Origin of the sequence: Pseudomonas saliphila (genome assembly GCF_008638345.1) — a bacterium.
GTDB lineage: Bacteria > Pseudomonadota > Gammaproteobacteria > Pseudomonadales > Pseudomonadaceae > Halopseudomonas > Halopseudomonas saliphila.
This window is the reverse complement of the sequence record NZ_VTVA01000001.1, coordinates 1-56953: the sequence shown is the minus strand read 5'-3', so window position 1 is coordinate 56953 and position 56953 is coordinate 1. Positions and strand designations below refer to the sequence as shown.

Annotated in this window: 49 protein-coding genes, 1 tRNA gene and 2 pseudogenes; 29 read left to right on the top strand and 23 right to left on the bottom strand. The window is 58.2% G+C overall.

All coding sequences use genetic code 11. The features are described from left to right. Window positions 1–354 precede the first annotated feature (354 nt). From FHK95_RS00245 to FHK95_RS20395, 5 genes and pseudogenes are all read left to right on the top strand, one after another. Window positions 355–2697 (top strand): DUF1631 domain-containing protein, encoded by a 2343-nt coding sequence (locus FHK95_RS00245; protein ID WP_150302585.1) that lies wholly within the window; start codon window positions 355–357, stop codon window positions 2695–2697. A 51-nt stretch (window positions 2698–2748) separates the two neighbouring features. Beyond that, the gene (gene ampD, locus FHK95_RS00240) at window positions 2749–3348 is read left to right on the top strand and encodes a 1,6-anhydro-N-acetylmuramyl-L-alanine amidase AmpD (RefSeq protein WP_150302584.1); all 600 of its coding nucleotides are present in this window, start codon (window positions 2749–2751) and stop codon (window positions 3346–3348) included. Continuing rightward, window positions 3345–4163, top strand: coding sequence for a regulatory signaling modulator protein AmpE (gene ampE / locus FHK95_RS00235; protein WP_150302583.1), 819 nt, complete (start codon window positions 3345–3347; stop codon window positions 4161–4163). The genes ampD and ampE overlap by 4 nt, the downstream gene beginning before the upstream one ends. A 146-nt stretch (window positions 4164–4309) precedes the next feature. Further along, window positions 4310–5437: pseudogene (locus FHK95_RS20400) on the top strand (HAMP domain-containing protein); the annotation flags it as partial. 141 nt (window positions 5438–5578) lie between these two features. Next, entirely contained in the window at window positions 5579–6292 is a 714-nt protein-coding gene (locus FHK95_RS20395; RefSeq protein ID WP_408003580.1) for a methyl-accepting chemotaxis protein, read from the top strand. A 51-nt stretch (window positions 6293–6343) separates the two neighbouring features. Here the strand turns inward: FHK95_RS20395 and FHK95_RS00225 are convergent, their stop codons facing one another. The 3 genes from FHK95_RS00225 to FHK95_RS00215 form a co-directional block, all read right to left on the bottom strand. After that, window positions 6344–6907: a cob(I)yrinic acid a,c-diamide adenosyltransferase gene (locus FHK95_RS00225; protein ID WP_150302582.1), complete on the bottom strand. Its 564-nt coding sequence runs from the start codon at window positions 6905–6907 to the stop codon at window positions 6344–6346. Window positions 6908–7047: 140 nt separating this feature from the next. Beyond that, window positions 7048–7962 (bottom strand): 2-dehydropantoate 2-reductase, encoded by a 915-nt coding sequence (locus FHK95_RS00220; protein WP_150302581.1) that lies wholly within the window; start codon window positions 7960–7962, stop codon window positions 7048–7050. Next, window positions 7963–8928, bottom strand: a complete 966-nt coding sequence (locus FHK95_RS00215; protein WP_150302580.1) for a GGDEF domain-containing response regulator — start codon at window positions 8926–8928, stop codon at window positions 7963–7965. It abuts the gene before it with no gap. Window positions 8929–9038: 110 nt separating this feature from the next. Between FHK95_RS00215 and FHK95_RS00210 the strand changes: the two genes are divergently transcribed. The 3 genes from FHK95_RS00210 (at window position 9039) to FHK95_RS00200 (ending at window position 11218) form a co-directional block, all read left to right on the top strand. Next, window positions 9039–9524: a YajQ family cyclic di-GMP-binding protein gene (locus FHK95_RS00210; RefSeq protein WP_150302579.1), complete on the top strand. Its 486-nt coding sequence runs from the start codon at window positions 9039–9041 to the stop codon at window positions 9522–9524. Window positions 9525–9552: 28 nt separating this feature from the next. Then, window positions 9553–10428 (top strand): mechanosensitive ion channel family protein, encoded by an 876-nt coding sequence (locus tag FHK95_RS00205; protein WP_150302578.1) that lies wholly within the window; start codon window positions 9553–9555, stop codon window positions 10426–10428. A gap of 274 nt (window positions 10429–10702) precedes the next feature. Further along, window positions 10703–11218 (top strand): hypothetical protein, encoded by a 516-nt coding sequence (locus tag FHK95_RS00200; protein WP_178114663.1) that lies wholly within the window; start codon window positions 10703–10705, stop codon window positions 11216–11218. 102 nt (window positions 11219–11320) lie between these two features. Here the strand turns inward: FHK95_RS00200 and FHK95_RS00195 are convergent, their stop codons facing one another. Together FHK95_RS00195 and FHK95_RS00190 are read right to left on the bottom strand one after the other, a co-directional pair. Further along, a complete protein-coding gene (locus tag FHK95_RS00195; RefSeq protein WP_150302577.1) occupies window positions 11321–12688 on the bottom strand; it encodes an AmpG family muropeptide MFS transporter in 1368 nt (455 codons plus the stop codon). Further along, window positions 12681–13070, bottom strand: a complete 390-nt coding sequence (locus FHK95_RS00190; protein WP_150302576.1) for an MGMT family protein — start codon at window positions 13068–13070, stop codon at window positions 12681–12683. The genes FHK95_RS00195 and FHK95_RS00190 overlap by 8 nt, the downstream gene beginning before the upstream one ends. A 41-nt stretch (window positions 13071–13111) precedes the next feature. Between FHK95_RS00190 and FHK95_RS00185 the strand changes: the two genes are divergently transcribed. Further along, window positions 13112–14125, top strand: a complete 1014-nt coding sequence (locus tag FHK95_RS00185) for a DUF481 domain-containing protein (RefSeq protein ID WP_178114662.1) — start codon at window positions 13112–13114, stop codon at window positions 14123–14125. A gap of 36 nt (window positions 14126–14161) precedes the next feature. On the opposite strand, the gene FHK95_RS00180 is transcribed toward FHK95_RS00185, so the two are convergent. Beyond that, window positions 14162–14920: an SDR family oxidoreductase gene (locus FHK95_RS00180; RefSeq protein WP_150302574.1), complete on the bottom strand. Its 759-nt coding sequence runs from the start codon at window positions 14918–14920 to the stop codon at window positions 14162–14164. Window positions 14921–15423: 503 nt separating this feature from the next. Between FHK95_RS00180 and FHK95_RS00175 the strand changes: the two genes are divergently transcribed. Next, window positions 15424–16827, top strand: coding sequence for a DcaP family trimeric outer membrane transporter (locus FHK95_RS00175; RefSeq protein WP_206668510.1), 1404 nt, complete (start codon window positions 15424–15426; stop codon window positions 16825–16827). Window positions 16828–17407: 580 nt separating this feature from the next. Here the strand turns inward: FHK95_RS00175 and FHK95_RS00170 are convergent. From FHK95_RS00170 to dctP, 3 genes are all read right to left on the bottom strand, one after another. Beyond that, entirely contained in the window at window positions 17408–18718 is a 1311-nt protein-coding gene (locus FHK95_RS00170; protein ID WP_150302573.1) for a TRAP transporter large permease, read from the bottom strand. Further along, entirely contained in the window at window positions 18715–19257 is a 543-nt protein-coding gene (locus FHK95_RS00165) for a TRAP transporter small permease subunit (RefSeq protein ID WP_150302572.1), read from the bottom strand. The genes FHK95_RS00170 and FHK95_RS00165 overlap by 4 nt, the downstream gene beginning before the upstream one ends. 78 nt (window positions 19258–19335) lie before the next feature. Then, a complete protein-coding gene (dctP, locus tag FHK95_RS00160; protein ID WP_150302571.1) occupies window positions 19336–20376 on the bottom strand; it encodes a TRAP transporter substrate-binding protein DctP in 1041 nt (346 codons plus the stop codon). Between the two features lie 540 nt (window positions 20377–20916). On the opposite strand from dctP, the gene FHK95_RS00155 reads away from it, so the two are divergent. Further along, a complete protein-coding gene (locus FHK95_RS00155) occupies window positions 20917–22581 on the top strand; it encodes a long-chain fatty acid--CoA ligase (protein WP_150302570.1) in 1665 nt (554 codons plus the stop codon). Between the two features lie 59 nt (window positions 22582–22640). On the opposite strand, the gene FHK95_RS00150 is transcribed toward FHK95_RS00155, so the two are convergent. The 3 genes and pseudogenes from FHK95_RS00150 to FHK95_RS20385 form a co-directional block, all read right to left on the bottom strand. After that, entirely contained in the window at window positions 22641–23417 is a 777-nt protein-coding gene (locus FHK95_RS00150; protein WP_150302914.1) for an IclR family transcriptional regulator, read from the bottom strand. Window positions 23418–23701: 284 nt separating this feature from the next. Next, window positions 23702–24544, bottom strand: a complete 843-nt coding sequence (locus FHK95_RS20390; RefSeq protein ID WP_408003579.1) for a methyl-accepting chemotaxis protein — start codon at window positions 24542–24544, stop codon at window positions 23702–23704. A gap of 18 nt (window positions 24545–24562) precedes the next feature. Then, window positions 24563–25390: pseudogene (locus FHK95_RS20385) on the bottom strand (cache domain-containing protein); the annotation flags it as partial. 239 nt (window positions 25391–25629) lie between these two features. On the opposite strand from FHK95_RS20385, the gene FHK95_RS00140 reads away from it, so the two are divergent. From FHK95_RS00140 to groL, 3 genes are all read left to right on the top strand, one after another. Continuing rightward, window positions 25630–26079, top strand: coding sequence for an FxsA family protein (locus FHK95_RS00140; RefSeq protein WP_150302568.1), 450 nt, complete (start codon window positions 25630–25632; stop codon window positions 26077–26079). A gap of 204 nt (window positions 26080–26283) precedes the next feature. Further along, window positions 26284–26574, top strand: a complete 291-nt coding sequence (locus FHK95_RS00135) for a co-chaperone GroES (RefSeq protein WP_150302567.1) — start codon at window positions 26284–26286, stop codon at window positions 26572–26574. A gap of 56 nt (window positions 26575–26630) precedes the next feature. After that, window positions 26631–28277: a chaperonin GroEL gene (groL, locus tag FHK95_RS00130; protein ID WP_150302566.1), complete on the top strand. Its 1647-nt coding sequence runs from the start codon at window positions 26631–26633 to the stop codon at window positions 28275–28277. 517 nt (window positions 28278–28794) lie between these two features. Here groL and fdxA read toward each other — a convergent pair. Next, window positions 28795–29118: a ferredoxin FdxA gene (gene fdxA, locus FHK95_RS00125; RefSeq protein WP_150300815.1), complete on the bottom strand. Its 324-nt coding sequence runs from the start codon at window positions 29116–29118 to the stop codon at window positions 28795–28797. A gap of 147 nt (window positions 29119–29265) precedes the next feature. Next, on the bottom strand, window positions 29266–31839 hold the full coding sequence (gene mutS / locus FHK95_RS00120; RefSeq protein WP_235906674.1) for a DNA mismatch repair protein MutS: 2574 nt from the start codon (window positions 31837–31839) through the stop codon (window positions 29266–29268). Window positions 31840–32235: 396 nt separating this feature from the next. On the opposite strand from mutS, the gene FHK95_RS00115 reads away from it, so the two are divergent. From FHK95_RS00115 to FHK95_RS00105, 3 genes are all read left to right on the top strand, one after another. Then, the gene (locus tag FHK95_RS00115) at window positions 32236–33798 is read left to right on the top strand and encodes a class I adenylate-forming enzyme family protein (RefSeq protein ID WP_150302565.1); all 1563 of its coding nucleotides are present in this window, start codon (window positions 32236–32238) and stop codon (window positions 33796–33798) included. A gap of 100 nt (window positions 33799–33898) precedes the next feature. Beyond that, on the top strand, window positions 33899–35098 hold the full coding sequence (locus FHK95_RS00110; protein ID WP_150302564.1) for a TAXI family TRAP transporter solute-binding subunit: 1200 nt from the start codon (window positions 33899–33901) through the stop codon (window positions 35096–35098). A gap of 61 nt (window positions 35099–35159) precedes the next feature. After that, window positions 35160–37085: a TRAP transporter permease gene (locus tag FHK95_RS00105; protein WP_150302563.1), complete on the top strand. Its 1926-nt coding sequence runs from the start codon at window positions 35160–35162 to the stop codon at window positions 37083–37085. Between the two features lie 74 nt (window positions 37086–37159). On the opposite strand, the gene FHK95_RS00100 is transcribed toward FHK95_RS00105, so the two are convergent. Next, complete coding sequence (locus FHK95_RS00100; RefSeq protein ID WP_150302562.1) at window positions 37160–37855, bottom strand: TetR/AcrR family transcriptional regulator; 696 nt, start codon at window positions 37853–37855, stop codon at window positions 37160–37162. Window positions 37856–38115: 260 nt separating this feature from the next. On the opposite strand from FHK95_RS00100, the gene FHK95_RS00095 reads away from it, so the two are divergent. From FHK95_RS00095 to FHK95_RS00085, 3 genes are all read left to right on the top strand, one after another. Beyond that, window positions 38116–38643, top strand: a complete 528-nt coding sequence (locus FHK95_RS00095) for a CinA family protein (RefSeq protein WP_150302560.1) — start codon at window positions 38116–38118, stop codon at window positions 38641–38643. Between the two features lie 97 nt (window positions 38644–38740). Next, window positions 38741–39778 carry a recombinase RecA gene (recA, locus tag FHK95_RS00090; RefSeq protein WP_150302557.1) on the top strand — a complete coding sequence of 346 codons (1038 nt, stop codon included), beginning with the start codon at window positions 38741–38743 and terminating at the stop codon, window positions 39776–39778. Between the two features lie 19 nt (window positions 39779–39797). Further along, entirely contained in the window at window positions 39798–40241 is a 444-nt protein-coding gene (locus tag FHK95_RS00085; RefSeq protein ID WP_150302555.1) for a regulatory protein RecX, read from the top strand. On the opposite strand, the gene FHK95_RS00080 is transcribed toward FHK95_RS00085, so the two are convergent. The 4 genes from FHK95_RS00080 to FHK95_RS00065 all read right to left on the bottom strand — a co-directional run bounded on the left by FHK95_RS00080 (window position 40201) and on the right by FHK95_RS00065 (window position 44100). Next, window positions 40201–41289, bottom strand: a complete 1089-nt coding sequence (locus FHK95_RS00080) for an LOG family protein (RefSeq protein ID WP_150302552.1) — start codon at window positions 41287–41289, stop codon at window positions 40201–40203. The two genes, FHK95_RS00085 and FHK95_RS00080, sit on opposite strands and share 41 nt — an antisense overlap. A 17-nt stretch (window positions 41290–41306) precedes the next feature. Then, on the bottom strand, window positions 41307–42710 hold the full coding sequence (locus FHK95_RS00075) for an MBL fold metallo-hydrolase RNA specificity domain-containing protein (protein ID WP_150302549.1): 1404 nt from the start codon (window positions 42708–42710) through the stop codon (window positions 41307–41309). Between the two features lie 83 nt (window positions 42711–42793). Continuing rightward, the gene (locus FHK95_RS00070) at window positions 42794–43192 is read right to left on the bottom strand and encodes a PA3611 family quorum-sensing-regulated virulence factor (protein ID WP_150302547.1); all 399 of its coding nucleotides are present in this window, start codon (window positions 43190–43192) and stop codon (window positions 42794–42796) included. A 119-nt stretch (window positions 43193–43311) separates the two neighbouring features. Then, window positions 43312–44100, bottom strand: coding sequence for an IclR family transcriptional regulator domain-containing protein (locus FHK95_RS00065; RefSeq protein WP_150302545.1), 789 nt, complete (start codon window positions 44098–44100; stop codon window positions 43312–43314). Window positions 44101–44325: 225 nt separating this feature from the next. Here FHK95_RS00065 and FHK95_RS00060 point away from each other — a divergent pair, with 225 nt between their 5' ends. After that, window positions 44326–45642 carry a short-chain fatty acid transporter gene (locus FHK95_RS00060; protein WP_150302543.1) on the top strand — a complete coding sequence of 439 codons (1317 nt, stop codon included), beginning with the start codon at window positions 44326–44328 and terminating at the stop codon, window positions 45640–45642. Window positions 45643–45720: 78 nt separating this feature from the next. Here the strand turns inward: FHK95_RS00060 and FHK95_RS00055 are convergent, their stop codons facing one another. Beyond that, a complete protein-coding gene (locus FHK95_RS00055) occupies window positions 45721–46650 on the bottom strand; it encodes a DMT family transporter (RefSeq protein ID WP_150302912.1) in 930 nt (309 codons plus the stop codon). A gap of 186 nt (window positions 46651–46836) precedes the next feature. Here FHK95_RS00055 and FHK95_RS00050 point away from each other — a divergent pair, with 186 nt between their 5' ends. From FHK95_RS00050 to FHK95_RS00030, 5 genes are all read left to right on the top strand, one after another. After that, complete coding sequence (locus tag FHK95_RS00050; RefSeq protein ID WP_150302540.1) at window positions 46837–47493, top strand: response regulator; 657 nt, start codon at window positions 46837–46839, stop codon at window positions 47491–47493. A 12-nt stretch (window positions 47494–47505) separates the two neighbouring features. After that, on the top strand, window positions 47506–47877 hold the full coding sequence (locus FHK95_RS00045) for a diacylglycerol kinase (protein WP_150302538.1): 372 nt from the start codon (window positions 47506–47508) through the stop codon (window positions 47875–47877). Between the two features lie 105 nt (window positions 47878–47982). Beyond that, window positions 47983–51480, top strand: coding sequence for a hybrid sensor histidine kinase/response regulator (locus FHK95_RS00040; protein ID WP_150302536.1), 3498 nt, complete (start codon window positions 47983–47985; stop codon window positions 51478–51480). Window positions 51481–51530: 50 nt separating this feature from the next. Further along, window positions 51531–52265 carry an AzlC family ABC transporter permease gene (locus FHK95_RS00035; RefSeq protein WP_150302533.1) on the top strand — a complete coding sequence of 245 codons (735 nt, stop codon included), beginning with the start codon at window positions 51531–51533 and terminating at the stop codon, window positions 52263–52265. Then, window positions 52252–52578, top strand: a complete 327-nt coding sequence (locus tag FHK95_RS00030) for an AzlD domain-containing protein (protein ID WP_150302530.1) — start codon at window positions 52252–52254, stop codon at window positions 52576–52578. Before FHK95_RS00035 ends, FHK95_RS00030 begins: the two co-directional genes overlap by 14 nt. 10 nt (window positions 52579–52588) lie before the next feature. On the opposite strand, the gene FHK95_RS00025 is transcribed toward FHK95_RS00030, so the two are convergent. From FHK95_RS00025 to FHK95_RS00015, 3 genes are read right to left on the bottom strand one after another with little or no spacing between them, the layout of a single operon-like run. Next, window positions 52589–53818, bottom strand: coding sequence for an MFS transporter (locus FHK95_RS00025; RefSeq protein WP_150302528.1), 1230 nt, complete (start codon window positions 53816–53818; stop codon window positions 52589–52591). 59 nt (window positions 53819–53877) lie between these two features. Next, window positions 53878–54960, bottom strand: a complete 1083-nt coding sequence (locus tag FHK95_RS00020) for a metal-dependent hydrolase (protein ID WP_150302526.1) — start codon at window positions 54958–54960, stop codon at window positions 53878–53880. A 59-nt stretch (window positions 54961–55019) separates the two neighbouring features. Next, on the bottom strand, window positions 55020–55715 hold the full coding sequence (locus FHK95_RS00015; protein ID WP_150302524.1) for a crotonase/enoyl-CoA hydratase family protein: 696 nt from the start codon (window positions 55713–55715) through the stop codon (window positions 55020–55022). 196 nt (window positions 55716–55911) lie between these two features. On the opposite strand from FHK95_RS00015, the gene FHK95_RS00010 reads away from it, so the two are divergent. From FHK95_RS00010 to FHK95_RS20090, 3 genes are all read left to right on the top strand, one after another. Further along, a tRNA-Ser gene (locus FHK95_RS00010) sits at window positions 55912–56002 on the top strand. 166 nt (window positions 56003–56168) lie between these two features. Beyond that, window positions 56169–56540, top strand: a complete 372-nt coding sequence (bamE, locus tag FHK95_RS00005) for an outer membrane protein assembly factor BamE domain-containing protein (RefSeq protein ID WP_178114661.1) — start codon at window positions 56169–56171, stop codon at window positions 56538–56540. 201 nt (window positions 56541–56741) lie between these two features. Beyond that, a partial coding sequence (locus FHK95_RS20090) for a hypothetical protein (RefSeq protein WP_206668509.1) occupies window positions 56742–56953 on the top strand: 212 nt, incomplete at its 3' end.

Sequence of the window (56953 nt, the reverse complement as noted above, 5' to 3'; positions counted from 1 at the left end):
AATATGCGCTGCAAACGGCGCGCCAGGATTCTGATCTTTTTGGTCGCTGCGTCTCGGCTGCTCGGAGTAGGCCTTGAAGACAAGGCTGCGGACCGAGAGTGAGACGGGCACGTGAAACCGAGAAAAAAGAAGTTGAAGTCCCCCCAGATCAGACTAGAATTAATTGACGCCAATTTAATGCCGATGCGAGATTGTCGAATAGCGTTGCGTGCCTTCGAATATGACTTCCCAATTTCAGGCACGGGCGTGTAGCAAGTCGACCGGGAGTAGGGCACTCCAGGCTGGCGTCATCCAATAGAGCAACGCGGCTCGCGACCAACGTCTTGACCAGTCGGTGCCGCCAGGAGTTTTAAGATGTCCAAGGATCGCAATGTTATTCCGATTGGTACGGATTCCCGGCGAGTCTCGCAGCCAGTTGCGCGTCCCTCTCTGCTCCCGGCGTTGCTGCAAAGCACGCGTGACCAGGCTGTGGTGTTCTATAAGTCGGCCCTCGCCGAGCTCTATGATAAGGCCGATGACAGTCTGTTCGAGCTCGCCGATAAAGCGGGCAGCAATGCCGAACAGGGCATGTTTTTTGAAGTCATGCGCACGCTGCGCCTCAAGCGCGGCGTGCTGATCGGCAGCTGCGCTGATGGATTGCTCGAGAAGTTCGACCAGTTAGGTCGAGGGGCGCCGCCCCCTGACGAAACACCGCAACCCTTTGCTGTCGATAGCCTCAGCCTGGTTCAGCCAGACGACCTCGAGCAGTCCGTCGCGCTCGACGGCATGGTCGGGCGCGCTGCTGCGCGAAACCAGCTCGCGTTGCAGCATCTGGCCATGCGAATCAATAGCCTCTCGAAGTTGCAGGTTAACGAGCAGAACAATCCACTGAGCCCGTCGGTCCTGGCAGAGTTGTTTGCAGACAGCTTCGCCGCGCTTGATCTGGATATAAAGGTGCGGTTGATCATCCTCAAGCTCTTCGAGCGTCATCTGTGTAACCGGCTGGATGACCTGTACGCAGAGGTGAATGCACTGCTGATCCAGGCCGGCATCCTCCCCGATCTGAAGCTTGGCAGCGTTCAACAGTCGCGGCCGGCGTCGCCTGTCATCCGGCGCGACGCCGCGCCAGGTGATAGAGGCACCAGTCGAAATCCAACGCCAGCTGATGGCTTTGGCTCTGGCGCATCGGCGAGTCATCAGGAGGTGCTATCGGTTTTCAGCCAGCTTATCGGCAGCTGGCGTCATGCGAGCGGCGATACGGCGTTGTCCAATCCGGGTGTGATCGGTGCCGAGCCGATGCAAAGTGACGAGTTGCTCGATCTGCTTGCACACCTGCCCGCCGAGCAAACCCAGGCCGGTGGTCGCGATATACGCCAGAATGTCTACCAGCAACTGGACAGCCGCCGGCATGCCACAGGCAAGGCGCAAAGCCTGGATCGCGTCGATGACGACGTCATCAGTCTGGTGTCCATGCTGTTCGAATTTATTCTGGACGACGAACATCTGCCCACCGCAGTCAAAGCGCTGGTGGCGCGGCTTCAGCTTCCGGTACTGCGCGTGGCGATTGCAGACAAGGAATTTTTCAGTCTGTCCCGACACCCCGCGCGGCGTTTACTCAATGAGCTTGCGCGCGCCACGGTCGGCTGGAATGACCAGGACGATTTGCGACGTGATCAGCTGTATATCCTGCTGGAGAACATGGTCGCACGCCTACTGATCGAGACCTGTCCCTCGGCCGAGCTGTTCGATGATCTGCATGCGGAGCTCGCCGGTTTCGTCAAGGTCGAGCAGCGCCGTTCCGGTCGCCTGGAGCAGCGCACGCGCGATGCCGAGGAAGGCAAGGCGAAGGTGGAGGCAGCGCGCGCTCAGGTCGCCGACCAGCTCAACGCCTTGTTGCTGGGTCGAACCTTACCGGTAACGGTTGTGGCCACGTTGCGGGACACCTGGAGCCAGGTCATGCAAATGACCTGGCTGCGTCAAGGCCCGGATTCGGATGCCTGGCGCGGAGCAATGGATACCGCTCAGCGGCTGGTTGCGAGCGTAGAAGCGCCGGCCGAGGGCAGGGGGCTCGGGGAGCTGACCGCGGACAATCAGAACGTACTGCGTGACGTTGCCGAAGGCTTACAACTGATCGGTCAGGATGAGCAGCAGAGCGCACCGCTGCTGGGGTTGTTGTCAGAACTGCAATGTGCCGCTGCTGAGGTGTTGCGGACCGCTGTTGAACCAGCAAGGCAGCCGCAGGAGGGCCCCGTCCCCGCTCAAAGCCCACTGCGTTCTGCGGCACGTATCTTCCGCAGCGCACAGCCACAGCCTGCGCCTAGCGCCGCGGCAGCTGCCATTACTGAAGCCGTGCATATCGCCGATCCGGTGCTCGAGTCAGCCTGTGTGGAAGAGCGCATCGAGCTGGTTACCGACCTGCCGAGTGCGAACGCTATCAGCTGGGTGGCGGGGTTGCATGCCGGAAGCTGGTTTGAACTGAATCCCAGTGAGGGGCAGCCGGCCCAACGCTGCAAGCTGGCTGCCATCATCAGCTTCAGCGGCAACCATATTTTCGTCAACCGCAGCGGTGTGAAGGTGGCGGAATATCGGACCCAGGCCTTGCAGAAACACTTCGACCTTGGGCTGATCCAGCTAGTGAATGACAACCAGCTGTTCGACCGTGCACTGGAATCGGTTATCGGCAACCTGCGTCAGCTGCAATCCGGCAGGTCCCGATAGTCACAGCGGCAGCATGCCTGCTAGCATGGCGTTTTTTGCCGGTGGGATAGCATGCTCAGAGTTGCGCAGGATGGATGGCTGGCCCAGGCACGTGCATTACCCTCTCCGCATTGCAATGCGCGGCCGGTGGGTGAAACCATTTCCTTGCTGGTGATCCACAATATCAGCCTGCCGCCGGGACAGTTTGGCGGCGGCTTTGTGCAGCAGCTCTTTGCCGGCGAGCTGGATCCGCACTGCCATCCGTATTTTGCATCGATTTCTTCCATACGCGTGTCGGCGCACTTTCTGATCGAACGAGACGGATCACTGTTCCAGTTCGTATCCTGTCTGGACCGTGCCTGGCATGCCGGGGCTTCGCGTTTCGGCGGCCGCCCCGAGTGCAATGATTACTCGATAGGTGTTGAGCTCGAAGGGACCGATACAGAACCCTATACGCCCGCGCAATATGCCGCGTTGATCGAGCTGACCAGAGCCTTGCAGGCTGCCTATCCGGCAATCACGCCCTATCGGATTACCGGTCATGAGTTTATCGCCCCAGGCCGCAAGACCGACCCCGGGTCGGCATTCGACTGGCGTGGGTATCTGCGCGCTCTGACTGGCCATCTCGACACGCCCCATTTCGCCCCAACCACTCAACGGAGCCCCGCATGAATTTCCTGGTCTTGCTGCTCGTTGCCATCATTTTACGTTTCACCCCGTGGCGCGGCGGTTTTCCGATCGATGTCCTCGGCTACTGGTCCGACTGGGTGGCACGCGTCACACAAGGGCGTTCGAGCTGGCTGTTTCTGATGCTGCTGATGTTGCCGTTACCGCTGCTGGGCATGGTGCTCTGGCTGGTCACCGGCATTGCCTATGGCGTATTCACCTTGATTCTCCACACGTTGCTGGTGCTGCTGTGTGTCGGTCGCTCAGATCCGTTGGGGAGTATGACCACTGCCGTCGGTGAGGCATGGCAGCGTGGCGACCATGAGGCCGCCAGCGTGTTGGCCGAACGCGATTTCGGCGTGCTGGGGGATGATTCAACCGAGCTGTTGCAAGGGCTGCGCGGGCGCATGGCGGCAGAAGCCTGTCATGGCTATTTCGTTCCGGCCTTCTGGTACGTGCTGCTCGGACCGCTGGTAGCGGTAGGCTATCGCCTCGCCTGGCTGGCGAGTCAGCGTAGTGATAGCGGCGGAAAGGCCTTTGCAGGGGCGCTGGCGCACGCAGTGGAATGGTTGCCAGTGCGCCTGATGGGGCTGAGTTTCGCGCTGGTCGGGCACTTCGATGCGACTCTGCATGTGCTGCGGCGCGTCCTGCTGCAATGGGAGCCGCGGACGGTGCAGCTGGCGCAGTGGTTCACCACCGCCGCGTTGACCGAGGACCCTGCAGCGCCTGCACTGCAGCCGCTGGATGTGATGCGCACTTTCCTGCTGCGCGCTGTGCTGGTGTGGGCGGTAGTGATCGCCTTTATTTCTCTGATGGGCTAAAGAGTCTTGGCTCAGGGCCGATAGTTCTGGTGCACTCGCCGCGTTGGTTGTGGCGGCAATCCGTCCGCGCGCCTTGAATTCGCCTGACACCATCTGTCCCAGGGAGAAATACTGTGAATACCCTCTTGGCTCCTGCCATAGCGCTTATGAACAGACTCCGCTACGGCATGAAATTCTGCCTGATCAGTCTTCTGTGTTTTGTTCCCCTTGGCACCATGGTGGGATTCCTGGTATTTCAGCAGTTCGAACGCGTGCAATCGACAGAGCGCGCCTTGGACTCCATCGGGCTGATGCGTCAGATGGTGATTGTCCTGCAGGACGCCGAAACGCTGCATGATCTGGACGAAGTGAATTATCAGTTCGGCCCGGGCGATAAGGCTCAATCTCTGGATCAGCGCACCCAGACCCTGCGCACGAAAATCATCGGCGAGCTGCAAGGTCTGCAGCTGGATGCGGCTGACCCACTCGCCGCGGAACTGATTGAGGCGCGGGATTTGCAGGTTGATGCCTATGGCCGCATCGCTGAGGCATCATCGCGCAACCGCGCGGATATGTCGGCACAGGCGTACGGTGGGGTGCGCTCGCTCTTGTCGATGATGGCGGGTTACGCGGGCTTGTCGCAGGATTTCGATCCTGCAGTGCGTCAAGTGACGTCGGTGTTGGTGGACGTTGTGCCCGAGGTCACGGGCACCCTGGCTCAAGGTCGCCGGCTGGGCTCAATTGCCCTGGGTCAGGGCTACCTGAGTTCTGATGGCAGTCGTGCGATGGACAGTCTGCTGGACAAGATTCCCCGGTTAACGACTGACTATGAGCAAGCCCTGGGGTTGATCGATCAGCAGGTGCTTTCCGAGCTCAGCGTTCCCGCTGAAGCCAGCGTGACGAGCATTGCCGACAGCTCGCTAGTGTTTGAAGACCGGATCATCTTCTCCAGCGATCTGTCCGGCGACTGGAGCGCCTATTTCGGGCAAATCAGTGCCGAAATCGACAAGAGTTATGAGCTTGGCGGCGCCATGGTCGAAGTGTTGCACGACAAGCTCGAGCAGCGTCTGGCGAGTAACTGGCAGGCCATGCTGCTGCTGATTGGAATCATGCTCGGATTGTTTCTGCTGATCACCTATCTGTATGCCGGCTTCTATGTTTCCACGCGACAGACCATCGGGCGGCTCTCGGAGCTCATGACCAGGGTTGCCGGTGGCGACATGACCGTGAGTACCTCGGTCGACAGCCGCGATGAACTCGGTGCGCTCACGCGGGATTTCAATGAAACGATTGCGCGCATTCGGGAGCTGATCCAGCGGGTCAGCGCGACCTCTGGCCAGGTATATGAGCAGTCGCAACAGGTCGAAAGCATCTCCGCGCAGAGCAGTGGGGCGGCGACCGATCAGCGAAGTCAGATTGAGCAGGTGGCCACGGCAATGAACGAAATGGCCGCTACCTCGCAGGAAGTGGCGCGCAGTGCAGCTTCGGCGGTGGTTAATGCTGAGCAGGTGAACACCGAAACGCTTAATGGCCGGCGTCTGGTCGAGAGTTCTGTGGACGGGATCGAAAGCCTCGCCGGGGAGATAGAAAAATCCGTCGCGGTGATCAATCAGCTGGCGGAAGACAGTGTCTCTATCAGCCGCGTTCTGGATGTGATCAAGGGGGTTGCTCAGCAGACCAATCTGCTGGCGCTGAATGCGGCGATTGAGGCAGCGCGGGCCGGCGAGCAGGGCCGTGGCTTTGCTGTCGTCGCTGACGAGGTGCGCACGCTGGCGCAGCGTACGCATCAATCGACTGAAGAGATCGAGCAGATGATCGGCCGTCTGCAGGGTGGCGTGTCGGCGGCGGTCACGGCGATGGACGCCAGCCATAGCAAGACTGCAACGGCGGTGGACGCTTCGCTGCAGGTGCAGGCTGCTCTCGACAACATAGCGCGCGCTGTCACCCAGATCGTCGACCAGAGCCAGCAGATTGCCGCTGCGGCGGAAGAGCAGACCGCGGTAAGCCACGATATTGATCAGAACATTGTGCAGATCAACCAGACGGGCGAACGCACGGCGCAGGGCGCCTCGCAAACCGAGGAGTCCAGCAAGCGCATGGGCGCCCTGGTGAAGGAGCTGCAGGCCATGCTGGGCGCATTCCGCGTCTGAGCCCTTCTAGCCGACGCGTTGGCGTTGCTCCGCGACGTCAGCAGCGCCTGGTTATTGTGGTTTCGGTTTCGGTTCCCAGAGCACTTCCGATGTGTTTTGTAGCCGGGCAATGGTGCGGGCGACGACAAACATCAGGTCGGAAAGCCGGTTGAGATATATCAGCGCCTGTTCGTTTACTGTTTCTTCGGCCGCCAGGGTGATGTTGCGTCGCTCGGCTCGGCGGCAGACGCCGCGCGTCTGATGCGCCTGGGCGATGGCGCGGGAGCCGCCGGGCAGAATGAAGTTGGTCAGCGGTTCCAGTGTTTCGTTGAATCCGTCGATCAGTTCCTCAAGCCGGGTGACGTCCGCTGCATCGATGATATTGCAGCCAGGCACAGCAAGCTCGCCTCCCAGGTCAAACAGGCGATGCTGGATAGGCGCCAGGGTGTCGCACAGTTCATTCAATCCATCGCTCTCTAGGTCGGCGAGTAACAGCCCCAACTGGCTGTTCAGTTCGTCAACGCAGCCGATTGCTTCGATGCGGGGGTGGTCCTTGTTCACACGACGGCCGTCAGCCAGACCGGTTTTGCCGGCGTCACCGGTGCGTGTGTAGAGTTTGCTCAGGCGAAAGCCCATGTTGAAAGCCTCTGAATATTGGTTCGCCCGCAATGAACGCTGGCGTCGGAACCGCCAGCCTAGCGCGATTTGCTTCGATGACAAGCCCCGGAGCTACTGTGATTAAATCGCAAGCCCTGACGTAAGGCAGTAGAGCCTGATCAGTCCGCTGGCAAGCCGAGTGAGATGAGCCGATCGCCCAGGTCGGTGTAGAGCTGACCCAGGATCGGCAGTTTCAGATTGGCAGCCTGTGCCTGCCTGACGGCGTAGCCGAGAATGAAGTCGATCTCCGTGCGCCTTCCGGCATGTACGTCCTGGCGCATTGACGAGCTATTAGCAGCGGTATTGCTGATGACCTGCTGTATGACAGTGTTCAGCTCTTCCAGAGCAAGCGAGCTGCCATAGTGAGTCAGTAGCTGATGCAGTTCCGGAATGAGCTGATCCAGCCGGGCTCCAACGTGACGCGGTACCTCTCCGTTGGGGCAGTCATACAGCACTGTGAACGGGTTGATGGCACAGTTGATCGCCAGTTTCTGCCAGAGTACCTGCTCGATGTCTGCTGTCCATTGGCAGGCGATCTCCGCCGCATTCAGATCATTCAGCCAGCTGGGCGCGTCGCCGCCTGCGGGGTCGCCGATACGGTTAATTCCTTTGCCGGCCCACACAACCTGACCAGGACCGCTGATCCAGGCGCCGTCGGTCACACTTGCATAGAGCACGCGTTGCGCTGGGTAACTCAGGCTGGCGGCCTGCTGGCTGCCGAGTCCGTTCTGCAGCATGAGGATCTGTGCGCCAGCCTTGAGGCGCGGGGCAATACTCGCCAGTGCTGTCTGTGCGGAATAGGCTTTGGTGGCAATGATGAGGATATCGATAGCGTCACCCGCCGAGGCCAGCTCGGCGGACACTTCAATGTGCGAGTGTTGGATCCCATCCGTCAGGCCAACCAGTTGATGCCTGTCGTGCCAAGCATCCAGAGCAGCCTGGTCGCGCAGAATCAGACGGCAGGGCTTGCCTGCCCGAGCGAGACGGGCGGCCCATAACAGGCCGAGACTCCCAGCACCCAGTACATGAAACATCTAGATCGGCGTGGTACGTCTGACTTCCGTGATCAGGTTGGTGGCGTAGGCATCTTCCAGATGCTGCTCGACTGATTCGAATAGTGCTTCTGGCTCTGGCATCGCTTGATGTGCGACCACCGACCCAAGGGCCATGCCGGCTCGTACGCTCAGATAACCCTCAGCCGTCTTGAACGCTTTGAGATTGAGGCCATCGTGCAGGCGCCTGAAACTGTTCGGTTTGCATTCGTTGGGGTCTTCGACCAGCGTCACGATGGCGAAGGTGTTATCGCCCACCCGTGCGATAACATCTGCCGGCCTGACCAGTTGTTGCAGCCGCCTGGCGATGCCCTTGAGGAGCTCGTGTTTGACGGTTTCGCCATGCTGCTTGTGCATTTCCTCAAGATTCTGCACGCCAAGTATTACCAGGCAACAGGCGCCGCCCCGCGAATCAACATTGCGGATAGCATCGGCGAGGCGACGCAACAGATAGCGGCGGTTGCCCAGCGCTGTCTGCGTGTCGATAAGGTTATGTGCTTCCAGCTGGGCATTGTTGTCGGCCATGAGCTGGTTTTCTTCGAGCAGCCGATTAATCAACTGCGAGATGCGGTCTGCGGCATAGATGCGCGGGAGAAGTTGCTCATTCATGGCGGATTTGCTGATAAAATCATCTACGCCGCGATCAAAGGCCTGCCCCAGAACGTTGTCGCCTTCACGCGCTGTCAGCAATATTACATAGGTGTAATGGCTGCTCTGCTCGTCGACCTGGCGGATGCGCGTGGTGAGTTCGAGCCCGTCCATTTGTGGCATCAACCAATCCGCAATCATCACGCTTGCAGGGATTTGCTCGTGCATGGCCAAAGCGTCCATAGCCGAGCTGGCGTAGCGGATGTTGATATACCCGGCTCGGGTAAGGGCGTGGCCTATGACGGCACTACTGAACTTGGTATCGTCCACCACTAGAATGCTGAGTTGCGGATTGGGCATGGCTGTGCTCCCTGCAGCTGACTACATGTTCTCTGACGTTATAATGCCATGAGAGCATATCCGTTGTTCGGCCCGTTATGTCATAAAAATCACATTTATTCGAGGTAAAGATGCCGTCTTTTGATGTCGTGTCCGAATTGGACAAGCATGAAGTCACCAATGCTATAGACAACGCCATGAAAGAGCTTGACCGCCGTTATGACCTGCGCGGAAAAGGGGATTTCGTGTTCCGCGAGAAGGATCTGACGGTCAATCTCACCGCCGATGCAGAGTTCCAGCTGGAGCAGATGCTGGAGATCCTCAAGATGAATCTCACTAAACGCAATATCGATATCAAGTGTGTGGAGATTAAGCCCCACTTCGCTTCTGGTAAACAGGTGAAACAGGACGTCATCCTGCGCGAAGGCATCGACAAGGAGATGGCCAAGAAAATCGTTGCGCTGGTGAAAGAATCGAAGATCAAGGTTCAAGCCGCTATTCAGGGCGAGCAGGTGCGTATCACCGGCAAGAAGCGAGACGACTTGCAGCAGGCCATGGCCGTGCTGAAAGGGACGACGCTGGAACTTCCGTTGCAGTTCAATAATTTCCGTGATTGATCACGATTGACTTAGGGATCCTTATTTAATGGACGATATGATTATTCAGCTGGAAGAACTCCAGGACGCCTGGCTGCCTCTGGTAATGCAATACGGCAGTCAAGTACTGCTGGCGCTGGTAACGCTGTTCATCGGCTGGTGGATTATCGGACGCCTCACCTCCGGCGTTCAGGCGCTGATGGAGAAACGCAGTGTTGACCGTACGCTGCATGGTTTCGTGGGTGCGCTGGTAGGTATCGGCCTGAAGGTTCTGTTGCTGATCAGCGTGGCGGGCATGATCGGCATTGAAACAACATCCTTTATTGCATTGATTGGTGCTGCGGGCCTGGCGGTTGGTCTGGCCCTGCAAGGCAGCCTGGCAAACTTTGCTGGCGGCATGCTGATTATCATGCTGAGGCCGTTTCGTGCGGGTGAGTTCATCGAGGCCCAGGGGGTAATGGGCACGGTCGATAGCATTCAGATTTTCCACACGGTACTCAAGACGGCAGACAACAAGACGGTAATCGTGCCCAATGGCAGTCTGTCTAACGGCAACATCATTAACTATTCACGTCAGCCAACACGCCGGGTGGACCTGAATATTGGTATCGGCTATGACGATGACGTGAAGAAAGCCAGGCAGATCCTGCTTGGTCTGGCTGCGGCGGATGAGCGTGTGCTCAAAGATCCCGAGGCAGCAGTCTGGCTGGTTGCGCTGGGTGACAGCTCGGTCAACCTGTCGCTGCGCATGTGGGCGAATAATGCCGATTACTGGGGCGTGTTCTGGGATATTCAGGAGCTGGCCAAGGAGCATTTCGATCGCGAAGGCATTACGATTCCATTCCCTCAGCGCACGTTACACGTTATGGCCCCGGCCCCGGCCGCGGCCGCCAAGCCGGAAACCGCCACAGCCACGGCAGACTGATTTCCAGCTGTAGTGCGTATCTGAACCATAGGCCCGGCTTGGCCGGGCTTTTTTTGGCCTGTTCCACATCCATCATTTTGCCGTTATGTCTGCAGCATGAGTCAGTTCAAGCGTTCGTGTTCTTCATACTTCACCTGAGGAGTCAGGGCTAAGCCGATGACCAGTCGTGCCAATATGCAAAAAAATATGAACAGGGCTCTGGTCTGCTTGTCAGACAGTACACGCAGTGGATTCCGCTGCGAGATTACAACCTTACTGAACAAAGGGCAGAGACATGAAAAAACTCTTTAAAACCTCATTGCTTCTTGCGGCGATGGTGCCAGCAGTTGCGCTCGCCCAGCCGTCGGCCGGGGATCAGGAAATCACCCTGGGTGGTGCAGGCGGCAGCGACAAGGACTTCGACGATTCAGCTATCTCAGTGCAGGGTAGCTGGGGCCAGTATCTCAGCGAATCCTCCCTGTGGGGTGTTCGTCAAACCGTCAACGCACGCGATTCTGAAGGCGAAAGTGTCCAGTGGGATGGTTCTACCCGGGTTTTCTATGACTATCACTTCGGTAGCGGCAATGGTCGGCCTTTCGTGGGTGCCAGCGTAGGTGGTATTTACGGTGATGGCGTAGACGAAACCTTCATTCTCGGTCCGGAAGTAGGCTATAAGCATTGGCTGAACGATTCTACCTTCGTTACCGGTATGGTCGAGTATCACTTCCTGGTTGACAGTGCTTCCGATGTAGATGATCGCTATGACGACGGCGCATTCTTCTACAGCGTCGGTCTCGGCTACAACTTCTGATCGACTCCTGCTGATCGACCCTAAAGCGGCGCCTGTCCAGGCGCCGCTTTTTTTTCTTCATGATCTCTCGCTTTGCCCCGTTCTGAATCCCTTCTGCGCGCTTCAATCGATCCCTGGTCGCCGTAATTTGTCGGGATGAGCCTTCTTTATCAGTAATGCCGCCAGAATAATGGCCGGTAGCCCGGTAAAGGACGTCAATACGAAGAAGCTGACCCAACCGACGTTGGCAGCGAGCAACCCGGTAAATCCGGCGGCGAACTGGCCGGGCAGCGTCATTAGCGAGCTGAACAGTGCGTACTGGGTAGCCGTATAGGCGGTGTTGGTCAGACTGGACAGGTAGGCAATGAACACCGATATCGCCAACCCACCGGTAATGTTGTCCGCAATGATTGCCAGCACCAGTCCATAGGTTTCCGGGCCTATGAACGCCAGCCAGGCGAAGGTGAGATTGGTCGCAGGCGCCATAAAGGCCGTCAGCAGCATGATGGGCGCGATGCCATAGCGCGCCACCAGCAGGCCGCCTAATGCGGCCCCCAAAAGCGTCATTCCCAGTCCAAAGGCCGCCGCAATGTTGGCGATCTCAGCTTTGCTGAAGCCCAGATCCAGATAAAACGGGTTCGCCATGACGCCCATGAATATGTCACTGATACGAAAGGTGGCGATGAAAGCCAATATTAGTAACGCGACCTTGCCGTAGCGCTGAAAGAACTCAGCGAAGGGGCAGACCATCGCGCCTATGAACCAGGCCGTCAGGTTGCGTCGCCAGCCCTGGTGGACGGTGCTGGCAAGGTACGCCTGGACACGCTGTTCCAGTGCATAGGTGCCCTGGGTGACCTGTACCTCAGGCTCGGCAATCACCAGCGTAGTGATCATTCCGACCCCCATCAGCAGGGCCATGCTGCCGTAGGCGAGCGTCCAGCTGTCCATGTTCGCCAGATGCAAGGCCCCGGCACCTGCGGCCAGCAGTGCGACGCGGTAACCGGTCACGTAGGTCGCCGCCATTGCCCCCTGGCGGTGCTTGGCCTCAGCCTCGACACGGTACGCATCGATGGCCACGTCCTGCGTGGCCGAGCCGAACGCTACCAGCACCGCGCAGAACGCGACGAATTGCAGATGCTCCCGCGGGTCGGTGACGGCCATGCCGAATAGCCCGGCTGCAATGATGCACTGTGCGAGTAGCATCCACGCCCGACGGCGACCAAACCAGCGCGTCAGCAAGGGCAGGGCGGCGCGGTCGATAAAGGGCGCCCACAGGACCTTGATGGAATGCGCCATGCCGACCCAGCTGAGAAAGCCAATGGCGGCCAGCTCTACGCCAATGTCCTTCAACCAGGCGCTGAAGGTGCCGCCCACCAGCAGCAATGGCAAGCCTGCGGAGAATCCGAGAAACAACATGCCGAGCACGCGGGGCTTGAGGTAGACGCGCAAGCCTTCGTGGGACTCGACCTGCTCGGCCGAAGAGTTACTCATGAGATTCCTGTGATTGTTCTGATGAATCGGGCCAGCCAAAGCGCGCCATGTTAACCCGATGGTTGATAACTGCTACACCTTCGCTTTGCAGGCGCTGTTTTTGCTCTTCTCCGGCTGCAGAGCATGGCGATAGTGACAGCTGGCCCCGACTGTTGACCACCCTGTGCCAGGGCAGATTACTGCCCTCGGGCAGTTGCGCCAGCCAGCGCGCCGTTAAGCGCGCCCCGCGTCCAAGGCCGGCGAGCTGCGCCAGGCGGCCGTAACTGGTGACGCGGCCGGGCGGAATAGTGGCCAGTATCTGCCAGAAATGTTCCCGCGGGGTGAGGAATTCGTCAGCTGCATTGGGCTTTGTCGTCTTCACTGGCAATCGCTTCTCATTCATGGATAATGGCGCCTTTTACGCTCTATTTGAAGGTTATTCTGATGTTATCGTGCCGCTATGCTGCTGCGTTTCTGTTGTGTTTTCCCGTGTTTGCGAATGCTGACACCGTCTGGCTGGATAACGGGGATCGCCTCACTGGAAAGATTGAACTGCTGGACCGGAAGCGGCTTGTTATTAAAACCGAATTTGCCGGTGAAGTGACGGTCAAGGTTGGTCGGATTCGTACGATGGAGACCACTACGCCGATGCTGGTCAAGACCGAAGATCATGCCGAGCGGGCGCTCGCGATCAGAACCTCCGAGACAGCTGGCAATGTATTGGTATTCAACGGCTTGCCGGATCCGATCGAGATGCCACTGGCTAACATTATCCAGCTCATGGAGCCGCAGCCATTTATCGAGGATTGGCTGTTGGAGGGTAACGCCGATCTGTCCTTCGATATGAAAGACGCCTCGCAGGATGAGGAAGACCTCGCCTTCCGGTTCAATACCCGCGCGCGGCACGGTGACTGGCGTCATGATCTGGACGCCAACTTTGAACGTGACTACCGCGATGATTTGCGCAGCCGCCACGTGCTCCAGACTGAATACGACCTGAGCTGGTTCTTCGGCGAGCAGTGGTTCTGGCAAACCAGTCTTGATTACGAGCGCGACCATATTGGTGATATCGCTCGACGTGCACAAATCGGTGCGGGTCCCGGTTATGAGTGGTGGAACACGACGCTCTCACGCTTCGAGACTTCGGCGCGACTCGATCATCTGCGGCTGAAAGAGCGCAGCGGAGTAGAAAATGAATTTGAAGCGCTGGGTCTCGAGTATGACTACCGCCGATTCATGTTCGGTAAGCGCGTGGAGGTGTTTCACAACACTGAAACCCAGATCCCCGATGACCGCGACGTTAAATACATCCTCGATACCGAGTTGGGTATTCGCTACATGGTCAATAGCTGGGCGTCGCTGAGTCTGCTGACCGAGTGGGATTATATCGAGAGTGATAATGCCGAGCAGGCATTGAATGAAAAGCGCTACCGCGTGGGATTCGGGGTGAGCTGGTAGGCCGGCTGGTGCCGGCCTGAAAGTTCGACCTGGCAGTTAGAGCCGCAGGCCGCCGTCCAGCTCGAGAATACGACCGGTGAAATAGTCGTTTTCAAACAGATAGGCGGCGGAGTGGGCAATCTCGTTGGGTTGTCCCATGCGCTTGAGAGGGATGCCAGCAGTCATCTTCTCGAGTGCTTCGGGTTTCATGCTGGCAGTCATCTCGGTTTCGATGAAGCCCGGTGCGATGGCTGCTACCCGGATGCCATGGCGAGCCAGTTCTTTAGCCCAGCCGACGGTCATTGCAGCTACTCCGGCTTTTGCCGCTGTGTAGTTTGTCTGGCCGATGTTGCCGGCGCGTGCGATAGATGAAATGTTGATAATCAGTCCTTGGCTGCCGAGCTCGACCATCTTGACTGCCACTTCACGCGTGCTCAGGAATACGCCGGTCAGATTGACGTCGATAACCGACTGCCACTGAGTCAGACTCATTTTCTGAATCTCGCCGTCCTTCTTCTTGAGCAGCAGTCCGTCGCGCAGGATGCCTGCGTTGTTGATCAACCCATTGATAGTGCCGAAGTCGTTCGCGACCTGGCTGACCATCTCAACTACCTGTTCTTCGTTGGCCACGTTGCATACATATCCACGGGCGTCACCACCTGCGGATTTACAAGCAGCGACTGCTTCGTCCAGGCGGTCCTGACCAAGATCGACCAGGGCAAGGCGTGCGCCCCGAGCAGCCAGATATTCAGCCATGGACCGACCCAGCCCTTGACCGCCGCCAGTAACGATAATAACGCTGTCTTTCAATTGCATTCCGGGTATTCCCCTATCTGTTTTGATAAAGCGAGCAGGTTTGAATCGTCGTCGCTCGCGTTCAAGCGCTGAGCACGCAACCGGCATGCTTATGTCGGCTCCCTGGGCATTCCCGCTTGCCCTATCTTTAATACGTGTTCGGCTGGCCATCCTGTTTAGCCCGCGCAGGATGCATTATTTTCCGCAACGAGTGAACGCCAAATATTCAGAATCCCCATCGCAGGATCAATGGGTTGGGCGTTGGACTTATGTCTATCTAACCGAAATGACTACGGACTCTATGATGGGCCGCGCGTTGAAATACATGGACTATCATATAGAACAGCAATGTCGCTCAGTAAAATCTTGTATTAATGCTTGTTGATTAGATCCGTATTAACTATATTCACGGCGGAAATACGTACTGCCTGATGGAATGATTGCAATAAGTAGTTCCGCACTGCGAAACATGTCGCGTAGTTTCGGCGGCAGGGTTCACCATCAATAATCACAACGAGGTTGCGATGAAAACAACAAAGGCGTTGTTCGCCACTAAGCCACTGGCAAAAGCTATTGCCTGTCTGAGCGTTCCGGTCATGTTGCTGGGCGCTGCACCGGCGTTTGCGCAGAATTCCGAAATCGAGGAGCTGCGTCGTCAGCTCAAGGCGCTGGAAGCGCGAATCGAGCAAAGCACCGCACGTGCCGAAGCCGATGCTGCCCAGGCGCGGGAAGAGGCTGCTCAGGCCCGTGCCGAGGCACGTGAAGCCCGTGCGCAACTGGCATCGACCCGTGACGAGCCGCGTCCAGAGACAGCCAAGGCAGATACCGACTACATCGTGCGCGATGGCAAGGGTATCAAGATCGGCAACACGACAGTTACCGTTGGTGGCTTCATTAAGGCCGACGCAGTGCTTGGCTCCGGTGGTGACGGCAGTGCCAACAACCGTACGCTTGGACAGGCCACGAACTTCGCTAACTTTGCGGACCCGACCCTCGGTAACCCGGATGAGTGGCGGTTTGGCTCCAGTATCCGTGAAAGCCGCATCGGTCTCCGTACCAGTACTGCGGACGTCAACGGCCATGACCTGATTACTTACCTCGAAATGGACTTCCACGGCTCGGAAGACGGCGCCAACGAGTTCGTTTCCAACAGCTATAACCCGCGTATTCGTTTGGCTTATGCCCAGTGGGCGGATTGGACTGTGGGTCAGGACGTGACTACCTTCAGCGAGTTGTCAGCCCTGCCCGAAATTCTGAACCAGGGCAAGATGGCGGCGTTTATTTACGCCCGTCAGCCGCTGCTGCGCTATGGCATGGATGTTCCGGGTGGTCGCCTGTTTGCCGCGATTGAGAACCCCGAAGATGGTGGCTTCGATCAGGCTTACCCTGACGTAGTGCTGCGTTATCAGGTCAAGAATGATTATGGTGTGTTCGCTCTTGCGGGCATGGGGCGCACGCTCGAAGATGACAACGAGCGCTCGCTCGAGGGCGCTGTATCGTTGTCTGCTCGCATCCCGACCATCGGCAACGATAATCTCCGGTTGCAGTACAGCTACGGAGCTCTGGGTCGCTATGCTGGGCTGAGAACCTTTGGTGATGTCGTTGCTGCCCAGGATGAGCTGGTGCCCATGGTTTCACACGGGACTACAGTGTCTTATCAGCGGCATTGGGCACCCAAGTGGCGCTCGAACCTGTCGTTGTCGCATCTTGAGGTGGAGACAAATGTTGATCGAGTTGGTCTAGGCACTACAGCAACAGCTAATAGATATTTTGACACGTCTTCATCCGCACACCTCAACCTGCTATACCAAGCAACTAACACCATTACTCTCGGTCTGGAATATGCGTACTGGGACTTCGGCATAGTCGATGATTCTGGCTCCAACCAGTATGAGCAGGTTATGGCATCAGCTAAGTTCGACTACTGATAGTCCGGTCGTAGCCTAGCTACGGCGACGGATTACTTGCTCCTCGGCTCGTGATGAGTCGGGAGAGCAAGTCCAAGACCTGAGTCCGGTATATACCGGGCTCAGGTTTTTTTTTGCCTACCGGGAGGTGCTTGTCATGGGGCTTCCGCCTACCTGCCGTCAGGATTGCGCAAGACGCCGTGAACCCGTCCCTGGGGGCTTGGTGAAAACATCCCTGTTTTCAACACGTGCTTCACCCTGTCAGCCAGCAGGCTTGAATAAACATCTGCGTGAGGTGGAGATCAGAACTGCTCCGGTCTTCCCATCAGACAGCTCCAATGTTCGTGCGAAGCGAGGCAACAGGGCTGAGCCGACCGTGCGATGACAGGGATGTCATCGACGAGCTTACAGGGACGTACTTGCAGCGTGTCGGCGCAGCCCTGTCGCCTCGCGACAGCTGACTCCGGACCAGGCAAGCCTGCGCTCAAGACGTTTTAACGGGTGGCAGGAGCTATCGAGAGGGAGTATTAAGCGGGCAGGGGATAGGTATTAAGCAAACCGCCTGCGGCCCGGGTTGCGGGTCGCAGGTGGCTATAGAGCGCTAGAACCAGAGATTTGGCAGGAAGGTGACGATATCCGGGAAGACCATCAACACGATCAAGCCAACGATCTGCACCAGCACGAAGGGGATAACCGAGGCGTAGATATCTTTCATGGTGATGCCCGGCGGCACTATGCCCTTCAAGTAGAACAGATTGAAGCCGAAGGGCGGCGTCATGTAGCCGATTTCCATGTTGATCACAAACAGGATGCCGAACCAGATAGGGTCGAAACCGAGGGAATCGACAATCGGCAGGAACACCGGAAGGGTGATCAGCATGATGCCTACAGGATCGAGCACCATGCCCAGCAGGAACACGATCACCATCATGGCGATAATGATGCCCCATGGGCCGCCTGGGATCGCCATCATCAGGCTTTCGATGAACTGATGTGCTCCCATGCTCTGATAAGCCGAGCTGAAGGCGTGGGCCGCGAACAGGATCCAGACGATCATGCCGGTCAGCTTGAAGGTGCGGATCGACGCTTCGCGAATCATGGTCATGTTCAGTTGGCGGTACACGGCTGCAGAGATCAATGCACCCAGTACACCCATGGCGGCGGCTTCGGTCGGCGTGGTTATACCGCCGATGATCGAGCCCATGACCATTACCACGACCATCACCGGCAGGATTACCGAGCGTACAGCTCTGAACTTGTCCGGCCAGCTTCCGCGTTCGGACGGAGGCAGGGCAGGCCCAAGGTTCGGTTGGATATAGCAGCGGATGGTCACGTAAAGCACGGTCAGGATGATCAATACCAGACCGGGCAGGATGCCGGCCGCAAACATCTTGCCCACCGATACGCCGGAAATCAGCGCATACAGGATCATCATGATGCTCGGCGGTATCAGTACACCCCAGCCGCCACCGGTATTGATTACCCCCAGGACCATGCGTTTGTCATAACCCCGTTCGAGCATCGAGGGCAGGGCGATGGTGCCCATGGCCACCACTGCAGCGCCGCTGATGCCAACCATGGCCGCAAATACCGCGCAGATGCCCAGGGTCCCGACCGCCAGGCCGCCACGCATACCACCGCACCATAGGTGCATCATGCGGTACAGGTCACGCGCTACGCCGGTCCGTTCCAGGATCATCGCCATGAACACGAACAATGGAATGGCCAGGAGTGTGAAGCTGCCCATGGTGCCGTAGATTTGCGACGCCACCATGTAGAAGGAATCAATCCCCCAGGTGAAATAGAGGAATACCACGGAAACGCCGCCGAGTACGAATACCAGCGGAACGCCCATGAATATGAAGAACAGCAGGGCGCCGAAGAACAGCAGAGTCAGGGCTTCAATACTCACAACTCATCTCCCGTTTCGCCTTCTTCAGGCTTGTAGTAATCCAGGTTCAACGCGATGGCGATGTCTTGCAGAAGCTTGACGATGCCTTGCAGCAGAAGCAGCGTTGCTCCGACCGGAATGGCCACTTTGATCGGCCAGATGGGCGGATTCCATGCGGAATAGGACGTTTCCCAGCTGCGGACCGATTCCTGCGCCATGTCGTAACCGAAATAGAGCAGCGCCAGGACAAAGATGAAGAAAATGATGGAGCCGAGGATATCAATCACAGCCCGCACTCTGGGGCCGAATTTTGAATGGAACAGGTCGACGTTGACGTGCCCCCGATGCGCAAGGATGTAGCCACCTGAGAGCACCGCGTAAGCACCGAATAACATTTGCGTCAGTTCATTCGTCCATACGGTGGGCGAATTGAACATATAACGCAGAAATACCTCTAGCATCAGAAACGCGAAAATCGGCAGGATCAGATAGGCAACTGTTCGCCCGATAACGTCATTCAGTTTGGTAACGCCATTCATGAATGCAGTGATTGCACGCATCACACCCTCCGGGCATACCGCTATGGCTCAATAGAAAACCCGGAGCCATAACGGCTCCGGGCGGTGTCGCAGTAAAACTTACAGGTAGCCGAGTTCGCCGAGGAATTCCTTGAGCATGCTCAGGGCCTTCTTGGTGTTATCGCTACGCTCACCTTCCTTGTCCCACTGCTTCATTGCAGCCTGGGTCAACTGAGCCTGTACGTCGTCAGGCAGGGTGTTAATTTCCACGCCCTTCTCCTTGACGGCCTTGGCCAGGGTCACGCGCTCCTGGTACTGATATTCATTGGTGCGGAACCAGAACTGCTCTTCAAGCGCCTGTTTGACGATCTGCTGAAGATCTTCGGGCAGCTTGTCCATCGACCGCTGGCTGACGATGAATACGTCGGTACCGGCGATATTCAGTGCAGGCTTGACGTGATACTTGGCGACCTCATAAAGGGCCATGCTGTCAGCGCCCTGAGAAGCGCCCCAATGCGCACCATCGACAATGCCGGCATCCAGTGCGGAATACAGCTCGCCACCCGGAATATAGGATGCAGTGGCACCAGCATCGGTCAGGAAGGTCTGCAGCGAGCCGGAGGAACGAATCTTCAAGCCCTTGAAGTCCGCCATGCTGTTAACCGGACGCTTGATGACCATCTCAGTGGGATACACCTTGTCGGTGGCCCAGTAGACATTGTGCTCGGCTGCTTCGGCCCGCAGCATTTCTTCAAAGCCCATAGCCTGATGGAAGTACGCAGCCTCCCAGACGTTACGGAAAGCGAACGGCAAGCCCGAGGCGATGCCGGCCAGGCTGATCTTGTTCTGGGCGTAGGAGGGCGAGATCGTGCCCATATCAAGAATGCCGCGGCTAACGGCGTTGAACGTCTCCTGAGCGCTGAACAAGGAACCGGCTTCAAAAAGCTGCAGTTTCAGTCGACCATCGGAGCGCTCTTCCAGCGTATCTTTCAGCCGGACCAGACTATCCTTGTAAGACGAGCTTGCGCCCGGCCAGTGGGACTGGACACGCCAGGTAGTGGTTTCTGCCGCTGAGGCGACGGATGGAATCAGAGTGGCTGAGGTGGCCAGAGCGACAGCTGCCGCCACGGTGCCCAGTTTCTTTCGCAGATTTGTTAACATTTTCGTGCCTCGTTGTTGTTCTGTTTAACTGTTTCGCTGTGCAGAACTGTCGTCTGCACAATGAGTCAGGCTTTTAAATTTAACACACGAAAGGGTGATTGCAATACTCATTGCTCACCGGATCGAGACAGCCCAAGTGTGACGCGCTGGAGAGGGCCTTAACGAGTATAGATCATCCTGAAAATCGCGGTGATATGGCCGATTCAAGGGCTTTGCGGGAGAGGGGAGGCGAATCGGCGCGGCTCGTCGAGCATGGATCACGGGGTTGAGCGTGAGGAGAAAAAGCGATTCAAGCCCCATGCGCCAAAATGATACGAGTGTTTTAGTATGCGGTACTGACTTTCGTAGCGTTGACTTCGAAACCGATCGGTTGTCCAATTGGATCCCCCTGGCGCTTGGATGTGGAAGCTGCGGCTGCAGTGCCGAGTCTGACGCCTACGCTGGCATGGCGCCTCCGTCAGAACAACGGAAGCCCTGCATCGTGCTTATCGCTGTGCAGCCCTGGGGCTGTTCGGTTTACCGTATATTAGGACAATAAACATGTTTACGAGACATTATGGCGTTTGGCCGAAGGGCTTGTCCAAAACCATGACGCTGCCGCAAACCAGCCTCTTTACCAACCTCGAAATCTCCGTCCGGCGGTACCCTGATCATCCCGCGATCATTTTTTATGATACCCGTATCACTTATACCGAACTGCTGCGCGACGTCGAAGCCCTGGCCGGCTGGCTGCAGGCGCAAGGCGTGAAGAAAGGCGATCGGGTACTGCTCTACATGCAGAACTCGCCGCAGTACGTCATCAGTTACTACGCGATACTGCGCGCCGACGCGGTGGTGATCCCGGTCAATCCGATGAATCGCCACGCCGAACTCGAGCATTATATTGCTGATACCGGTGCTGAAATCTGCCTGGCGGGCCAGGAGCTGGCTGAATACATCATGCCGATGCTGGAGCACACCGCTCTCCGGCAGGTGGTCGTTTCAGCCTACGGCAGCTGTCTGCGCGAGCCGACCGATCTTGAGCTTCCTGTCGAAGTCACACTTCCGGAAACGCCGCTGCCTGAAGGCGGCACACGGTGGGAAGCTGCACTCGCTGCCGGCTATCAACCAGGCCCGCATACGGTGGGGCCGGACGATCTGGCGTTGATTCCTTACAGCTCGGGCACCACAGGCGCACCCAAGGGCTGCATGCATGTGCATCGTGCGGTCATGGCCACTGCAGTCCACCGCTCGGTCTGGAATCTCGCCACTGCCGATAGCGTGCAGTTGTCGACCTTGCCGTTCTTTCATGTCACCGGCATGCAAGCGTCGATGAACAGTCCGATTTATACCGGCTCGACTTCTGTGATCATGACTCGCTGGAACCGCACTGTAGCGGCCAAACTGATCGAGCGTTACCGGGTGACTGGCTGGGCGAACATCGTGACCATGGCGGTCGATTTTCTGTCGAATCCCGATCTGGTCAACTATGACATATCCAGTTTGCAGACCATTGGCGGCGGCGGCGCGGCGATGCCTGAAGCCATTGCCGCGAAACTGCATCGGCTCACGGGTCTGTCCTATATAGAAGGATACGGCTTGTCAGAGACCATGGCTGCCACGCATATCAACCCGCCGGAGCATCCGAAAGCGCAGTGCCTGGGCATTCCAGTGTTCGATGTTGATTCGCGCATCATCGATCCAGATACGCTTGAAGAAATGGGCCCTGGTGAAACCGGTGAGATTGTCAGTAATGGCCCGCAGATTACCGTTGGCTACTGGAACCGTCCGGAAGAGACTGCTGCGGCCTTTATCGAACTGGATGGCAAGCGGTTCTTCCGTACCGGTGATCTGGCCCGTTACGACGAGCAGGGTTACTTCTTCATGGTCGATCGAATCAAGCGGATGATCAATGCCTCCGGCTTCAAGGTCTGGCCGAGCGAAGTGGAAAGCATGATGTATCAGAACCCGCTGATCCGCGAGGTGTGCATCATTTCCTCGCCCCATCCCAAGCGGGGTGAAACGGTCAAAGCCTGTATCGTCTTGAGCCCTGAAGCGAATCCGGCCACGGCGGAGCAGGAGATCCTTGACTGGTGCAAGGCCGAGATGGCGACCTATAAAGTGCCCGCGATCATTGAGTTCATGACCGAGTTGCCCAAATCGCCTTCCGGAAAGCTGATGTGGCGCGAGCTGCAGGCACTGGAGTGGAGCAAAGCCGCTTCTTGATATATCAGGAGCGTGCCGTTGTCAGTGCACGCTCCTGACCCACAAAGCAAAAGTGGCGATCAGCTGCCCAGCGACTGGATATCCCCGGCCAGGATCACCAGCTGATGGGCGATGTCATCGCGGATTTTTTCCTGCGGTACAAGGTAGGAGGGCGCTGCGCAGGTCAGCGCCATAGTATTTCCATCTGCCAGGGTTATGGGTACCCCAGCGGTGTTCACATTGCGGTCCCAGTCCCCGAGCGACAGGCAGAACCCGTGCTGCTGATAATCCCTGACTGCCTGCTCCAGCCCAGCGCGTTTCTCAGGCCACAGCGCTTCACCGTAGCTTTCAGCTAATGCGTCCAGTAGTTGCTGGCGCTCATCTTCCTGCAATGACGCGCAGTAGGCGCGCCCGGCTGCGGTTGTGGCCATGGGCAGCTTCAAGCCGATTTCCATGCGCAACAGCGAGGCCTCGGGCGGCAGGCGGTTTTCCACATAGATCATATGGAAGCGGTCGCGGCAGGTAAGGCCTATCGAGGTATTATTCAGTCGGGCAAATTCGTCCATGTACGGCCTGGCCAGCTGGCGGACCCGCAGATTGGAAACGTAGGTATGACCGAGCGCAAGCACGCCGGCGCTGAGCTGATATTTTTCCAGACGAGCGTTGTAGCTGAGATAACCCAGAGTGGTCAGGGTAAAGGTCATGCGCGAAACCGTTGCCTTGGGCAATTGAGTAATGCGCGCGATTTCCTGATTACCAAGGGTCACCGAGCCTTCGCCGAACGCTCTCAACACATTCAAGCCCCGGGACAACGATTCCACGAATCGACGATCCTTCGTTACGTCGCTGGGGAACATCTGTTTGGACACGTCCTTATCTCCATTGTGGTGTGGTCCGGGAGTCTATGTACGGGCTCTTGGTTCTCGAGCCTACCCCAGAGATTCGCGACCTACCCGGCATTAGTCGATCAACAGAGACCTGCGTCACATTTCTGCCTGGGTGGGTGGGGTGAAGATTAAGCCTTTACTAGCGCTGGCGATAGGCAGCAGATCGGAATGGCGGGTTGCACGCAGGAACTGACGGGAATGATCGCTGACAGGGTCAAGCTGGTGCTCGACCCTGTGGAGTACCAGGCCCGGCTTCAGTGCACTTTGAACTGGGATACAAGCCGGCGCAGATTTTCACCCAGCCGGGCCAGTTCGCTACTGGCGTCGGAGGTCTGGCTGACTCCCGTTGCGCTTTGTGCTGCTGCGTTGACGATGCTGACGACGTTGCGATTAATGTCTTCTGCAACATGGCTCTGCTGTTCGGATGCTGCGGCGACCTGAATTATCTGGCCTCGAATCATCCCCACCGATTCTTCGATCGTCTGCAGTGAGCCGGCTGCTTCGTTGATCGCGCCCACGGTCTGCTCGGATTGCGTCTGGGCGCTTTTCATCTGGTCGGCGGCAATTTTCGCGTCATTCACGTAGCTTTCAATCATCGATCGGATCTGGGTGGCCGACTCACCGCTGCGGCTCGCAAGCTGGCGCACCTCATCGGCGACCACGGCAAAGCCGCGACCCATCTCTCCCGCGCGTGCGGCCTCGATCGCGGCATTGAGCGCCAGCAGATTTGTCTGATCGGTGACATCGCGAATTACATTGACGACGGACTGGATTTCATCGCTCTTGGCGGCCAATGCTTCGATCATTCGAGCGCTTTCCTGCAGCGTTGCAACCAGCTGCCGAACCGAGTCCTGGGAAGAGAGCACCGTGCTGCGGCCCAGGCGCGATTGCTCGTCCGCGATGGATGCGGCAGTTTCAACCTCGTTGGCATTACCGGCAATTTGCAGCACGGTTGCAGCCATCTCGTGGATGGCCGAGGCTATCTGGTCAGTTTCGCTTCCCTGGAGTTCCACGGATGCCTGGGTCTGCGCTGCGATATGGCTAAGCTCTTCTGCAGCCGACGCCAATTGGTCGGTGGTGTCGCCTACCTGCACCATTGCGCGCTGGATCTTTGCGACGAACGCGTTGAATTGACGCCCCAGCTCGCTCAGCTCGTCATTGCCCTGATCAGGCAGGCGCTGAGTCAGGTCACCATCGCCCTCGGCAATTTCCTGCATTATGCGCGTAGCGCTATTGAGCGGACGGGTAACAGTGCGCCCTACGAAGACGCCGAGCAGTGTTGCGACGCCGACAATGAGGACAGTGATCCATAGGATGCGGCTCAGCGCGGCCGCGACATTCGCGTCGATTTCCTGTTGGGCAGCCACCACCGCTTTCTCGACATCGGTGACATAGATACCGGCGCCGATTACCCACTGCCATTCAGGCAGGTCAATTGAATAGGAAATCTTGGGCTCTGGCTGATCGGTGGCCGGATTGGGCCAGATGTATTCGTGAAAACCCTGTCCACTTCGCCCACTTGAAATCAGATTGCGCAACAGCTCCTTGCGCGCTGGCGTAGAGTTCAGCGAGGGACCTTCTGCGCTGGGCTTGGGGCGAAACGCCAGGTTATGCGAGTCATAAGTCCACGCATATATATAGTTGTTATCGCCGAAGCCCATTGAGCGGATGATGTCCCGCGCAGCGGTTTGCGCGCGGCTCCTTTCAAGGTATGGATCGGTGTAAACCTCTTCAATAGCGGTGCGCGCTGCTTCAACCACCTGCTTGAGCCCGGTTTTGTGAGCGGTAAGAAGCTGAGTGCGCAGCCGCTCCACTTCGGCGGCGCCTTGCTGCTGGATCTGATTGGTTGTGAGCCAGGCGATTACGCCGGCAGTCAATAGCACGGGGAGCAGAATTCCGATCAGCAAACGCGAACGTATACTGAGGAGTGAAACAGGGTTCATGAATTTTCCTTACTGGCTTTCGGGCGGAACGGTAGCTGGGTTGATTACCTGGGTGCGTTATCGGCAGGCCGCTCCGCGCCTGAAGTGCCTATTTCGCACATTTGGACGCTTTTTAGCCTATTTAGCCTGAGCTTGCCGGCCTTCACAGTCCGCGATCGGAGCTTCGGAACCATCGGACGGGTTGAAGTCTTCACCCGAGCACCCCATATAGTTTGTTTGCCAATTCATGCGAGGCTTTCATGCCGCTGATTCGAATTTTGTTATTACTCATCCCGCTGATCGAGCTCGCCGGGTTGATATTGCTGGGCCAGGCGATAGGTGTCGGATTCACCTTGCTCTGGGTCCTGGTGAGCGGGTTGCTCGGGGTCGCCGTGATTCAGCGCCAGGGCTGGGGCATGCTTCAGCGCCTGCAGGCGCAGATGGCGCAGGACCGTGCGCCATTTACGGTACTCAAGTCGGGGATGTGGGGCGTACTGGCTGGTGTGCTACTGGTTATCCCGGGCGTCGTGACCGACGTGTTGGCCGTGCCGGCGTTGATACTCGCGCTGCGTAATCGCAATCGTCCAGGCCCAGGCGAGCCAGGTGGTCCGACCGTCTGGAAGCGCGGCGAGCACCACATCATTGAAGGCGAGTGGGAGGCCGACCGCAAGGAGCCTTCCGGGCCGGATCAACGCATTGATCGCGAGTGATTCTGAGCAGAATTTTTTTACTCCCGGGGCTTGAAAAGCTTTTGCAGGGCCCCATTAAGGATTCACCAGTTTTGGCAAGCTCCCCTTGTTGGGTGCAGGCCCTGAACAAAGACATGCTTCGGCATGTTTGTCAGGCTGAAAGGCCTGTTTTTCTTGGAACGCCGGCATGCCGGCTTATAAAAAGCTAATTGGAGACTAAACACGATGAAAATTCGTCCGTTACACGATCGCGTCGTCGTTCGTCGCAGCGAAGAAGAAACTAAAACCGCTGGCGGTATCGTTCTGCCTGGCTCAGCCGCAGAAAAGCCGAATACTGGCGTGGTAATCGCTGTGGGTACCGGGCGTCTGCTGGACAACGGTGAAGTGCGCGCGCTGGCCGTCAAGGAAGGTGACAAAGTTGTCTTCGGTCCCTATTCCGGCAGCAGCACCATCAAGATCGACGGCGAAGACCTGCTGATCATGAGCGAATCCGAAATTTATGGTGTGCTGGACTGATCTGCGATCTGCTGACGTCCTGCATTTCTCCAACGAATATATGAAGGAAAGCGATAATGGCTGCTAAAGAAGTTAAATTCGGAATCTCCGGCCGCAACAAGATGCTGACGGGTGTCAATACTCTGGCTGATGCCGTCAAGGCGACTCTGGGACCGAAGGGTCGTAACGTGTTGATCGAGCGCAGCTTCGGCGCGCCGATGATTACCAAGGACGGCGTATCCGTCGCCAAGGAAATCGAGCTGAAAGACAAGTTCGAAAACATGGGCGCTCAGCTGGTCAAGGACGTAGCGTCCCGCGCCAATGATGACGCTGGCGACGGCACCACCACTGCTACCGTTCTGGCCCAGGCCATCGTCACTGAAGGTCTGAAGTCGGTCGCTGCCGGCATGAACCCGATGGATCTGAAGCGCGGCATCGACAAGGCAACTATCGCCATTGTTGCCGAGCTGAAGAACCTGGCCAAGCCCTGTGCCGATTCCCGCGCTATCGCTCAGGTTGGTACCATCTCTGCCAACTCTGATGAGTCGATCGGCAAGATCATTGCTGACGCGATGGAAAAAGTCGGCAAGGAAGGCGTTATCACCGTTGAAGAGGGCTCCGGCCTGGACAACGAGCTGTCTGTCGTAGAAGGCATGCAGTTCGATCGCGGCTACCTGTCTCCTTACTTCGTCAACAAGCCTGAAACAATGGCTGCCGAACTGGACAACCCGTACATCCTGCTGGTCGACAAGAAGATCTCCAACATTCGCGAAATGTTGCCGGTCCTCGAAGCAGTGGCCAAGGCCGGTCGTCCGCTGATGATCGTTGCTGAAGACGTTGAAGGCGAAGCGTTGGCGACTCTGGTTGTCAACAACATGCGCGGTATCGTCAAGGTTGTTGCGGTCAAGGCGCCTGGCTTCGGCGATCGCCGCAAGGCCATGCTGCAGGATATCGCTATCCTCACCGGCGGTACCGTGATCAGCGAAGAAGTTGGCCTGAGCCTGGAGAACACCACTCTTGAGCACCTCGGCCAAGCCAAGCGCGTTCAGATTAACAAGGACAACTCCACCCTTATCGACGGTGCTGGCACCCAGATCGATATCGAAGCGCGTGTTTCCCAGATCCGTAAGCAGATCGAAGACACCACTTCCGATTACGACCGTGAAAAGCTGCAAGAGCGTCTGGCCAAGCTGGCTGGCGGTGTTGCGGTTATCAAGGTCGGTGCGGCTACCGAAGTTGAGATGAAAGAGAAGAAGCACCGCGTTGAAGACGCTCTGCACGCAACCCGTGCGGCCGTCGAAGAAGGCGTGGTTCCTGGCGGTGGTGTGGCTCTGGTCCGCGCTCTGCAGGCTATCGAAGGCTTGACTGGCGCTAACGACGAGCAGACTGTCGGCATTAACCTGCTGCGTCGCGCTGTCGAAGCACCTTTCCGTCAGATCGTGACCAACGCTGGTGACGAAGCTTCCGTCGTACTGGACAAGGTCAAGGCCGGTACCGGTAACTACGGCTACAACGCCGCCACCGGTGAATACGGTGACATGATCGAAATGGGTATCCTCGATCCGGCTAAGGTTACTCGTGCTGCACTGCAGGCTGCTGCCTCTGTTGCCAGCATGATGATTACCACCGAAGCAATGATTGCCGAACTGCCTGATGACGACAAGCCTGGCATGCCTGATATGGGCGGCATGGGTGGTATGGGTGGCATGGGCGGCATGATGTAATTCTGCTGTTGCTGCTACAGAAAAACCCGGTCCATAAGGACCGGGTTTTTTTATGCGCGGCATATGGGTCTGACCCAGAACGGCGTGTAAGTGATTGCCTACACGCTACGTAAGCGATGTACGTCAAGTGCTGTCAGTGCGGCAGTCTATTGCCTGTATGAAAGTATCTAACACTTTGATAATAAATGAATTTATTGTCCGTGCCGCTGATCGGGACCCGATTGTTGTCAGTTGATTCCGCGCGGGTTGGACGTATTATGTATCCATGTGTGACGGATCACGCACCCCGGCAGGATGCCAGGGAAGGGATTTCCAGGAAGGTAAAGTCAGGAGGACTTGGACACGGATTGCACAAATGGAATGAAGAGTGGGCGGGTTAATCCCGCCCCTTTTTTTGCCTGCGATTTGGGTTTTTTACCACCTGCCGCGTTTAATCCAATACCTTTCCATTGCGCGGGCATAAAAAAGGCCGGCACCAGGCCAGCCTTTCTTATTCGATGCATCTCTTTCGGTGCGCTTAGCGCTCCAGATACTGCAACTTGTCTGGCACGCCGTCCCACTCTTCAGCATCCGGCAGGCCGTCTTTCTTCTCGGTGATGTTCGGCCAGATTTCCGCCAGCTCAGCGTTCAGCTCGGTATATTCCTGCTGATCGGCGGGCACTTCGTCTTCGGAGAAGATGGCGTTGGCCGGGCATTCAGGCTCACACAGGGCGCAATCGATGCATTCGTCCGGATGGATGACCAGGAAATTCGGGCCTTCGTAAAAACAATCGACAGGGCAGACCTCAACGCAATCTGTGTATTTGCATTTGATGCAGTTGTCGGTAACAACGAACGTCATTGTAGGTCTCCATCAAGATCAGGCGAGTACGAAAGTGGCGCGTAGTTTAGCAGTTTTTTTCTGTGGGTACAGGGAGTTAGCCGACCCGTACCCATAATGCGCTGTTATCCGCGCGTTTAATGAAAATCACTCTCATTTAGGCGCTGATCAAAGCATCTGCTCTTTCCATTGGTATAGCAGTTCAAGCGCCTGACGTGGGGTCAGGTCATCGGGTTTGATGCGCTGCATCTGCTCTATAAGCGGGTGCGGCGCGCTGGCGAACATGTCGCTCTGCATCGGCTGGTTACCCGCATTAAGTGTACTCGACTGCTGGTTGAGGCTCTGACGTTCAAGGTGCGCAAGATGTTGCTTGGCCCGTTCTACCACTTCCCGGGGTACGCCAGCCAGTTGTGCGACCTGTAAACCGTAACTCTGGCTCGCCGGACCTTCCAGTACGGTATGCAGAAAGACGATGCGCTCGTTGTGCTCGGTGGCATTGAGGTGCACGTTGGCTACGCCCGGATCGGTATCAGGCAGCCCTGTGAGTTCGAAATAATGCGTGGCGAACAAGGTGAAGGCGCGAATCTTGGCCAGGTATTCAGCAGCGGACCACGCAAGTGACAAACCGTCGAAGGTGCTGGTACCGCGGCCTACTTCATCCATCAATACCAGGCTGGCGGCGGTCGCATTGTGCAGAATGTTGGCCGTCTCGCTCATTTCCACCATGAAGGTGGAGCGGCCACCGGCGAGGTCATCGCTGGAGCCGATACGGGTGAAGATGCGGTCCACACAGGACAGTTCAACCTGCGCTGCCGGTACGTAGCTGCCGATATGCGCAAGCAGCACGATCAATGCCGTCTGACGCATGTAGGTCGATTTACCGCCCATATTGGGGCCGGTGATCACCAGCATGCGGATGTCATCGTTCAGGCACAGCCCGTTGGCGACAAAGGGGGTATCCAGGACCTGTTCGACCACCGGGTGACGGCCCTGGCGGATGATGAGCTGGCTGTCTTCGACGAAGCGCGGCAAGCAGAAATCCAGAGTGGCAGCGCGTTCGGCGAGGTTGGCCAGTACATCCAGTTCCGCCAGGCTCGCGGCGCTGTCCTGCAGCGCCGCCAGGTCTTCATTCAGACGATCGAGCAGTTCTTCATACAGCTGTTTCTCCCGGGCCAATGCGCGGCTGCGGGCAGACAGCGCCTTGTCTTCGAAGGTCTTCAGCTCAGGGGTGATAAAACGCTCGGCACCTTTCAATGTCTGTCGGCGGATGTAATCGGCCGGAGCCTTGTCTGACTGACCGCGCGACAGTTCGATGAAATAGCCGTGCACACGGTTATAGCCGACCTTCAGAGTGGACAACCCGGTGCGCTCGCGCTCTCGGGTTTCCAGGTCGAGAAGGAACTGCCCGGCGTTTTCACTGATGTTCTGCAGGTCATCGAGCTCGGCATCGAAGCCGGCCTTGATGACGCCGCCATCGCGCATCACCGCTGGCGGATTATCGATGACCGCGCGTTCCAGCAGCGCAGCCAGTTCCGGATAGGTGCGAACCTGTTCGGCCAGGTAACGCAGATGCGGGGTCTCGGTAGTGGCGAGTGCCTCTTGCAGCTGCGGCAGGACCGCCAAGGCGTCGCGCAGGCGCGCCAGATCACGCGGGCGGGCAGAGCGCAACGCAATCCGCGCGAGGATGCGCTCGATGTCGCCGATGCCCTTGAGTATCGGTTGGATGTCCTCGTGGAAGTGCTGATCGAGGAAGGTGGCAATACCGCTCTGCCGTGCTTCGAGCACCGCCATGTCCCGCAGGGGGCGATTCAACCAGCGCGCTAGCAGGCGTCCGCCCATGGCGGTCGAGGTCTGGTCGAGTACGTCGAGAAGCGTATTGTCGCGACCGCCGGACAGGTTGCTGTCGATTTCGAGGTTGCGCCGGCTGGCGCTGTCGATGATCACGCTGTCTTCAAAGCGCTCGCGCAGGATGCCGCGAATATGGGGCAGGGCGGTGCGCTGGGTTTCCTTGGCGTAGCACATCAGCGCGCCGGCCGCGCCGAGCCCGAGCGTGAGACCCGCACAGCCGAAACCGGCCAGGTCTTTGGTGCCGAACTGGTCGGTCAGCGATTTGAAGGCACTGTCCTTGTCAAAGTCCCAGGGCGCGCGCCGGCGAACTGCACGGCGCCGCTCGATAGGCGTATTGCTTTCCCAGTCATCCGGAATCAGCAGCTCGGCTGGCGCCAGGCGTTCCAGCTCGCCGAGCAGGGTTTCCCATCCCTGCAGCTCCATGGTGGTAAAACGGCCGCTGTTGATATCCAGGGTTGCCAACCCAAAGCCGCGCTCGCTTCCGACCAGTGCCGCGAGCAGGTTGTCACGCCGTTCATCCAGCAGTGCCTCATCACTGACCGTGCCGGGAGTGAGGATGCGCACTACCTGACGCTCAACCGGGCCCTTGGAGGTCGCTGGATCGCCGATCTGCTCACAGATCACCACTGATTCGCCCAGCTTGACCAGCTTGGCCAGATAGCCCTCGGCCGCGTGGAAGGGGATGCCCGCCATGGGGATCGGCTGGCCGCCCGACTGGCCGCGCGCGGTGAGGGTTATATCGAGCAGGCGCGACGCCTTTTTTGCATCGTCGTAGAACAGCTCGTAGAAATCGCCCATTCGATAAAACAGCAGTTGATCAGGATGGTGCTGTTTGATGCCGAAGTACTGCGTCATCATGGGGGTGTGGCTGGCGGACTTCTCGGCGCGGCTCATGCAGGTCTCTGGGGTCGGTGGCGTGGGATGAAACGGTAGCCGGGCATAGTCTACGCAAAGCGGTCTCGGCTTTTAAGCGCAAAATGCAGCGCTGATCGATCCCGACTATAACCCCTTCTCTTGCAGGCCAACGCGTCGCGGTCGGTTCGCCCAGTCTGTAATCCAGAAAATTCCATTATTCACCACCTGAATCATGCGTTTTCAACCAATCGGTATGGTCTCTCCGCTGTCTTGACACAGGCCGAGCAAGGATCGTAGCTTGATGCTGACAGTTGTCAGGGAGGGGCGACGAGAGAGTATTTGTTCGTGCCGTGCGCACAATAATTCCAGGAAGCTGCATGTGAATAATAATAAAACGCCGACTATGCTTGGCTGTCTGAACTGCGTGGTATCGCCATGATCCTGACCGACTTGCCCGACCATAACCTCGCACGCTTTGGCGAATATCCTTTCCTGTATTTTAATGGTCAGCCGCTGAGCAATCGCCAACTGCTGGACATGGCCAATCGTCTGGCCGCCGGGCTCCAGGCGCAGGGAATCAGACCGGGCGACCGTGTGATGGTCTGCATGGCGAATGCCCCTGAAGTGTTTATTGCCTACCAGGCCATCATGCGTGCCGGCGCGATTGTGCTGCCGGTGATGCATGTGCTGCATCCGAAGGAAATTGGATTCATCGCGCAGGTGTCGGAGGCGAGGGCGATCATCACCCAGCGTTCGATCCTTGCGAATGTGCAGCAAGCGGTGGCGGAACTCGATGCGCCGCCGCTACTGCTGGTGTCGGGCCTCGACGACTCGACCACCGAGCCTGCGGGGACCGCGCAGGTTGTTGATCTGCAGGCTCTGATGCAGGGCGGTTTCGGCCCTTTCGAGGCGGCTCAGCTGCAGCTGGACGATACGGCGGTGATTCTGTTTACCTCCGGTACAACAGGTCAGCCCAAGGGCGTGATGCTCACCCACCGTAATCTCTACAGTAATGCCGCCTCGTCAGCTTCCCTGGCAAACCGGGAGGGTGAGCCTCCCGGGACCACGCTGGGCGTTCTACCCCTGGCACATATCTACGGTTTCACTCAAGCCAACGCCCTGTTTCTCATAGGGGGCGCGATGGTGATACTGCCCAGGTTCGGCGTCCAGGAAGTCTGTCAGGCCATCCAGGAGCATAAGGTCCGCCGCTTTGGCGCAGTGCCCGCCATGATTCATGCCCTGGTTGCCGATCCGGTCACACACCAATATGACCTGTCGACCCTGGAAATAGTCGGTTCCGGATCCGCGCCCCTGCCCGTATCACTGATAACGGCCTTCAAAACGCGTTTTGGTGCGGATATCTACGAGGGTTATGGCTTGTCCGAAGCAGCGCCGACGGTATCTGCGCACCGTATCGGCGAGGTGCTCAAGCCAGGATCCGTGGGTCGCGCTTTTCCGGGTGTGGAATTGCGCATTATTGATGAATCCGGCCGCACGCTGCCAACAGGCGAAATAGGCGAGCTGCTGGTTCGGGGCGAGAACATTACGCCGGGCTACTACCGCAACGAGGCGGCAACCAACGCCGCAATCCGGGACGGCTGGCTGCATACCGGTGATGTTGCGCGTCTCGATGCAGACGGCTATCTCTATATCGTCGACCGTCAAAAAGATCTGATTCTGCGGGGCGGCTTCAATATCTATCCGCGAGATCTGGAGGAACTGATCTCTACGCATCCGGCGGTGGCGGAAGTCGCCGTGGTGGGAGTGCCCTCAGAGCGCATGGGCGAAGAGGTGATTGCGGTTGTCGTGCCTGCCAGGAATGCCGCGGTGACTGAATCCGAGCTATTGGCGTTCTGCCAGGCGCATCTGGCGAAATATAAGACCCCACGCGGCGTCATCTTTGTTGAGCAGATGCCGCGCAATGGCGTCGGAAAAATACTGAAGAAATCCTTGCGCGAGCACGTGGCGGCAATGGCTGCAGAGCTGGACCTGGTGTAGGTCATACTGAATCCGTAGAGAGCGTGTGCGCAACGGGTCCAGCTCAGGATGCTTGCCTACCGCGTCGCGGCAAACAATAACAAAACCGGAGAAATTTCCCATGAAGATCAAGTTGCTGAAAACCATGTTGAGTGCAGGTGTGTCTCTTGCGGCTGTGCTTGCGTTGGGCAGTGCCAGCCTGGCTCATGCCGATGAATACAAGATGCCGCGGCTGCTGGCCATAGGCACATCTGGCACCTCCAGTGGCAGCTTTGCCTCGACCAATGGCTGGGGCCCGGTTTTTCAGAAGGAGACTGGCTCTAACGTACGGATTGTCCCGGTAGACAACGAATCACAGCGGTATCAACGGCTGACCGATCGCCGGGATCTGATGATCAGTTCGGTCTCATCGGCTGAGATGCGCTTTCAGATCGAAGGCATCGGTAGCTATGCCGGCAGCAAGCCGGTGCCTCAGCGCGTGATCTGGCACCATAACGACACGCCCTGGGGTTTCGTCGTGGCAGGCAACTCTGATCTACAGACCATGGAGGATCTGAAGAAGCGAAAAATCACCGTGTCGCAGGGCGAGTTTTCACCGCCTATGGTGGTCGCCGTGACCAAAGCGCTGCCCGCCTACCTGGGCATGACCGATCAGGAAGTCACCGAGAATTTCTCCTTTGTGTCTGCCAGTAGCTATGCGCAAAGCTGCCGCGCTGTGGTAGAGGGCAGGGCTGACGTGGCTTATTGCGCGCCCACCAGCTCGATTCTCTCGGAAATGGAGGGCGCTCCGGGTGGTATCCGCTGGTTGAATATGGACCTCGATAACAAGGAAGCTTGGGACCGGTTCCTCGCGCACCGCACCATGGTCGTGCCCACCAAAATCGACCTTGGCGTGTCGACGGCAAAAGGCGTCGATGGCCTGGCATCCAACTTCCTGTATTCCGTACCTGCGGATGCTGACGAAGAGTTCGCCTACAACATGGCCAAGTGGTTCCATCAGTCGTTCGATAAATACAAGAACACGCATCCGCTGTCCGCCCGGATGGACCTGCCCATTTTCCGCGAATACCTGGACCGCTCACCGTTGCCGATTCATGAAGGCACCATTCGCTACCTGAAAGAAGTAAACGCCTGGACCGCTGAGGATGATCAGTGGAATCAGGCCGCAGTCGAGAAGATGGACCGCTGGACCAAGGCGCGCCAGGCGGCGCTGGATGAAGCAAGGAAGGGCCGGATTGAAGCGAGCCATAACAACGAAGAATTCATGGCAATCGTGAAGAAGCATACGGAAGGTCTGGAGCCGTTCCGCACCCGCCTCTAACCAATAGGGCGTGGGTCAAACCACGCCTCACCACCTTCTTTTATCTTTGGAAGCCAGTTCCATGAAACCTGACGCCGCAGCTCTTGAAAGTGTTGAGCATAAATCTGAAGTGACCCGGCTGGGCGACGCCAGCTCATGGCAAAGCATCCTCTTTGTCGTGCTCTGTGTCGCCGGTCTGTTAGCCGGCATTGCCTATATTTTTGGACTGACCTTTGCCGGCCATCGCCTGCTCGAAGGGGAATATTACTGGATCTTCATTGGCCTTTTCGGGGCTGCAGCGTTTGTCGCGCTGCCCGGGAAATCAAGTCAGCACAAGGTGCCCTTTTATGACTTGATCGCCGCCGTACTGATCATCGGCGTTAGTTTTTACTTTGCCGTCAATGCCTGGGATATGGCGCAGGCAGGCTGGAGTAACATGTACCTGGGCGTGGTGGTCTGGCTGCTGATGATGGAGCTGGCCCGGCGCAGTGGCGGTATGCCTTTCCTGCTGGTGGTCGTGCTCATCGGCCTGTATCCGCTGGTCGCTGACTATTTTCCCGGCTTGTTCATGGGGATTCCCTACCAGTTCGACCACATGATAGAAGCCCACATCTTCCGCACCGAAGGGATGATGGGGATCACCACCAAGATTGTCGCCGAGATTATCCTGGGATTCCTGGTGTTCGCCGGTATTCTGCTAGCGACGGGCGCGGGTGACTTCTTCATCGATCTGGCCAATGCCAGTTTTGGCCGTTATCGCGGCGGGCCTGCCAAGGTGGCCGTGGTCGCGAGCGCCTTCATGGGCAGTTTGTCCGGTTCGGTGTTCTCCAATATTGCAGGTACGGGCTCAATCACCATTCCAACCATGAAGAAAGCCGGCTACCCGGCACATTACGCTGGCGCTATCGAGGCCTGTGCTTCGACCGGTGGCGTGGTGATGCCCCCGGTGATGGGCGCGATTGCCTTCGTCATGGCGATTACCATCGGCGTCGACTACGCCGTAATCATGATTGCTGCGATCCTGCCGTCACTACTGTTCTACTTCGGGCTGATCCTGCAGGTGGATGCCTACGCCGCCCGTACCGGTATGAAAGGTATGCCCGCAGAGGATATTCCTTCCACGCGCAAGGTCCTGATGCGCGGCTGGCCTTTTATTCTGGTACTGGTGTTCCTCATCTGGGGACTGCTGTATATGCGCTGGGAGTACTATACGCCCTGGTACGCGTGCATCCTGATGATCGGCCTGTCCTTTCTGCGTAAAGAGACACGCCTGACGCCAACTCGGCTATACAGCGCGATACGGCAGATAGGCGTACTCATCACCCAGACCGCCGCAATCATCCTGCCCATCGCCTTTGTCGTGAGCGCCTTGACCATTACTGGTGTCACCGGCTCCCTGACCTCAGGTCTGGTGGGGCTTGGCGGCGACAACGTGTTCTTGGTGATTCTCTTCGGCATCGTCGCCTGCTTTGTCATGGGTATGGCGGGTCTGGCGATCGTGGCGTACATCTTCCTGGCGGTTACTCTGGCGCCGGCAATCATCGAGGTCGGAGGGCTGAACACCATCGCGGTGCACTTCTTCATCGTGTATTACGCCATGCTTTCGGTGATCACACCGCCGGTAGGTGCGGCAGCATTCCTTGCCGGCACCATGGCCGGGTCGTCGCCGATGAAGACGTCATTTACTGCCATGCGTCTGGGCATCGTCATCTACTTTATTCCGCTATTCTTCCTGTTCCAGCCGGCGCTGGTGCTGCAGGGCGATCTCACGCCGCTGTTCTATGTGCTGCCGTCGATCATCATCGGCATCATGCTGATATCGGGTGGTCTGGAGGGTTACTTGTTGGGGGCCGGGATGGTGAAGCCCTGGCAGCGGCTACCGCTGCTGGTCGCCGGCTTTGCCTTCAGCTTTCCCGGTTTGATGACAACTATCTTTGGGGGGCTGGCATCGGCGGTATTGATAGCGCTGGTGTGGAACCAGAACCGCCTTAAACCTAGTCTCGCCTGACGGCGGGGGCTTCAGATAGGAGAAATAGAGTCCGGAGCCACCATGGCTCCGGCTTTGTTTCTGGCCGGCCTGAGCTAGCCGACCTCAGGGCGGGGAGGGCGCGGGTGTTGTGCAAGGGTTTCGACCATGGCAGTAATGCCTGCGGCAACCGTATCGACGATGATTTCGTCGTCAATATCCTGATGCAGCCAGTCGCGCAACGGTCCAAAGCCGGCAAGATAGATAACCACGTTGGCAATGATTTCAGCCCTGGGATCGTCGGCTGCAAGACCTGCCCGATCACGGAATTTCGTGGCCATTTCGCCGATCACCAGGTGGTCGCGGGACCTCATGGCGTCGCGGTCGTCCTTCTGCAAGTGAGGAACCGAGCGGTAAGCGAGCAAGGTTCCCTTGCGCTTCTTGGTCCAGGACTCATGCAAATACAGCCTGACGCATTCCTTCAGTGGGCCCTGAGGATTCCGGTCCATCAATTCATGCAAATTGGGGGCGCCGGACCGAAACCAGAGCTTGTTCAGTAACCGTCGAAGAATGTCGTTCTTATTGGCGATATAGTCGTAAATGCTCGCCTGATTCACCCCGGATGAAGCGCATATGTCGCGAACGGTGGTGGAGGCAAAACCTTTCTTCAGAAAGAGCTCAAGGGCCGCCTCGCATATCTGGTCCCGGCGCTGTTCGGCGAGAGAGGTGTCCTGAATGCCTTCAAGTCTGGCTTCGAACAATTGGTCCGCGGGCTGTTCCGTCACTGCGGAATCGTTTTTGTTCGTGGGCATCGCTTAATCCATCGCAGGAAGATTCAACTCGGGCGGAGATCGTACTCAGGCTGGCAAATAATGCTGACGATCCCCCTGTTCGCGAGTCTACCATGCGTAGTGTGGGAGAATATTTGCCTCCCGCGCTATATACCAGAGCATCTGGCTGGAAGAATTTCTCGACACGGCTCATGCAGGTTTCTGGGGTCGGTGGCCTTGGGGTGATACGGTGGCCGGATAGTCCCGGCTTTTAAGCGCAAACATGAAAGAGGTGATCCACGATGTCTCAATACGACCCCTTGATCGACTCCGTAGCGGCCCGTCTGGGTAATGGGCTGCGGCGTCTGGGGCTCCAGGTCACGACCGCCGAGTCCTGTACCGGCGGTGGTATTGCTGAAGCTATCACCCGGGTCAGCGGCAGCTCCGCCTGGTTTGAAACCGGCTTCGTTACCTATGCCAATCGCAGCAAAACGCATTGGCTCGGCGTCCCCGAGGACATACTGGAAACGCACGGTGCGGTCAGCGAGCCGGTGGTGCGGGCCATGGCGCAGGGGGCGCTGCAGGCGGCGGATGCTGATCTGGCTGTGGCAGTAAGCGGTGTGGCTGGCCCGGATGGCGGCACACCGGAAAAGCCGGTTGGCACCGTCTGGTTTGCCTGGGCCATACGCGGCAAGGGTGTGATCAGCCACTGCAAGCGCATGCAGGGCAATCGCCGTGAAGTGCGTGCACACACGGTACTGAAAGCATTGGAAGGGTTGGTGATTGAAGTCGAGCGTCTCGCTGCGAACCGGTCATCATCAGGGGGGTAGGCGAGCTTCAGCAACTGTGGAATAATACTGACCAAATATACAGTAGTTATTCAGTAGTCCGGGCGCTACCGCTCCCGCCACTCCAAGAGGATGCACAATGGACGACAACAAGAAGAAGGCGCTTACGGCGGCTTTGAGTCAGATTGAACGTCAGTTTGGCAAGGGCGCGGTGATGCGCATGGGCGATCAGGAACGCCAGGCCATTCCGTCGATTTCGACCGGTTCGCTCGGGCTGGACATTGCCCTGGGTTTGGGCGGCTTGCCTAAAGGCCGGATCGTTGAGATCTATGGTCCGGAATCCTCCGGCAAGACCACGTTGACCCTGTCGGTCATCGCCCAGGCACAGAAGCAGGGCGCCACCTGCGCCTTCGTCGATGCCGAGCACGCACTGGATCCGCAATATGCCGAGAAACTGGGCGTTAAGGTTGATGACCTGCTGGTATCCCAGCCCGACACCGGCGAGCAGGCGCTGGAAATTACCGACATGCTGGTGCGCTCGAACGCTGTCGATGTAATTGTTATCGACTCCGTTGCTGCACTGGTACCCAAGGCCGAAATCGAAGGCGAAATGGGCGATCACCACGTCGGGGTACAGGCCCGTCTGATGTCCCAGGCACTGCGCAAGATCACCGGTAATATCAAGAATGCCAACTGTCTGGTGATCTTCATCAACCAGATCCGCATGAAAATCGGCGTGATGTTTGGCAATCCTGAAACCACGACTGGCGGCAACGCGCTGAAATTCTATTCGTCCGTGCGTCTGGATATCCGCCGCACCGGCGCGGTGAAGGAAGGCGATGAAGTCATCGGCAGTGAAACCCGCGTCAAAGTCGTCAAGAACAAGGTAGCGCCTCCGTTCCGCCAGGCTGAATTCCAGATCCTTTACGGACAGGGCATTTATCACAACGCCGAGATTATCGATCTGGGTGTGCAGATTGGCCTGATTGAAAAGGCCGGTGCCTGGTATAGCTACAAGGGCAGCAAAATTGGTCAGGGCAAGGCAAATGCTGCCAAGTACATGGCCGATAACCTCAAGATTGCCGAAGAGATTGAAAAGGCGATCCGTGAGAAGTTACTGCCGAAGCCAGTGAAGCCCGGCGCCGTGGTTGAAGACAGTGCCGAAGCGGATGCCTGAGCCGAGTTGTTGCTGAGGAATGTTTGGCCGAAAGGGGCTTGAAACGTCGTTAGCGATACGCCGCACAGCGCTGGATCTGCTGGCGCGGCGTGAACATACCCGCCTTGAACTGCAACGCAAGCTGCTTCAGCGCGAAGCGGTGAGCGAGCTGTTGGAGATTGAGCTGGACCGCCTCGAAGAAGACGGTCTGCTCAGCAACGAACGCTTCTGTGAAGCCTATGTGCATGCCCGTCACCAGCGTGGTTACGGGCCAATGCGGTTACGACAGGAGCTGCGCGAGCGCGGCGTCGCCGAATATCTGATTGACGCGATATTGCGTGACCCCGCTTATGACTGGAGCGCGCTCGCCCGCAAGACCTTCTGCAAACGCTTTCCCGAAGGTGTGGCAGCTGACCCCAGCGAACGCGCCAAGCAACTGCGCTTTATGCAGTATCGTGGTTTTGCTGGTTATGAGGTTGATTGAGCACGTCGATCAGTACGCGTAGGCGTCCGTGGTCGCGGCCATTGAACACGAAACACAGCCTCGCCAGTTGATTCAGCTCCGGCTCGTCCGATTCGCTCGAGGCGTCGTAGGTTTGGGAAAATCCCGGTTCGCGGCAGATCCCTGCAAATTCCTCTTCTATCTGCGCCATCGCCGCTTCGGTTAACGGGCGATACAGCCGGATGACGTACTGATCGTCCACCCAGCGCGCAGAATGATAATTGCTGTAAAACCGCAGAATATGCTCTATGGCCTCTTCGGGCGAGTGGGCAACCGTCATCAGATTCAGGTCAGATTCGGCGATGTAACCGGACTCGCACAGCTGATGGCGAAAAAACTCCACCAGGGCAGACCAGAAACCGCCGTCGGGCAGGTCCAGCAGGATAACCGGTACCACCGGACTCTTGCCGGTCTGGATCAGAGTCAGCAATTCCAGGGTTTCATCAAGGGTGCCAAACCCACCGGGACACAGCACCAGCGCATCGGCTTCCTTGACGAAGAACAGCTTGCGCAGGAAGAAGAACTTGAACGGCAGCTCATGATCGGTGCCGCGCACGATGTCGTTCGAACGCTGCTCGAAGGGCAGGGTGATATTGAACCCGAGACTGTTATCAAGACCGGCACCCTCGTGCGCCGCTGCCATGATGCCGGCCCCCGCACCGGTGATGGTCATGAAATCGTTGTGCGCGAGCGCAGCGCCCATCTGCTTGGCCAGCATATACAGATCATGGCTTATCGGCGTGCGGGCGGAGCCGAACACGGTCACCTTGCGCCGTCGCTTGAACAGGTCCAGTCGTGCAAAGGCCTGTTCCAGCTCACGTATGGTCTGCAGCATGATCTTGGCATCCCAGCGGTCCCGGTCAGCCTGTGCCATGCGTACCACGGTGAGCACCATGTCCTTGTATAACGAGGCATTCTCGGCGCTGCCCTGGCAGGCATTTATCAGCTCATCGACTTTGTCCTGGATACGGGCATCCCCGGTGCGCAGGTGCCGGTTCAGATACCCTACCGAGTTCAGATCATCGGACATGGATCACTCCTGCCAGGTCAAAAGGTGATTGTTTGTCCCTGCTCCGGAAGTTTGACGTCCCAGCCCAGTTGTTCCTTGATGGCAGCTGCGAGGAGGTGGCTTTTTTCTTCCTCGCCATGCACCAGATACACCTCGGGCGCGTTGGTGAAGTGCTTGAGCCAGCCAATCAAGTCGCTCTGGCCTGCATGGGCCGAGAAGCCGCCCAGGGTGTGCAGCTGAGCATTAACCGCCAGGCTCTGATGCACGACTCGGATCTGTTTCTCGCCATCCACCAGCCGGCGGCCGACGGTTCCCTTGGCCTGAAAGCCGGGGAAGATGACATGGCAATTCTTGCGCCACAGGTTGTGCTTGAAGTGGTGGACGATACGCCCGCCGTTGCACATCCCCGCGCCGGCAATGATGATTGCGCCGCTGGTCACCTTGTTGATCGCCATCGACTCGTCCGGGGTCTGGGTGCACTTGAGTATGGGCAGCCAATCCCTGAGCGTACCTTTGCCGTTGCCCTTGATCAGCGCCTTGTCTTCCTCGCTGAACTGGTGATGGTAACGATCGTATATTTTGGTGGCGGCGATCGCCATCGGACTATCCAGGTAGACGGTGTGCTGCTTGAGCAGGCCTGCCTGGTAGAACTTGCCCAGGTAATAAAGCAGGTCCTGGGTGCGGCCCACGGCGAAGGAGGGGATCAGCACGTTGCCGCCGTCCTTCCAGGCATGCTCGAGGATTTCCTGCAGCTCGACCAGCGTGTCCTCTTTGTTCCGGTGATCGCGGTCGCCATAAGTGGACTCCATGAGCACCAGATCTGCTTCCTCAAGGAACGCCGGATCGCGCAGTAGTGGGGCATTCTGGCCGCCCAGATCGCCGGAGAACACCAGACGCCGGTTGCGCTCGCCGTCTTCATGCACTGTGATTTCGACAATGGCCGAGCCAAGAATGTGTCCCGCCTCGTGGAAGCACACTTCAATACCGCGGGCCACCATGGTCGGTTGCAGGTACTCAGTCGGCTGGCATAACGCCAACGCCGCATCGGTGTCGGCCTGAACGTACAAGGGCTCCAGCAAGGGCTTGCCGGCGCGCTGGCGCCAGCGGTTTTCCCACTCTGTGTCGCGTTCCTGCAATCCCGCTGCGTCCTTGAGCATCAGCCCCAGCAAGTCGGTGCTGGCAGGAGTCAGATAGATCGAACCGCTGAAACCTTCAGCCACCAGCTTGGGCAGCAATCCGGAGTGATCCAGATGGGCATGGGAAATGACCACAGCGCTCAGCGCAGCAGGATCAAACGGGAAGCGGTTGCGGTTGTGTAGCTCGTCACGCCTGCCGCCCTGCGTCATGCCGCACTCGAGCAGAATCTGTTCGCCGTTGGCTTCCAGCAGGTAGCAAGAACCGGTGACCTGACGAACTGCGCCGTGAAACGTGAGTGAAGCCATAGAGATCATCCTTAATTCGGGGAAAGTTGATTATCAACGCTTCCAGATCCGTCTGCCATGACCTGCGTCATGTCAGTTTCAGCTCACAACGACTGACAATGCTCAGCGATAAAACGTTGTGTCAGAACCGGCTGCGTGGAGTCGGTCAGGACAAAGTGGTAGGTCAGGGTAGCGCCCAGATCCATCAAGCGACGAAAACGTTGGTTGGCGCAGACGCTGGCCTGCAGCTGGGTGCGAACCACAAGTGGATCGCCCTGCAGTTTCTTCGCATAGTCGGGCTCGACCGATAGGACATTGACCAGCTGTTTACCATCGACGGTAAACCCTTCGTCGGTGATCTCTTCATTGATGGCGCGTGGCGTCCCCTCACTGCTGACGATCGCCACCTCTTCCAGCATTTTTTGCAATTGCATGTCGCGAAGTGACGCCCCGTGCGCTGGCACGACTGCGGACAAGACTAGGACAAGACTTAACCAACGCATGAGATCTCCACCTGCTTATAAGAAAGTTCTAACTGTCGGACCACGTGCCAATGCAGTGGTTCGTCATTGTGATCCGCTTCGGTTGCGTTGTCTTGTCTTGCCGGCTTGAGGCGCGTAGGTCAGCCAAAGGATGAGCGCACCAACGAACGTACGGTATCGGCCAGTGCTTGCAGCTTGGGCAGGTAGTCCTGAGTCAATACCTCCATGGACACCCGCGCTGCATTAGTGCTGATATTGATGGCGCCCAGCAGGTCGCCGTTATTGGCAAAAACAGGCACGGCCACCGACCTCAGCGCCAGATCAAGTTCCTGATCCAGGACTGCATAACCCTGTTCGCGAGCCTGTACTATCCGTTCCTGCAGCGCAGCCCGGGTGGTAACCGACGACGGCGTATGGGCTTCCGGCTGCACGCGATCAAGGAAGGCCTGCAGCTCCGCTTCGGGCAGTTGCCCCAGCAGAACCCGACCCATGGATGTATACGCCGCTGGCAAGCGCGTACCCACAGACAGCGTGATACCCATCAGGCGGTGGGGCGCGGCTGAACGCAGCACGTATACCACCTCGTCGTTATCGAGCACGGTCAGCGAGGAGGATTCGCCCAGCTCGGCGGTGATGTTCTGCAGGTAATGCTGGATCACGTCGCGGTGCTGGTTGGAACTCTGGTAGGCATAGCCCAGTTGCAGCACCCGTGGCGTCAGCTCGAATAGCCTGCCGTCCCGGTGTATATAGCCGAGCGCGTGCAGGGTGAGCAGAAAGCGGCGGGCCTTGGCCCTATCCATTGCCGTACGAGCGGCCACTTCGCTCAAGGTCATCCGCGGGCAGTCAGAGCCAAATGCCTGCAACACCTGCAGCCCCGATGCCACAGCCCCGACAAAATCCCGATCTCCTGGTTTAAGAATATTCTCCACAGCGCTTTCTTCCTCAGACCCCCTAATGGCGAGCACGACAATACCAGCCGGTCGGCGTGCACACACTCATCTGACATCGTTAGTAAGACTAAAGATGCGTTGACGCAGTAAAAGCCTAAAGGGCATCATGTTCGTGTAAAAAACATATGTTCGCACACCGAACATCTTGTGGCTAGAGTCTTGCCATCTTGATTTCCAAACTTCAAAAACAGCGGGGCCTTCCTGATGGAAGCTTTAACGAACTTTTCTGTGAAAATTGTTCAGCGTTACCTGCCAAGTGCGTTCGTACTGGCGGTACTGCTGACTCTCGTCGTGGTGCTGATGGGGATGGGTATCACCAGTCAGACCCCGATGGAGATGGCAAGCTATTGGGGTAACGGTTATTCCAAATTGTTCACCTTCGGTATGCAGATGGTGCTGGTGCTGCTGACGGGCTATGTGCTCGCACTGAGCCCGATAGTGCAGGCCATGCTGACGGGTCTTACCAAGCATGCCAGCACGCCGAAACAGGCGCTGGTGCTGGTGATCGTCGTCAGCTTCGTCTGCTATTACCTGAACTGGGGTTTTGGCATGGTGGTGGGCGCTATCCTGGCCAGGGAAATGGGCCGTCGCGTGGCTATCCACTTTCCGTTGTTGGTGGCAGCCGCTTACGGTGGTGAGCTGGTTCGCGGGCCTTCCTCGTCGATCCCTCTGGTTATTGCCACCCCCGGCCATTTCATGGAAGAGGCAATCGGCATCGTCCCGGTATCGCAGACGCTGTATGCCAGCTGGAATATATTTCTGACGATAGCGCTGCTGGTGCTACTGGTCAGCTTCTTCATGTTGCAGAAGCAACCCAAGGACATCATCCAGCTGCAGGACGATGGTTCAGATGATCTGGATTATGGTCCCGTCGACAAGACCGGCATGAGCCCCTCGGATCGTCTGGAAAACAGCCGCTGGCCGATATTGCTGCTGGGCCTGTTGGCCGCGGCCTATCTGGTGGGTTACGTCACGGATTCGGGCTTTTCGTTCAACATCAATATCGTCATCCTGATCTTCCTGGCGCTGGGTCTGTTGCTGCACAAGAGCCCTGCCACGTATCTGAAAGCAGCGGGCAAGGCAGTCACGGCAGCGCAGGGGATCATCGTGCAGTTTCCGCTGTATGCCGGCATCGCCGGGATGATGACCGGCTCCGGGTTGGTTGCGGAGTTCTCCCAGGCGATGATCACTATCTCCACACCAGAAACCTTTCCGCTGCTGACCTTTCTGGCTGCCGGCATCGTGAACTTCTTCATCCCGTCCGGCGGTGGTCAATGGGCGATTCAGGGCCCGATCATGATGGAAGCGGCTTACGCCCTCGGTGCTGATCCGGCGCAGACCATCATGGCCTTTACCTGGGGTGACGGCTGGACCAACCAGATTCAACCCTTCTGGGCGCTACCCTTGCTCGGTGTGGCAGGTCTCTCGGCGCGGGACATCATGGGCTATCTGTTGATCTGGCTGGGCATTTCCGGCGTGGCGATCAGCGGCACCTTTGTCCTGGTGTCGATGTTCACCTAGCACCACGCAGTTGCGTTATCGAATCCCGCAGCGGGCACACCGCTGCGGGATTTTTTTATTGGGTGCAATCTGATCACCTCAATGGTGACCCGCTGGCTCCTGCTGTACCGGTGCGATGGCCCGGCGGCGTTCCAGGTAGATGGGTACGAGCTGGGCCAGCAGCATGCCGGTCAGCATCAATGCGCAACCAATGAAGCCGCGCAGGCTCAAGGTCTCGCCGAGGATCAGCCAGGCGGCCAGCGCTGCGAACACAGCTTCCAGGCTGAGGATGATGGCTGCGTGGGAAGTAATGGCGTCCTTTTGTGCGACGACCTGCAGCGTGAACCCGATGCCGACTGCCAGCAGCCCGCCATACAGAATCGCCGGTGCAGCCAGCACGATGCTCGGCCAATCGAATTGTTCAAAGATCAGTGCGAGCAGCAAGCTGATCACGGCGCACACCACAAACTGCAGAAAGGCCACGCGGATGGGGTCGTAACGGCTCGCCAGCGCGCCCACCAGCAGCACGTGAACGGCCCAGCAGGCGGCACCGACCAGTTGCAACCAGTCTCCGGGTGCCACGCTATAGTCGTCATTGATGCTCAACAACAACATACCCACCAGTGCCAATAGCGCGCCGGCCCAGGTACCTATCCCGGTGCGCATGCCGATGAACAGGCCGAACACGGGCACAAGAATGACGTACAACCCGGTAATAAAACCGGAGTTGGTCACGCTGGTGAACATCAAGCCGATCTGCTGCAGGTTGATGCCCAGTGTTAATACCGTACCGAGCAGCAAGCTGCCGACCACCATGGGTCGACTAAACTGGCGGTGAGGCTGGTCAGTTTGCGGGCGCGCCAGCAGCACCAGCGGCAGCACGACCAGCGCGCCCAGTAGAAAGCGCAGGCCGGTATACAGGAAGGGCCCTATATGTTCCATGCCCAGACTTTGCGCGACAAAAGTACTGCCCCAGATCACGGCAGTAATAAGCATCAGGGCGTCTGCCCGATAGGCTCGAGGATTCATGAGCGACAACCACCCGAAAAAGGCGGAGAGTATGAACCTCCACACGCCCATATAACAGATGCCGTCGTGTTGCGAATCCAGCAACGGTTTGTGCCGAAGCGATTTGACGCCGATGGCGTCAGCTGGCACGCTCTCGCTGCTGTTTGAAGGACTACTAACAATAACAGTTCAATTGGAAATCCAGGTATGGGCCCCACTTACGATATTCTGATCGCTGACGACCATCCGCTTTTCCGTAGCGCACTGCGTCAGGCACTGAGCAGCGGCCTGGAGGCTACTGTGCAGCTGACCGAGGCCGGCAGCATCGTCGAATTACAGTCGCTGCTCGAAACGCGCAGGGACTGGGACCTGGTACTGCTGGACCTGAACATGCCCGGCGCCTATGGCTTTTCCGGCCTGGTATTACTGCGCGGGCAATATCCGCATATCCCCGTGGTGGTGATTTCCGCCCAGGAAGAAGCCTCGGTCTACAAGCGTGCCAAGGATTTTGGCGCCAGTGGATTCATCCCCAAGTCCTCGACCCTCGAGGGTATTCAGCAGGCCGTGCAGGAAGTGCTCGATGGCGGCGTAAGCTGGCCCCCCGCGGTGGATGACGCCGGATCGATATCCGATGAAGAAAAAAACATCAGCGCCCAGCTCGCCAGTTTGACACCCCAGCAGTTCAAGGTGCTGACCATGGTCTGCGACGGCTTGCTCAACAAGCAGATTGCCTACGAGCTCAGCGTGTCTGAAGCCACCGTCAAGGCGCATGTGACGGCGATCTTTCGCAAGCTTAATGTGCGTACTCGCACCCAGGCGGCGCTCGCTTTGCAGCATATGGAGCTGACGCGCGCCGCTCAGTAGGCAGGATTGATAATGGAAGAGAACCCTCACAAGGGCGTGACAGGGTTGCGCCGTGTATGGCTTGCTACCGGTTACTCACTGGACGGCCTGGCAGTTGCCTACCGCGGTGAGGCGGCATTTCGGCAACTGGTGTGGCTGGCCGCCGTGCTCATTCCGGTGGCGCTGATTTTGCCATTGGACGCTATTTCCCGCGCATTGCTGATCGGCAGTGTGCTGCTGTCGCTGATTATCGAACTGCTTAACTCCGCTATCGAGGCAGCTATTGACCGCATTTCGCTGGAACGTCACCCGCTCTCCAAAGCGTCCAAAGACATGGGCAGCGCCGCGCAACTGATCGGTCTGATCATGATTGCGGTGGTGTGGGGGCTGGTCCTGCTGGGCTGAACTGCCTGGCCAGGCAACACGACCTAGGTCTGAATAATGCGCACTGGGCAAAGCCAGACGGCGCTGCCAAACTATCATTTTGCACAACAGGCCTGATTACTGCTCATGATGCTCACCGGCGGATTGGTCGCCACGATTTTCATCTTGTACATCGTCCTGCTGTTCGCAATTGCGTTCTGGGGTGACCGACAGCCTGGCGAGTTCAATCCGCGCCTGCGGGTGTGGGTCTTCGGCCTGTCGTTGGCCGTCTGGTGTACCAGCTGGACCTTCTTCGGTGCCGTGGGCATGGCGGCCGGCCAGTTATGGGCGTTCCTGCCGATCTATCTGGGCCCGGTATTACTCTTTCTGTTTGGCTGGCGCCTGTACGCGCGCATGATCGCCATCAGCAAACAGGAAAACATCACCTCCATTGCCGATTTTATCGCCTCCCGCTATGGCAAGTCGCAGGGGCTGGCGGTGATGGTTACCTTGTTGTGTCTGGTCAGTGTGCTCCCCTATATTGCCCTGCAGCTCAAAGGCATTGTGCTGGGGTACAACCTGCTGACTGCGTCCTCACCTGCCGCCGGGCTGGCGGCCGGGGAGGCTGGCGCCGCGGAGGACACAGCACTGGCCGTTACCCTGGTGCTGGCGCTGTTCGCCATTCTGTTTGGTACGCGCAGCCTGGATGTCACCGAGCACCACCGCGGCATGATGCTGGCCATTGCCTTTGAGTCGCTGGTGAAGCTACTGGCCTTTCTCGCCGTCGGCGCCTTCGTTACCTTCAGTCTCTATAATGGTGTCGGCGATCTTTTGGAGCGCGCATCGAACAGCGCCGAGCTGGCCGAGTACTGGGAACGCGAGACGCTGTACACCAGCATCCTGTTCCAGACCTTCATTGCGATATTGGCTTTCCTGTGCCTGCCGCGTCAGTTTCAGGTGGCCGTGGTGGAGAATATTCACCCTGGGGATCTGCGCCTGGCACGGTGGGTATTTCCCGGCTACCTGATCCTGGCAGCGCTGTTTGTCGTGCCCATTGCCCTGGCGGGGCAGATGACCCTGGGACCGGCAGTGTCCGCTGACTCCTATGTCATCAGTATTCCCTTGACCGAAGGCCGACCGGTGCTGGCGATGCTGGCCTTTATCGGCGGTGCTTCAGCGGCAACCGGCATGGTGGTAGTGGCTGCCATTGCGCTGAGTACCATGGTCTCCAATGACGTGGTCATGCCTTTACTGCTGCGTAGCCGGCACCGCTCTGCGCAGTCCTATGAAGAGTTCCGCGGATCGCTACTCAACGTTCGGCGCACCAGCATTCTGGTGATCCTGTTGCTGGCGTATGTCGTCTACCGGTTGATCGGCTCGGCGGGCAGCCTGGCCAATATCGGTCAGATCGCCTTCGCTGCCATCGCTCAACTGGCCCCAGCCATGTTTGGCGCGCTGTTCTGGAAGCAGGCCAACCGTAGCGGTGTATTCACCGGGCTGACCATCGGTATCACTCTGTGGCTGTACCTGCTGATTTTCCCGGCAATGGGCACCGGGTTGGGGCTGAATTGGCAGGGATGGCCTTTGCTGGCGCAATTGCATGGTGACTCCTTCGGCCTGCCAATCGATAACATCACGCTGGGCAGTCTGATTGCGCTGGCCAGCAATTTTGTCGCCTTCGTGCTGGTGTCCCAGTCAAGCCGCACCCGTGTGCTGGAGCACTGGCAGGCCAGTCGTTTCGTCAGCGAAGACGGCCAGATGTGGGCCAACGGACCTAGCCGCTCATTGTTGCGGGTAACGGTGAATGATCTGCTCGAGCTGGCCTCGCGTTTCGTCGGCGAAGAGCGTGCCTACTCCAGCTTCGAACGCTTTGCCGCAGGTCAGAATACCGCGTTGGTGTCCTCGGTGGCGGCCAACAGCGGCTGGATAACGCATACCGAGCGCCTGCTGGCAGGCGTACTCGGTGCCTCCTCGGCGCGGGTTGTGGTGAAGGCGGCGATTGAAGGGCGCGACATGCAGTTTGACGATGTGGTGCGCATCGTCGACGAAGCAACCGAGGTGCTGCAATTTAACCGAGGGCTGCTGCAGGGCGCGATCGAAAACATTACCCAGGGCATCAGCGTGGTGGATAAGGAGCTGCGCCTGGTGGCATGGAACCGGCGTTATCTCGAGATGTTCCAGTACCCGGAGGGGCTGATTGTCATTGGCCGACCAATCGCCGATCTTATTCTGTGCAATGCCAGGCGCGGGCTCTGTGGCCGGGGCGATGCGCAATCCCACGTGGACAAACGCATCAACTGGATGCGCCGCGGCACCGCCCACCGTTCAGAGCGCTTGTTCCCCACCGGCCAGGTGATCGAGATCATCGGTAACCCGATGCCCGGCGGCGGCTTTGTCATGAGTTTTACTGACATTACCGCGTTCAAGAAAGCCGAACAGGGACTCAAGGAAGCCAACGAGAGCCTGGAGCAGCGTGTGGCCGAACGGACGCGGGAGCTGTCGGAGCTGAACAAAGCGCTCATCCAGGCCAAGGCGCAGACCGAGCGCACCAGTCAATCCAAGGGCCGCTTCCTGACCGCCGTCAGCCACGACCTGATGCAGCCGATGAACGCCGCGCGGCTGTTCTCGGCGTCGCTGGCCCACCAGCACAACCTGCCCGCCGAAGCCCAGGAACTGGTGCGCCATCTCGATACCTCCTTGCGCTCGGCTGAAGATCTGATTTCCGATCTGCTGGATATGTCACGCCTGGAAGCCGGTCGGATCACACCTGAGTGGAGTGATTTTCAGCTCAATGAGCTGCTCGAGACCCTGCGCATAGAATTCGGCGCACTGGCGGCGGAGCAGGGCGTCGATCTGCGGGTGCGCAGCAGTCGCTTGCCGGTGCGCAGCGATCCCCGATTGCTGCGCAGAATATTGCAGAACTTCCTCACCAACGCGTTCCGCTATGCCGGTGACTCGCGCGTGCTTATTGGCGTCAGACGCGCCGGAACCCAGGTCCGCATCGAGGTATGGGATCAGGGCCCGGGGATTCCCCGCGACAAGCTGGAAGTGATTTTCGAGGAATTCCAGCGTCTGGACAGCCATCGCGTTCAGGCCGAGAAGGGACTAGGACTGGGCCTGGCGATCACCGATGGACTCTGTCGAGTGCTTGGGCATCAGCTGGCCGTTCGCTCCTGGCCGGGGCGCGGCAGCGTATTCAGCGTCACCCTTCCGATTGCGCGCTCCAGCGGGACGCGCAAGGTGTCCAGTCAAACACAGGCAGCCCCTGCGGTCAGCGGGGCGCAGGTACTATGTATCGACAACGAGCCGAACATTCTGGCCGGCATGCGCAGTCTGCTAGGTCGCTGGCAATGCAACGTCGTGACCGCCCGCAACCGCAGCGAGATAAGCAGCATCCTGGAACAGGGTTTCAGACCGCAGTTGGTGCTGGTGGATTTCCACCTGGATGATGGCGACACAGGGCTTGAAGTCATGCAGTGGCTGCGCGAACAGCTCGGCGCTGACTTGCCGGGGGTGGTTATCAGCGCCGATGGCCGCAACGAACTGGTGACCCGCATACGTCTGGCGGGCCTCGATTTCCTGCCCAAACCCGTCAAACCGGCAGCAATGCGGGCACTGATCAGCCGCTACGTGACCTTGCAATAGCGCCACACCACGCCTTAACCTTCCCGATTACCACGCAGAGTTATGTATCCATGTCGTCGCGTTTCAAGCAGGCGCTACTGGGCGCGCGGGATACCATCCCCATGCTCGTTGGTGCGGCCCCCTTCGGAATCATCTTTGGAACCCTGGCGGTCTCATCCGGGTTATCGGTGGCTGCAACCCTGGCGATGTCGATCTTCGTCTTTGCCGGTTCAGCGCAGTTCATTGCCGTCAGTCTGATCGCATCCGGTACCGGGTTGGCGGTCATTCTGGTGACAACCTTCGTCGTCAACCTGCGGCACATGCTCTATAGCGCCAGCCTGCTGCCCTACGTCAAACACCTGCCGCAGCGCTGGCGCGTCCCGCTGGCCTTCTGGTTGACCGATGAAACCTACGCCATCGTGCAAAACCATTACCTGCGCACGCAGGTGCCGCTCGAGCACAAGCATTGGTACTTCCTTGGCTCCTGCCTGGCGATGTACAGCAACTGGGTGGCCTGTACGGTGATCGGCGTGCTGCTGGGCAGTTCATTGCCGGGCATGGCGGGGTGGGGGCTGGACTTTGCCATGGTGGCGACCTTCATTGGTATCGTCGTGCCGTCGTTGCGCAGTCGTCCCATGGTGGTGGCAGCACTGGTTGCAGCCGCTGTGGCACTCCTGGCGCATCCCTTGCCGTACAAGCTGGGGCTGATACTGGCGGCGCTGGCGGGCGTGATAGCGGGTCTGCTGGCGGAACGGCTTAATAGCGCAAAGCCCATTGATCTGGAGGTGCCCAATGAGCAACGCTGAGATCGTGCTGATTGTTGGGATGCTGTTGATCACCTTTACCATCCGCTATGGGCTGTTTGCGGTGGGTCACCGTGTGCGCTTCAGCCCGTTGCTCAGCCGAGCCCTGAGTTATGTCCCGGTGGCCGTGCTGACCGCCATTGTCGCGCCAGCGATGTTCATGCCGGACGGGCAGCACTGGCACCTGGCGCTGGACAATGCCTATCTGTTTGGCGGCCTGGCGGCGATTGCCATCGCTGCCGCATGGCGCAATCTGCTGGCGACCATTGCTGGCGGCATGCTGGTGTTCGTTCTATGGCGCTGGCTGTTTGGCTAATCAGCTCAGCTCAGCTCAGCGTCACGCGGCCGCTGCGCACCGCCACGACGATCAGGCCAAATGCGGCTGCCGACACCACGACCGTGAAGCCTAGAATCGAATTGCCCAGACCAATCAGATCACTGAGAAAGCCCAGCGTCAGCACAACGGTGGCCATGGTCAGATACGCCAGCAAGTAGAACGCCGAGGTAATACCCCCGCGGTCAGCCGGCGGCGCGACTTCACTCACTGAAGCAATCGCCACCACGCCGGTAGCGCCCGCGCCAAAGGCCGTAGCCAGGGTGGCAAAGGCGAAAATCCAGGCTGAACTGAACAACACCGCCGCGGCCATCGCCAGCAACCCGGCCATCAAGGTAGAGGGGCCTAACAGCAACATGCGGCTGACCGGTTGGCGCTGACAGGCGAACTGGCTCATGCCCGCCAGCAGCTGCCAGGCTGCGGCGAACAAGCCCGCCGTGGAGCGGTCACCGATACCCACCAGATTGGTTGCCAGTGAGGGCCCGAGGGAGCCGTAAAGGCTGCCGGTCGACCACGCCAGACTGATGGCTGCGCCGGCAAAGGCGAACACGCCGAGCATCTCTCGCGGCATCTTGATCCTCGTGGGCCGCCAGGTCCGCCAGCTGAAATCTGCGCGACGCTGTCCGAGATGCGTTGGCCAGGGCGCTGTAAGCAAGAGAGCAATGGTGGTCATGCTGAGCAGAACAATTATTACGAAGGGCCAGAGGCCGGCGTCGATACCCCAGCGCAAGGCCAATGAACTCACCGTGGGTCCGGCAAAGGCGCCCAGGGTGAAAAACAGTGCGGACAGCGTGGCGCCCCGGGCCCAGTTGCCATCCGGCTCCATTTCCACCACGGCAGCCGAAGCCGCGCCGGTGATGACCCCCGTGCCTATCCCGGTGAGTATGCGGGCAACGCCTAGATCGACAATATCCTCGGCAAACATGAACATCACGGCACTGATGATCGTCAGCAGCATGCCCGGCACCAGCACCTGCCGGCGGCCCAGCTTGTCCGATAGCGAGCCCAGCGTCAGCAGGGTCGTGGCCACACCGAAGACATAGACAGAGAACACCGCGGTCAGCGCCATGGAGGAGAAGCCCCACTGAACCTGCCATACGGCATACAACGGCGTCGGCAGGTTGCTGGCGAAAATGGTGGTGAAAATCGCCATCAATGCCGCCGCCATGGCCAGCCTGTTTCTACTCTGCGGGATGGCCTGAACGCTATCGCCTATTATCATCGGAGTGCCTGTGTGCTGCGCAAAAGCGCCGATTATCGCAGAGTGCGGAGCGGGACGCTTCAGTCATCATTGCTTGCTGAACTGCTTGTGGCCGCAGGTTGGTCCATATCAGCTGCCAGCGCGGCGATCGATAGCGCGTACTCCTCGTCGAAGGCGCGGCGCTTGAGGTCTTCCAGTCGCGACCAATCCGCGTCGGACTCTGGCCAATACTCGACATGCTCGATGGGCTCGAATGTGCCTGAGTCAGCGTCGCGTGTTGCCAGCGCAAAACGGAACGGGTGATAGCCCGGCATACCCAGGCGCAGGTCGGTCACTACCCAGTCATTGCCGATCAGGTCATAGCGCAGCAGGCCCCGGGTAAACCAGCGCAGCCGTTCGTGCTGCGGAGAATCGCGCAACGCCGGCTGCGCCGCACTGGCATTGCGCGGTAGCCGTTCAAGCGCCGGCGGGCTGGAATCGAGCCAGCTGACCAGGCCTTCGTAATAGTCATCGCCATCCACCGCCACCACACGCCAGAGCAGGGTATTGAAAGGCGTCGGTGCGATGAAGGTGTGCTGTGGTGCGATATCATCCCGCTCGAGCGCTTGCTCCAGATTACGCTCAGCCATCTGCTTGCCTAACAGGGTGCTGGCCAGATACAGGCTGCTCAGGCCCAGCACCCAGTACTGCAGGTGGATGCCCCGGCGCCGCAAGCCAAACAGCAGACAGCCGACTACTGCCAACAACAGCGGCACGGTGTACAGCGGGTCGATAATGAAGATGCTGGAGATCGCCACCGGCGGCGTGGTTAGCGGCCAGAACAGTTGCGTGCCGTAGGTGGTAAAGGCATCCAGCAGCACGTGAGTAAAGAGGATCAGGGCGATGCAGGCAAACAGCCTGCGCCCCGAATACTCGGCATGCGGCCACACTTTGCGCACCAGCCAGGCGAGCAGGGTAGCGACCACGGCGAGGACAAATACCGAATGGCTGAAGCCGCGGTGGTACGTCATATCCGCCACCGCGTCGCCAAAATCAATCACCACATCCATATCGGGCAAGGTGCCGAGCATTGCGCCGTACATCAACGCCTTGCGTCCCTGCCAGCGACCCAGCACCGCGCCCTGAATGGACGCTCCCAGCATTGCCTGCGTTATCGAATCCATATTGCCCAGCCGTTATGACGAAGCGGACAGGATACTCAACCCTGAGTGCCGGCGCAGCGTCAGCCTAATACAGAGTGTTGACGGTCCAGTTCGATAGAGCGGTCGAGCAGCTCCAGCAGTTCGCGGCGCGCCTTGAGTTTGGTGTTGCGGTGAGCGGTCATGTTCAGTGTCCCGAGCTGACGAGCGACCTCCAGGGCGCGCTCCTCAAGCTGGTCGGCCGATACGACCTCGTCGAGAAAACCTGCGGTGACCGCCGTCTCCGGCGCAAACATTTCGGCGTTGATCACCGCGCGGTTGAACGCAGCGGGCGTCAGACGTGCCCGCGCCAGTTCGGTGCCGGCGTGGTGCATGGTCATGCCGATGGCAACCTCGTTCAGGCCCAGCTTGAACGGGCCTTCGACGCCAAGTCGATAGTCGACTGACAGCAGCAGAAACGCGCCCTTGGCAATCGCATGCCCAGTACACACCGCCACCACGGGGAAGGGGTGGGACAGTAACCGGCGCGACAATGTCGAGCCCAGTTCAACCAGTGCTTTGGCCTGGTCCGGCCCGGCAGTCATTACCTTCAGATCATAACCACCGGAGAAAATCCCCGGCTTGCCGCTGATTACCACCACCGCACGGTCAGCCTCGGCCTGATCCAGCGCCGCATTGAATGCCGCGAACACATCCGGCGACAGGGCGTTGGCCTTGCCGTTGTCCAGATTCAATCGGGCGATACCCTCAGCAAATTCGTAACTAACCAGAGCGCTCATGCATTCATCCTCATCGTGGGTGTGGCATCCAGACGCCACGTATGACGAGCAGTGTACCAAGTTAAATTTGACCGGCGAGTCTCACAGGTAACGACCAAATTTATAGTGGTATCAAGCAAATAGCGTTTGCCAAAGCAGGGATGTTTCGGTAAATTAGCGCGCCTTGGACACAGGGGTTACCCTGCCTTCAAGATCCGGAGAGGTGTCCGAGTGGCTTAAGGAGCACGCCTGGAAAGTGTGTATACGTTAATAGCGTATCGAGGGTTCGAATCCCTCTCTCTCCGCCAGATGAAAAGAATGGGTGCATTTTCGAGTCAAATCAATGACTTAGGGGGTGCGCCCATTTTTCGTTTTACCACCTCTGTTTACCACCTCTGATTCGATCCCTTTGCGCTGTGTACCTACCCAAACTACTTGATGCTATGTTTGGCCCTTCTATCAGGAGGAGGCACGATGAAAAGGATCGGGATCGTAGGGCTGGCTATGGCGATGCTCGCGCTTGGCGGTTGCGCCGGGACGGGAGGAGGGATGGGGAGTGTCGAGAAGACCAATGCGCTGATTCCCGGCATGACGACCGAAGAAGTGCGGGCCGTTCTCGGCCAACCTGCTCAGTCCCAGTTCGTTGAGGGTAATCTGGTGTGGAAGTACTCGCTTCACCAATACTGGAAGGGATACGTTCCGTACTACCTTGTCTTCGATGAGGGTAAGCCGCCTACGCTCCGGGGATGGTTTGCCAACGAGCAGGAATACGCTCGTCAACAGCAGCTCTGGATGCAAGCGATTCCGCCTACCCAGCGATATGAAGTAGACATGAACGTACACTGATCAAAACCGCGGTCCGGTCAGTTGCATATAAGCACGCACAAGCAAGCACCAGGGTGTCTTGGGAGGGGGAGCGACATCCCCTCCAGTTCGGCGAAGATCGATTAACACACAGTTATGGAGAATCAGGACTTCGAGTCGTGATCTCTGGATCCCCTTAACTCATGTGTCTGTCGCAAGGCCGAACCTCTAGGATGCTTATCCATGTCATTTCACACTGCAACACCTCTTGTCCGTTTCAACCTTCATCTTCACCGCCTCCACATCACCCCGCTTATCCGTATTGCAGACCGACTCGCTTCAGAGAAGGGCCGGGACGTCCGTCTCGGAGAAGCTCTGGAGCTGATCCTCAATGCTGGCCTGTCGAGAAGCGATGATGCATTGCTGGCGCTCGGTAAGCGTCCGGCAATCCCGTC

What these genes read in the sequence shown, in the direction of transcription:
- FHK95_RS00245 (WP_150302585.1), top strand. Translation starts at nt 355, where the DNA reads ATGTCCAAGGATCGCAATGTTATTCCGATTGGTACGGATTCCCGGCGA.
- ampD (WP_150302584.1), top strand. Translation starts at nt 2,749, where the DNA reads ATGCTCAGAGTTGCGCAGGATGGATGGCTGGCCCAGGCACGTGCATTA.
- ampE (WP_150302583.1), top strand. Translation starts at nt 3,345, where the DNA reads ATGAATTTCCTGGTCTTGCTGCTCGTTGCCATCATTTTACGTTTCACC.
- FHK95_RS20395 (WP_408003580.1), top strand. Translation starts at nt 5,579, where the DNA reads ATGAACGAAATGGCCGCTACCTCGCAGGAAGTGGCGCGCAGTGCAGCT.
- FHK95_RS00225 (WP_150302582.1), bottom strand. Translation starts at nt 6,907, where the DNA reads ATGGGCTTTCGCCTGAGCAAACTCTACACACGCACCGGTGACGCCGGC.
- FHK95_RS00220 (WP_150302581.1), bottom strand. Translation starts at nt 7,962, where the DNA reads ATGTTTCATGTACTGGGTGCTGGGAGTCTCGGCCTGTTATGGGCCGCC.
- FHK95_RS00215 (WP_150302580.1), bottom strand. Translation starts at nt 8,928, where the DNA reads ATGCCCAATCCGCAACTCAGCATTCTAGTGGTGGACGATACCAAGTTC.
- FHK95_RS00210 (WP_150302579.1), top strand. Translation starts at nt 9,039, where the DNA reads ATGCCGTCTTTTGATGTCGTGTCCGAATTGGACAAGCATGAAGTCACC.
- FHK95_RS00205 (WP_150302578.1), top strand. Translation starts at nt 9,553, where the DNA reads ATGGACGATATGATTATTCAGCTGGAAGAACTCCAGGACGCCTGGCTG.
- FHK95_RS00200 (WP_178114663.1), top strand. Translation starts at nt 10,703, where the DNA reads ATGAAAAAACTCTTTAAAACCTCATTGCTTCTTGCGGCGATGGTGCCA.
- FHK95_RS00195 (WP_150302577.1), bottom strand. Translation starts at nt 12,688, where the DNA reads ATGAGTAACTCTTCGGCCGAGCAGGTCGAGTCCCACGAAGGCTTGCGC.
- FHK95_RS00190 (WP_150302576.1), bottom strand. Translation starts at nt 13,070, where the DNA reads ATGAATGAGAAGCGATTGCCAGTGAAGACGACAAAGCCCAATGCAGCT.
- FHK95_RS00185 (WP_178114662.1), top strand. Translation starts at nt 13,112, where the DNA reads ATGTTATCGTGCCGCTATGCTGCTGCGTTTCTGTTGTGTTTTCCCGTG.
- FHK95_RS00180 (WP_150302574.1), bottom strand. Translation starts at nt 14,920, where the DNA reads ATGCAATTGAAAGACAGCGTTATTATCGTTACTGGCGGCGGTCAAGGG.
- FHK95_RS00175 (WP_206668510.1), top strand. Translation starts at nt 15,424, where the DNA reads ATGAAAACAACAAAGGCGTTGTTCGCCACTAAGCCACTGGCAAAAGCT.
- FHK95_RS00165 (WP_150302572.1), bottom strand. Translation starts at nt 19,257, where the DNA reads ATGCGTGCAATCACTGCATTCATGAATGGCGTTACCAAACTGAATGAC.
- dctP (WP_150302571.1), bottom strand. Translation starts at nt 20,376, where the DNA reads ATGTTAACAAATCTGCGAAAGAAACTGGGCACCGTGGCGGCAGCTGTC.
- FHK95_RS00155 (WP_150302570.1), top strand. Translation starts at nt 20,917, where the DNA reads ATGTTTACGAGACATTATGGCGTTTGGCCGAAGGGCTTGTCCAAAACC.
- FHK95_RS00150 (WP_150302914.1), bottom strand. Translation starts at nt 23,417, where the DNA reads ATGTTCCCCAGCGACGTAACGAAGGATCGTCGATTCGTGGAATCGTTG.
- FHK95_RS20390 (WP_408003579.1), bottom strand. Translation starts at nt 24,544, where the DNA reads ATGGTGCAGGTAGGCGACACCACCGACCAATTGGCGTCGGCTGCAGAA.
- FHK95_RS00140 (WP_150302568.1), top strand. Translation starts at nt 25,630, where the DNA reads ATGCCGCTGATTCGAATTTTGTTATTACTCATCCCGCTGATCGAGCTC.
- FHK95_RS00135 (WP_150302567.1), top strand. Translation starts at nt 26,284, where the DNA reads ATGAAAATTCGTCCGTTACACGATCGCGTCGTCGTTCGTCGCAGCGAA.
- groL (WP_150302566.1), top strand. Translation starts at nt 26,631, where the DNA reads ATGGCTGCTAAAGAAGTTAAATTCGGAATCTCCGGCCGCAACAAGATG.
- fdxA (WP_150300815.1), bottom strand. Translation starts at nt 29,118, where the DNA reads ATGACGTTCGTTGTTACCGACAACTGCATCAAATGCAAATACACAGAT.
- mutS (WP_235906674.1), bottom strand. Translation starts at nt 31,839, where the DNA reads ATGAGCCGCGCCGAGAAGTCCGCCAGCCACACCCCCATGATGACGCAG.
- FHK95_RS00115 (WP_150302565.1), top strand. Translation starts at nt 32,236, where the DNA reads ATGATCCTGACCGACTTGCCCGACCATAACCTCGCACGCTTTGGCGAA.
- FHK95_RS00110 (WP_150302564.1), top strand. Translation starts at nt 33,899, where the DNA reads ATGAAGATCAAGTTGCTGAAAACCATGTTGAGTGCAGGTGTGTCTCTT.
- FHK95_RS00105 (WP_150302563.1), top strand. Translation starts at nt 35,160, where the DNA reads ATGAAACCTGACGCCGCAGCTCTTGAAAGTGTTGAGCATAAATCTGAA.
- FHK95_RS00100 (WP_150302562.1), bottom strand. Translation starts at nt 37,855, where the DNA reads ATGCCCACGAACAAAAACGATTCCGCAGTGACGGAACAGCCCGCGGAC.
- FHK95_RS00095 (WP_150302560.1), top strand. Translation starts at nt 38,116, where the DNA reads ATGTCTCAATACGACCCCTTGATCGACTCCGTAGCGGCCCGTCTGGGT.
- recA (WP_150302557.1), top strand. Translation starts at nt 38,741, where the DNA reads ATGGACGACAACAAGAAGAAGGCGCTTACGGCGGCTTTGAGTCAGATT.
- FHK95_RS00085 (WP_150302555.1), top strand. Translation starts at nt 39,798, where the DNA reads ATGTTTGGCCGAAAGGGGCTTGAAACGTCGTTAGCGATACGCCGCACA.
- FHK95_RS00080 (WP_150302552.1), bottom strand. Translation starts at nt 41,289, where the DNA reads ATGTCCGATGATCTGAACTCGGTAGGGTATCTGAACCGGCACCTGCGC.
- FHK95_RS00075 (WP_150302549.1), bottom strand. Translation starts at nt 42,710, where the DNA reads ATGGCTTCACTCACGTTTCACGGCGCAGTTCGTCAGGTCACCGGTTCT.
- FHK95_RS00070 (WP_150302547.1), bottom strand. Translation starts at nt 43,192, where the DNA reads ATGCGTTGGTTAAGTCTTGTCCTAGTCTTGTCCGCAGTCGTGCCAGCG.
- FHK95_RS00060 (WP_150302543.1), top strand. Translation starts at nt 44,326, where the DNA reads ATGGAAGCTTTAACGAACTTTTCTGTGAAAATTGTTCAGCGTTACCTG.
- FHK95_RS00055 (WP_150302912.1), bottom strand. Translation starts at nt 46,650, where the DNA reads ATGAATCCTCGAGCCTATCGGGCAGACGCCCTGATGCTTATTACTGCC.
- FHK95_RS00050 (WP_150302540.1), top strand. Translation starts at nt 46,837, where the DNA reads ATGGGCCCCACTTACGATATTCTGATCGCTGACGACCATCCGCTTTTC.
- FHK95_RS00045 (WP_150302538.1), top strand. Translation starts at nt 47,506, where the DNA reads ATGGAAGAGAACCCTCACAAGGGCGTGACAGGGTTGCGCCGTGTATGG.
- FHK95_RS00040 (WP_150302536.1), top strand. Translation starts at nt 47,983, where the DNA reads ATGATGCTCACCGGCGGATTGGTCGCCACGATTTTCATCTTGTACATC.
- FHK95_RS00035 (WP_150302533.1), top strand. Translation starts at nt 51,531, where the DNA reads ATGTCGTCGCGTTTCAAGCAGGCGCTACTGGGCGCGCGGGATACCATC.
- FHK95_RS00030 (WP_150302530.1), top strand. Translation starts at nt 52,252, where the DNA reads ATGAGCAACGCTGAGATCGTGCTGATTGTTGGGATGCTGTTGATCACC.
- FHK95_RS00025 (WP_150302528.1), bottom strand. Translation starts at nt 53,818, where the DNA reads ATGATAATAGGCGATAGCGTTCAGGCCATCCCGCAGAGTAGAAACAGG.
- FHK95_RS00020 (WP_150302526.1), bottom strand. Translation starts at nt 54,960, where the DNA reads ATGGATTCGATAACGCAGGCAATGCTGGGAGCGTCCATTCAGGGCGCG.
- FHK95_RS00015 (WP_150302524.1), bottom strand. Translation starts at nt 55,715, where the DNA reads ATGAGCGCTCTGGTTAGTTACGAATTTGCTGAGGGTATCGCCCGATTG.
- bamE (WP_178114661.1), top strand. Translation starts at nt 56,169, where the DNA reads ATGAAAAGGATCGGGATCGTAGGGCTGGCTATGGCGATGCTCGCGCTT.